The organism is Winogradskyella damuponensis, from assembly GCF_039538385.1.
GTDB lineage: Bacteria > Bacteroidota > Bacteroidia > Flavobacteriales > Flavobacteriaceae > Winogradskyella > Winogradskyella damuponensis.
In genome coordinates, this window is sequence record NZ_BAABCB010000028.1 from 1 (window position 1) to 57,671 (window position 57,671).

The 57,671-nt window shown below is 33.2% G+C and carries 49 protein-coding genes and 1 tRNA gene (1 of these 50 running past the window's edge); 26 read left to right on the top strand and 24 right to left on the bottom strand.

The genetic code is table 11. The annotated features are described in order from the left end of the window. Positions 1-126: 126 nt before the first annotated feature. Positions 127-594 carry a CYTH domain-containing protein gene (locus tag ABD730_RS13545; RefSeq protein WP_334468864.1) on the bottom strand — a complete coding sequence of 156 codons (468 nt, stop codon included), beginning with the start codon at positions 592-594 and terminating at the stop codon, positions 127-129. A 53-nt stretch (positions 595-647) separates the two neighbouring features. On the opposite strand from ABD730_RS13545, the gene dinB reads away from it, so the two are divergent. Continuing rightward, on the top strand, positions 648-1,751 hold the full coding sequence (dinB, locus tag ABD730_RS13550) for a DNA polymerase IV (protein WP_344715392.1): 1,104 nt from the start codon (positions 648-650) through the stop codon (positions 1,749-1,751). Positions 1,752-1,894: 143 nt separating this feature from the next. Here dinB and pyk read toward each other — a convergent pair whose 3' ends face one another. The 5 genes from pyk to ABD730_RS13575 form a co-directional block, all read right to left on the bottom strand. Then, a complete protein-coding gene (gene pyk / locus ABD730_RS13555) occupies positions 1,895-3,337 on the bottom strand; it encodes a pyruvate kinase (protein ID WP_215926111.1) in 1,443 nt (480 codons plus the stop codon). Between the two features lies 1 nt (position 3,338). Continuing rightward, the gene (locus tag ABD730_RS13560) at positions 3,339-3,818 is read right to left on the bottom strand and encodes an IPExxxVDY family protein (RefSeq protein ID WP_334468415.1); all 480 of its coding nucleotides are present in this window, start codon (positions 3,816-3,818) and stop codon (positions 3,339-3,341) included. A 133-nt stretch (positions 3,819-3,951) separates the two neighbouring features. Then, positions 3,952-4,692 (bottom strand): ribonuclease III, encoded by a 741-nt coding sequence (rnc, locus tag ABD730_RS13565; protein WP_215926115.1) that lies wholly within the window; start codon positions 4,690-4,692, stop codon positions 3,952-3,954. Positions 4,693-4,699: 7 nt separating this feature from the next. Beyond that, complete coding sequence (gene fabF / locus ABD730_RS13570; protein ID WP_334468420.1) at positions 4,700-5,950, bottom strand: beta-ketoacyl-ACP synthase II; 1,251 nt, start codon at positions 5,948-5,950, stop codon at positions 4,700-4,702. Between the two features lie 13 nt (positions 5,951-5,963). Further along, positions 5,964-6,197 carry an acyl carrier protein gene (locus ABD730_RS13575; RefSeq protein WP_013750595.1) on the bottom strand — a complete coding sequence of 78 codons (234 nt, stop codon included), beginning with the start codon at positions 6,195-6,197 and terminating at the stop codon, positions 5,964-5,966. A 185-nt stretch (positions 6,198-6,382) separates the two neighbouring features. Here ABD730_RS13575 and purN point away from each other — a divergent pair, with 185 nt between their 5' ends. From purN to ABD730_RS13595, 4 genes are all read left to right on the top strand, one after another. Next, positions 6,383-6,949 carry a phosphoribosylglycinamide formyltransferase gene (gene purN / locus ABD730_RS13580; RefSeq protein WP_334468431.1) on the top strand — a complete coding sequence of 189 codons (567 nt, stop codon included), beginning with the start codon at positions 6,383-6,385 and terminating at the stop codon, positions 6,947-6,949. A gap of 93 nt (positions 6,950-7,042) precedes the next feature. Then, entirely contained in the window at positions 7,043-7,684 is a 642-nt protein-coding gene (locus tag ABD730_RS13585; RefSeq protein ID WP_334468432.1) for a ribonuclease H1 domain-containing protein, read from the top strand. Between the two features lie 80 nt (positions 7,685-7,764). Beyond that, on the top strand, positions 7,765-8,691 hold the full coding sequence (locus tag ABD730_RS13590; RefSeq protein WP_334468433.1) for a PfkB family carbohydrate kinase: 927 nt from the start codon (positions 7,765-7,767) through the stop codon (positions 8,689-8,691). Between the two features lie 69 nt (positions 8,692-8,760). After that, positions 8,761-10,659, top strand: coding sequence for an amidophosphoribosyltransferase (locus ABD730_RS13595; protein WP_215926125.1), 1,899 nt, complete (start codon positions 8,761-8,763; stop codon positions 10,657-10,659). Between the two features lie 519 nt (positions 10,660-11,178). Here the strand turns inward: ABD730_RS13595 and ABD730_RS13600 are convergent. Beyond that, complete coding sequence (locus ABD730_RS13600) at positions 11,179-11,787, bottom strand: superoxide dismutase (RefSeq protein ID WP_215926127.1); 609 nt, start codon at positions 11,785-11,787, stop codon at positions 11,179-11,181. Between the two features lie 115 nt (positions 11,788-11,902). Here ABD730_RS13600 and ABD730_RS13605 point away from each other — a divergent pair, with 115 nt between their 5' ends. From ABD730_RS13605 to ABD730_RS13625, 5 genes are all read left to right on the top strand, one after another. Continuing rightward, the gene (locus ABD730_RS13605) at positions 11,903-15,034 is read left to right on the top strand and encodes a UvrD-helicase domain-containing protein (RefSeq protein ID WP_344715398.1); all 3,132 of its coding nucleotides are present in this window, start codon (positions 11,903-11,905) and stop codon (positions 15,032-15,034) included. Between the two features lie 40 nt (positions 15,035-15,074). Then, positions 15,075-16,268, top strand: a complete 1,194-nt coding sequence (kbl, locus tag ABD730_RS13610; RefSeq protein ID WP_215926131.1) for a glycine C-acetyltransferase — start codon at positions 15,075-15,077, stop codon at positions 16,266-16,268. 136 nt (positions 16,269-16,404) lie between these two features. Next, positions 16,405-17,802, top strand: a complete 1,398-nt coding sequence (locus ABD730_RS13615) for an OmpA family protein (RefSeq protein ID WP_215926133.1) — start codon at positions 16,405-16,407, stop codon at positions 17,800-17,802. A 61-nt stretch (positions 17,803-17,863) separates the two neighbouring features. Then, entirely contained in the window at positions 17,864-20,623 is a 2,760-nt protein-coding gene (locus ABD730_RS13620) for a PD-(D/E)XK nuclease family protein (protein ID WP_344715400.1), read from the top strand. Continuing rightward, a complete protein-coding gene (locus ABD730_RS13625; protein WP_344715402.1) occupies positions 20,623-21,462 on the top strand; it encodes an alpha/beta hydrolase family protein in 840 nt (279 codons plus the stop codon). Before ABD730_RS13620 ends, ABD730_RS13625 begins: the two co-directional genes overlap by 1 nt. A gap of 29 nt (positions 21,463-21,491) precedes the next feature. Here ABD730_RS13625 and ABD730_RS13630 read toward each other — a convergent pair. Together ABD730_RS13630 and ABD730_RS13635 are read right to left on the bottom strand one after the other, a co-directional pair. Further along, positions 21,492-21,565, bottom strand: a tRNA-Ala gene (locus tag ABD730_RS13630). A gap of 13 nt (positions 21,566-21,578) precedes the next feature. Continuing rightward, positions 21,579-22,376, bottom strand: a complete 798-nt coding sequence (locus tag ABD730_RS13635; protein ID WP_215926164.1) for a universal stress protein — start codon at positions 22,374-22,376, stop codon at positions 21,579-21,581. A gap of 46 nt (positions 22,377-22,422) precedes the next feature. Here ABD730_RS13635 and ABD730_RS13640 point away from each other — a divergent pair, with 46 nt between their 5' ends. The 3 genes from ABD730_RS13640 to ABD730_RS13650 are packed head-to-tail and all read left to right on the top strand — an operon-like array spanning position 22,423 to position 24,457. Next, positions 22,423-22,923 (top strand): GNAT family N-acetyltransferase, encoded by a 501-nt coding sequence (locus tag ABD730_RS13640; protein WP_344715404.1) that lies wholly within the window; start codon positions 22,423-22,425, stop codon positions 22,921-22,923. After that, positions 22,920-24,254 carry an MATE family efflux transporter gene (locus tag ABD730_RS13645; protein ID WP_344715406.1) on the top strand — a complete coding sequence of 445 codons (1,335 nt, stop codon included), beginning with the start codon at positions 22,920-22,922 and terminating at the stop codon, positions 24,252-24,254. Before ABD730_RS13640 ends, ABD730_RS13645 begins: the two co-directional genes overlap by 4 nt. Before the next feature lie 26 nt (positions 24,255-24,280). Continuing rightward, positions 24,281-24,457, top strand: a complete 177-nt coding sequence (locus ABD730_RS13650; protein WP_175455539.1) for a hypothetical protein — start codon at positions 24,281-24,283, stop codon at positions 24,455-24,457. A 107-nt stretch (positions 24,458-24,564) separates the two neighbouring features. Here the strand turns inward: ABD730_RS13650 and ABD730_RS13655 are convergent, their stop codons facing one another. Next, complete coding sequence (locus ABD730_RS13655; protein ID WP_344715411.1) at positions 24,565-25,194, bottom strand: 2OG-Fe(II) oxygenase; 630 nt, start codon at positions 25,192-25,194, stop codon at positions 24,565-24,567. A gap of 125 nt (positions 25,195-25,319) precedes the next feature. Between ABD730_RS13655 and ABD730_RS13660 the strand changes: the two genes are divergently transcribed. Both ABD730_RS13660 and ABD730_RS13665 read left to right on the top strand, forming a co-directional pair. Next, a complete protein-coding gene (locus ABD730_RS13660; protein WP_334468446.1) occupies positions 25,320-25,772 on the top strand; it encodes a 6-pyruvoyl trahydropterin synthase family protein in 453 nt (150 codons plus the stop codon). 10 nt (positions 25,773-25,782) lie between these two features. Then, positions 25,783-26,535 carry a UDP-2,3-diacylglucosamine diphosphatase gene (locus ABD730_RS13665; RefSeq protein ID WP_344715665.1) on the top strand — a complete coding sequence of 251 codons (753 nt, stop codon included), beginning with the start codon at positions 25,783-25,785 and terminating at the stop codon, positions 26,533-26,535. Here ABD730_RS13665 and nrtS read toward each other — a convergent pair. The 6 genes from nrtS to ABD730_RS13695 form a co-directional block, all read right to left on the bottom strand. Further along, entirely contained in the window at positions 26,532-26,756 is a 225-nt protein-coding gene (nrtS, locus tag ABD730_RS13670; RefSeq protein ID WP_092445697.1) for a nitrate/nitrite transporter NrtS, read from the bottom strand. The two genes, ABD730_RS13665 and nrtS, sit on opposite strands and share 4 nt — an antisense overlap. Before the next feature lie 66 nt (positions 26,757-26,822). Then, positions 26,823-28,094 carry an MFS transporter gene (locus ABD730_RS13675; RefSeq protein WP_344715418.1) on the bottom strand — a complete coding sequence of 424 codons (1,272 nt, stop codon included), beginning with the start codon at positions 28,092-28,094 and terminating at the stop codon, positions 26,823-26,825. 130 nt (positions 28,095-28,224) lie between these two features. Beyond that, positions 28,225-29,307: a Fic family protein gene (locus tag ABD730_RS13680; protein ID WP_334468451.1), complete on the bottom strand. Its 1,083-nt coding sequence runs from the start codon at positions 29,305-29,307 to the stop codon at positions 28,225-28,227. A 9-nt stretch (positions 29,308-29,316) separates the two neighbouring features. Further along, positions 29,317-30,420: an OmpA family protein gene (locus ABD730_RS13685; RefSeq protein WP_344715420.1), complete on the bottom strand. Its 1,104-nt coding sequence runs from the start codon at positions 30,418-30,420 to the stop codon at positions 29,317-29,319. Positions 30,421-30,446: 26 nt separating this feature from the next. Next, positions 30,447-32,138: a single-stranded-DNA-specific exonuclease RecJ gene (recJ, locus tag ABD730_RS13690; RefSeq protein ID WP_344715422.1), complete on the bottom strand. Its 1,692-nt coding sequence runs from the start codon at positions 32,136-32,138 to the stop codon at positions 30,447-30,449. Between the two features lie 20 nt (positions 32,139-32,158). Then, on the bottom strand, positions 32,159-32,587 hold the full coding sequence (locus tag ABD730_RS13695) for an OsmC family protein (protein ID WP_215926179.1): 429 nt from the start codon (positions 32,585-32,587) through the stop codon (positions 32,159-32,161). A gap of 64 nt (positions 32,588-32,651) precedes the next feature. Between ABD730_RS13695 and ABD730_RS13700 the strand changes: the two genes are divergently transcribed. Beyond that, entirely contained in the window at positions 32,652-33,254 is a 603-nt protein-coding gene (locus ABD730_RS13700; protein WP_334468457.1) for a carboxymuconolactone decarboxylase family protein, read from the top strand. Between the two features lie 75 nt (positions 33,255-33,329). On the opposite strand, the gene ABD730_RS13705 is transcribed toward ABD730_RS13700, so the two are convergent. From ABD730_RS13705 to rsmI, 3 genes are all read right to left on the bottom strand, one after another. After that, positions 33,330-33,899, bottom strand: coding sequence for a uracil-DNA glycosylase family protein (locus ABD730_RS13705; protein ID WP_344715425.1), 570 nt, complete (start codon positions 33,897-33,899; stop codon positions 33,330-33,332). A 3-nt stretch (positions 33,900-33,902) separates the two neighbouring features. After that, positions 33,903-35,264: a dihydrolipoyl dehydrogenase family protein gene (locus tag ABD730_RS13710; RefSeq protein WP_344715427.1), complete on the bottom strand. Its 1,362-nt coding sequence runs from the start codon at positions 35,262-35,264 to the stop codon at positions 33,903-33,905. A gap of 81 nt (positions 35,265-35,345) precedes the next feature. Beyond that, entirely contained in the window at positions 35,346-36,017 is a 672-nt protein-coding gene (gene rsmI / locus ABD730_RS13715; RefSeq protein ID WP_344715429.1) for a 16S rRNA (cytidine(1402)-2'-O)-methyltransferase, read from the bottom strand. Between the two features lie 172 nt (positions 36,018-36,189). Here rsmI and ABD730_RS13720 point away from each other — a divergent pair, with 172 nt between their 5' ends. Beyond that, positions 36,190-39,585: a DUF7933 domain-containing protein gene (locus ABD730_RS13720; RefSeq protein WP_344715431.1), complete on the top strand. Its 3,396-nt coding sequence runs from the start codon at positions 36,190-36,192 to the stop codon at positions 39,583-39,585. On the opposite strand, the gene ABD730_RS13725 is transcribed toward ABD730_RS13720, so the two are convergent. Then, positions 39,582-40,334, bottom strand: a complete 753-nt coding sequence (locus ABD730_RS13725) for a hypothetical protein (RefSeq protein ID WP_334468468.1) — start codon at positions 40,332-40,334, stop codon at positions 39,582-39,584. The two genes, ABD730_RS13720 and ABD730_RS13725, sit on opposite strands and share 4 nt — an antisense overlap. 92 nt (positions 40,335-40,426) lie before the next feature. On the opposite strand from ABD730_RS13725, the gene ABD730_RS13730 reads away from it, so the two are divergent. From ABD730_RS13730 to ABD730_RS13770, 9 genes are all read left to right on the top strand, one after another. Further along, positions 40,427-41,074: a thymidine kinase gene (locus ABD730_RS13730; protein WP_215926194.1), complete on the top strand. Its 648-nt coding sequence runs from the start codon at positions 40,427-40,429 to the stop codon at positions 41,072-41,074. After that, entirely contained in the window at positions 41,067-42,176 is a 1,110-nt protein-coding gene (alr, locus tag ABD730_RS13735) for an alanine racemase (protein WP_344715433.1), read from the top strand. The genes ABD730_RS13730 and alr overlap by 8 nt, the downstream gene beginning before the upstream one ends. A gap of 82 nt (positions 42,177-42,258) precedes the next feature. Further along, positions 42,259-42,660 carry a large conductance mechanosensitive channel protein MscL gene (gene mscL / locus ABD730_RS13740; protein WP_334468473.1) on the top strand — a complete coding sequence of 134 codons (402 nt, stop codon included), beginning with the start codon at positions 42,259-42,261 and terminating at the stop codon, positions 42,658-42,660. Between the two features lie 286 nt (positions 42,661-42,946). Further along, the gene (locus ABD730_RS13745) at positions 42,947-43,936 is read left to right on the top strand and encodes an aspartate-semialdehyde dehydrogenase (RefSeq protein WP_334468476.1); all 990 of its coding nucleotides are present in this window, start codon (positions 42,947-42,949) and stop codon (positions 43,934-43,936) included. A gap of 196 nt (positions 43,937-44,132) precedes the next feature. Then, positions 44,133-46,298, top strand: a complete 2,166-nt coding sequence (locus ABD730_RS13750) for a prolyl oligopeptidase family serine peptidase (RefSeq protein ID WP_344715436.1) — start codon at positions 44,133-44,135, stop codon at positions 46,296-46,298. Positions 46,299-46,330: 32 nt separating this feature from the next. Beyond that, on the top strand, positions 46,331-48,400 hold the full coding sequence (locus ABD730_RS13755) for an HAD family hydrolase (protein ID WP_344715437.1): 2,070 nt from the start codon (positions 46,331-46,333) through the stop codon (positions 48,398-48,400). Positions 48,401-48,527: 127 nt separating this feature from the next. After that, on the top strand, positions 48,528-49,892 hold the full coding sequence (locus tag ABD730_RS13760) for an SO2930 family diheme c-type cytochrome (protein WP_344715439.1): 1,365 nt from the start codon (positions 48,528-48,530) through the stop codon (positions 49,890-49,892). Between the two features lie 10 nt (positions 49,893-49,902). Next, positions 49,903-52,380 (top strand): FG-GAP-like repeat-containing protein, encoded by a 2,478-nt coding sequence (locus ABD730_RS13765; RefSeq protein WP_344715440.1) that lies wholly within the window; start codon positions 49,903-49,905, stop codon positions 52,378-52,380. An 88-nt stretch (positions 52,381-52,468) separates the two neighbouring features. Further along, on the top strand, positions 52,469-53,383 hold the full coding sequence (locus ABD730_RS13770; protein WP_344715442.1) for an ABC transporter ATP-binding protein: 915 nt from the start codon (positions 52,469-52,471) through the stop codon (positions 53,381-53,383). A 36-nt stretch (positions 53,384-53,419) separates the two neighbouring features. On the opposite strand, the gene ABD730_RS13775 is transcribed toward ABD730_RS13770, so the two are convergent. The 4 genes in view from ABD730_RS13775 to ABD730_RS13790 are tightly spaced (at most 52 nt apart) and all read right to left on the bottom strand, a layout consistent with a single transcriptional unit that may run on beyond the window. Further along, complete coding sequence (locus tag ABD730_RS13775) at positions 53,420-53,869, bottom strand: 3-oxoacyl-ACP synthase (protein ID WP_344715443.1); 450 nt, start codon at positions 53,867-53,869, stop codon at positions 53,420-53,422. Next, entirely contained in the window at positions 53,866-54,546 is a 681-nt protein-coding gene (mtgA, locus tag ABD730_RS13780; RefSeq protein WP_344715445.1) for a monofunctional biosynthetic peptidoglycan transglycosylase, read from the bottom strand. The genes ABD730_RS13775 and mtgA overlap by 4 nt, the downstream gene beginning before the upstream one ends. Positions 54,547-54,549: 3 nt before the next feature. Then, entirely contained in the window at positions 54,550-55,665 is a 1,116-nt protein-coding gene (locus ABD730_RS13785; protein WP_344715447.1) for an NAD(P)/FAD-dependent oxidoreductase, read from the bottom strand. Positions 55,666-55,717: 52 nt separating this feature from the next. After that, positions 55,718-57,671: the 3' portion of a zinc-dependent metalloprotease gene (locus tag ABD730_RS13790; RefSeq protein ID WP_344715448.1), read on the bottom strand. The gene runs 743 nt beyond the window's last position; the window shows 1,954 of its 2,697 coding nt (coding positions 744-2,697); the start codon falls outside the window, past its right edge — the gene reads right to left on this strand; its stop codon occupies positions 55,718-55,720.

The following is a 57,671-nucleotide window of genomic DNA, read 5'->3' on the forward strand; positions in this document are numbered from 1 at the left end:
GTACTAAAGAACAACATGCCGAAAACAGACGTTCAGAGTTCCTTATTGTAAGTGGTGCTCCTGTAGCTGAATAAAAAACAACTAATTATAAAAAAAGCCTATTCTGTAAAATGAATAGGCTTTTTTTTACCAAGTCGTAAAAGGATTTTTACTCAACTGCGAATTATAATACTTTAGTTCACCTGTAACTTCTTTGCCCAACCATATTGGATATTCAATAACTTCATCTTCGGAATTTAATTCTACTTCAGCTATAATTAAACCTTTGTTAGCTCCAAAAAACTCGTCGATTTCAAAAATATGATTGCCAAGCCTTACTTCATAGCGTGTTTTCTCAATCATACCAGCTTCACATAATTCTAAAAGACTTTCAGCCTCAATTATAGAAATTTCTTTTTCCCATTCAAAACGAGATAAACCATTAGCCGTAGATTTCCCTTTAATGGTTAAATAACCCAATTCTTTTTTTAATCTTACACGTACAGTTCGCTCTTTGTGACTATTTAAAAAGCCTTGTTTAATGGCATAACTATTAAAGGCTTCTGACTTGAAAGCTTTAGAGTTTACTAAAAATTTTCTTTCTATTTCTATCATCATACATAATAACAATTACCTTTTAAAAGGCATTTAATGCCTAAATTTACACTATGCTTAACGATTTACCAATAAGAAAGATAATTCATGTAGACATGGATGCATTTTATGCCTCTGTAGCACAAATGGATAATCCTGAACTTAGAGGCAAACCTATTGCTGCTGGAGGTGGTGGAACACGCGGAGTGGTAAGTGCCGCTAGTTACGAAGCTCGAAAATTTGGAGTAAAGAGTGCCATGTCTGGACGCTTAGCTATAAAACTGTGTCCCGAATTAATTTTTGTAAAAACTGATTTTGCACGCTATACTGAAATATCTAAACGTATTCGTAAAATCTTTTTTGAATATACTGATTTAGTTGAACCCTTATCTTTAGATGAAGCATACTTAGATGTCACAGATAACAAAATAGGATTGCCTAGCGCTACTTTATTGGCTCAGAATATAAGAGCAAGGATTTATGACGAAGTAGGCTTAACAGCTTCCGCAGGCATCTCTATTAATAAGTTTATCGCTAAGGTCGCTAGCGATTATAATAAACCTAATGGACAAAAAACAGTAAACCCAGAAGATGTTCTCAAATTTTTAGAAGACTTAGACATTCGAAAATTCTATGGTGTTGGAAAAGTGACTGCAGAAAAAATGTATCAAAAAGGCATTTTTACAGGAAAAGACTTGAAATCGAAGACACTTGAGTATTTAGATGAACATTTTGGAAAATCTGGCCGCTATTATTATGATGTCGTTAGAGGTATTCACTATAGTGAAGTAAAACCCAACCGCATAAGAAAATCTTTGGCTGCAGAACGCACATTTAGTGAAAATTTATCCTCTGAAATCTATATGTTTGAAAAATTAGAACATATTGCAGAAGAAGTCTCAAAACGACTATTAAAAAGTAAAGTTGCAGGAAAAACCATAACCTTAAAAATAAAATACAGCGATTTTACACTACAAACACGAAGCAAAACCTTACCTTATTTTGTGAGTGAAAAAGCAATAATATTAGATACCGCTAAAGATTTATTATACCAGGATACCCTGAACAACTCCGTTAGACTTTTAGGTATTTCTTTATCTAATTTGAATACAGATGATAAAAAAATTAAAAAAGAAGAAGAAACGGCTGTTAGCGTGCAGTTAAAATTTGAATTTTAAATGAAGTCGTGAGAAGTTTTTTTGCAAATAATAACAACTCAGCTTTATTCTTTAATTTGCTTCAGCACCAAAATAATGATATAAAAAAATAGCGATTGAATTTAAAATTCAAACGCTATTTCTATAATAATTAAAGTCTGTTTTTAAAAACTACAACTTTCTATCTCAGTAACTCTTAGTGTATTTACCATACCTTTTTCTTGTATTGGCATTGCTGCTAAACTAATTAACATATCACCAACATCTAAATAACCTTTTTTACAAGCTATAGCATTTACATCTTCAATAGTTTCATCTGTACTTACAAATTTATCGTAATAAAATGCTGTAACTCCCCAAAGAAGGTTTAGCTGTGTTAATATACGTTTGTTTGAGGTAAACACTAAAATATGAGCAGAAGGTCTCCATGCCGAAATTTGAAATGCCGTATAACCACTATTTGTTAATGTAGAAATGGCTTTCGCATTAATTTCGTTTGCCATGTTTGCTGCATGATAACAAATTGCTTTTGTAATATATCTTTTAGTACGAATATGAGGAGGAGATTGAGGCACTTCAATTAAAGGTGAATCTTCTACGCTACGTATAATATTTGCCATTTGACGAATAACTTGCACAGGATATTGCCCAACAGAAGTTTCTCCGGATAACATTACAGCATCTGCACCATCCATAACAGAATTGGCTACATCATTTACCTCTGCACGTGTCGGAGTTAAACTTGTAATCATGGTTTCCATCATTTGAGTTGCAATAATTACTGGAATTCTAGCGCGTTTGGCTCTAAGCACTAATTGCTTTTGAATTAATGGCACTTCTTCAGCAGGAATCTCAACTCCTAAATCACCACGAGCTACCATTAAACCATCACAATACGCGACAATTTTATCAATATTTTCTACTGCTTCTGGCTTTTCAATTTTAGCAATAATTGGAATTTTATGATCACTATGTTCAGAAATTAAACGTTCTAATTCCATTAAATCTTCTGCATGACGCACAAATGATAAAGCGATCCAATCTACTTTTTGCCCAATAGCAAAGATAGCATCTTCAATATCCTTCTCTGTTAACGCTGGTTGCGAAATATTGGTATTTGGAAGGTTTACTCCTTTCTTAGATTTTAAAGGTCCTCCTTGTATTACTCTTGCTTTAACTTCAGATTTTTTATCTGTAGAAACAACTTCAAAAATTAATTTTCCATCGTCTAATAAAATGCGTTCACCTGGTTTTGCATCTTGAGGAAACTTATCATAAGTCATGTAAACACGTTCCTTTGTTCCTTCAAAACGCTTTCCTGTTGCAAAAATGATTTCGTCTCCTTCATTGACTATTACTTCACCTTTCATGGTGCCAACACGCAATTTAGGACCTTGTAAATCTCCTAAAATTGAGGCATTGTAGCCAAACTCTTCGTTGAGCTCTCTTATCATTTTTATACGTTCCTCGACGTCTTTATAATCGGCGTGAGAAAAATTAATTCTAAATACATTACAGCCTTCATCCAACATTGCTTTTAATACTTCTTTTGTACTTGTTGCTGGACCTAATGTGGCTACTATTTTTGTTTTCTTGTTTGACATCAATTCAAAAAATTAAATGGTCTTTCGACTTTATTTTTAACGGATCTACCGCATAACTTGTTATAATTTGTGGAATAGCTTGTAATTTAAATAAGATCTCTTTTTCATCTACATTTTCTATTTCGTCTGAAATTTTTAGAAAAAAATCAACCTTTTTAAACTCCGAAATTAGATGAAATGTTTTAAGTACTTTTTCACTACCATTAAATAATGTTCCTGTACTACTTAAACCATCTTCTTCCTTTTTACAAGTATTAGAAATTAAATTCCAAAAGACGTATTCCTTTTCGTTATCCCATTCAAAAATACTGTATGAGGACTCTAAATACTTAAAGTCTATATCTTTATCCTTACGTTCTAACTTAAGCTCTAAATGCTTGTTGAGCAAATAAGCCAATCGATAATCTTCTAATCTACAATGAATAGCAATTAGTTTATATGAATCATCATAGAAATCATCTACCTGAAGTTTGTGTAAAGCCATACAATTATAACTTTGAACGGTAAATATAGTGTATTAAAAGATTTATTTTAATAAGAATAAGTTAAGATTAATCCAAAAAATCTACGAAAACGTTATCGTAGGATTAATTTAATTTTAATAAAGAGGGTTTAATCTAGTGAAGTTTTGAAATTTGGTTTTGAAATGCAAAAAAAGCGCGTTTGGAAGCTTTTTCTTCTGCTTTCTTCTTTGATGTTGCTCTTGCTTTTGAAACTACTTTATCATTAATAATAAGCTTTACAGAAAAATGCTTTAATTCATCATTGCCTGTATCTTCATAAATTTCATAGTTAAATGTGTTTTTCTCTTTTTGGCACCACTCTATCAATAAACTTTTATAACTAATGACTTTACCTTCTAAAGACTCAATGTCTACATGTGGATTAATAACACGTTTATAAACGAATTTCTCACAAAAGCTATAACCTTTATCTAAATAAATGGCCCCAACTAAAGCTTCAAAAAGATTGCCGTGAATATTGTCACCAAAATTAGACTTAGGTATTTTACTTTCTACAAAATCTATAAGTCGTAATTCCTCTCCCAGTTTATTAAGGTGCTCTCTACTAACTACTTTAGAGCGCATTTTGGTGAGGTAGCCTTCATCGCCATGAGGTACTTTTTCAAATAAGTAGGCTGCAATTACAGAGCCAAGGATAGCATCACCTACAAACTCTAATCGTTCGTAGTTAATAGGGTTTCCTTGATCGTCCTTAATATTCATGGACCGATGGGTAAACGCTGTTAAATAAATTGATTTTGTTTTTGGCTTAAAGCCAATAATATCCTTGAGTTGTAAAAAAAAATTCCCGTTCTCGTGAGAGCGGGAATTTAATATGTTACGAATGAAGCTCATTCGGGATTTAATCTAATTTTTTGAATACTACACAAGCGTTGTGACCGCCAAATCCAAATGTATTACTCATCGCGACTTTAATGTCTCGTTTCTGAGCTTTATTGAGCGTTAAATTTAATTCTGGATCTATGTTTTCATCTACCGTTTCATGGTTAATTGTTGGTGGTACAATACCGTGCTCCATCGCTAATATAGAAGCAATAGCTTCAATAGCGCCAGCAGCCCCCAACAAGTGACCTGTCATAGATTTTGTCGAATTAATATTTATGTTTTTTGCATGACTTCCAAATACTTCAGATATAGCTTTTAACTCGGCAACATCACCTAAAGGTGTTGATGTACCGTGTGTATTTATATGATCTACATCTTCAGGACTTAAACCTGCATTTTCTAAACAATTTTTCATTACCGCAACAACACCAATACCTTCTGGATGTGGGGCTGTCATATGATACGCATCTGAAGATAAACCTCCACCTACAACTTCTGCGTAGATTTTAGCTCCTCTTGCTTTAGCGTGTTCGTACTCTTCTAAAACAATAGCTCCTGCACCTTCACCTAATACAAAACCGTCTCGGTTAGCATCAAATGGTCTCGAAGCTGTTTGAGGATCATCGTTACGCGTACTCATGGCGTGCATAGCATTAAAACCTCCCATACCAGCAATTGTAACTGCTGCTTCACTTCCTCCTGTAATAATCACGTCACAAGACCCTAAACGAATAGTGTTTAAAGCATCGATCATTGAATTTGCAGAAGACGCACATGCAGATACAGTGGTATAATTAGGTCCCATGAAACCATACTTTATAGATATGTTTCCAGGCGCTATATCAGCAATCATTTTTGGTATGAAGAAAGGGTTAAATCGAGGTGTACCATCACCGGCTGCAAAGTTTAACACTTCTTCTTGAAATGTTTCTAATCCGCCAATACCAGCTCCCCAAATAACTCCAACTCTTAATTTGTTTAGGGCGTCTAAATCTAGTTTTGAGTCTGCAATTGCTTCATCTGAAGCCACCATTGCATACTGCGAAAACTTATCCATTCGCTTTGCTAACTTTCTATCAATAAAGTCAGTAACTTCAAAGTTTTTTATTTCACAAGCGAATTTTGTTTTGAACTTTTCAGGATCAAAATGTGTTACACGTGCGGCACCACTTTTGCCACTAATAAGAGCTTCCCAATATTCATCCTTGGTGTTTCCTATTGGTGTAAGTGCACCTAAACCCGTTACTACGACTCGCTTTAATTCCATAAAAATTGAGTTATTATTTTGCTTCTTCTATATAAGAAACCGCTTGACCAACTGTTGCTATATTCTCAGCTTGATCGTCTGGTATTTGAATATCGAATTCTTTTTCGAATTCCATTATTAATTCTACAGTATCTAATGAATCCGCTCCTAAATCGTTTGTGAAGCTTGCTTCAGTTACAACTTCGTTTTCATCAACACCTAATTTATCTACGATAATCGCTTTTACTCGTGATGCAATGTCTGACATAATTTTTTAATTTTAAGTTTTAATTAGATGGCAAAAATAAAAAACTTTATTTGAATATTCATCTTTACCGATAAAATGTGTTTTTAATTTAGTAAAAATAAAGATAAAGTATTTAGTATTTACTCCTAATTGTTAATTATTATTCTTTTTTTTGTTTGAATAATAAAGAAGAAATATACCTGTAAATGAAACGTATTGTAATTTTTGCGTCCGGAAGTGGCTCTAATGCTGAAAATTTAATTAAGTTTTTTCACAACAGCGATACTGCGTCTGTTATTCAGGTACTAACTAACAATCCTCATGCCAAAGTGCTTGACCGTTGTAAAAAACTAAATGTTAGCGCCTTATCTTTTAACAGAATAGCATTTTCTAAATCTGAAGATGTCTTAAACATATTAGAAGTATCTCAACCAGACCTGATAGTGTTAGCTGGTTTTCTTTGGAAATTTCCTGATTTTATTTTAGAAAAATTTGAAAATAAAGTCATTAATATTCATCCTGCGTTATTACCAAAGTATGGTGGAAAAGGCATGTACGGCATGCATGTGCATGACGCTGTTGTTAAAAATAAAGAAACAGAAACTGGCATTACCATTCACTATGTAAATGAAAATTATGATGAAGGAGCTATTATTTTTCAGGAAAAATGTAAGGTTTTACCTACCGACTCTGCCGAAGATGTTGCTAAAAAGATTCATTTGTTAGAAATGGAGCATTTCCCAAAGGTGGTTGAGAAAATATTAAATAGATAGATGTCATACTGAGCTTGTCGAAGTATCTTTTCTAGATGCTTCATTTCATTTTAAAATGACATAAAAAGATTTCCGTTTTCACGGGAAGTAAACATGAGTAAAAAGAAAAAAAAATATTATACTGTTTGGAAAGGCCACAAAAAAGGAGTCTATAATACTTGGAATGCCTGTAAAGCTCAAATTAAAGACTACCAAGGTGCACAATACAAATCTTTTCCTACACTTGAAGAAGCCGAAAAAGCATTAGAAGGAGATTACTTTAATTATATAGGGAAAAATAAAACGTTTTCTAGTGGACTCACAGAAGCTGAGCTAAAAAAAATAGGACAACCCAATTACCATTCTATTTCTGTAGATGCAGCGTCAAGTGGAAATCCTGGGATTATGGAATATAGAGGAGTCGATACCAAGACAAAAAAACAGCTCTTTATTCAAGGCCCTTTTGAACAAGGCACTAATAATATTGGCGAATTTTTAGCCTTAGTTCATGGGTTAGCCTTTTTAAAAAAGCACAATAGCGACCGTATAATGTACACGGATTCTAGAACCGCTATGAGTTGGGTACGCAAAAAAACCTGTAATTCTAAACTTCCTCGTAATGCCAAGAACAAACCCGTTTACGACTTAGTAGATCGTGCTGTAGAATGGCTAAAGACTAATGAGTATTCTACAACTATTGTGAAATGGGAGACTAAGGCTTGGGGAGAAATTCCAGCAGATTTTGGAAGGAAATAAATCTATTTTGCATTGCGTTAATTGATGTTTCACAAGGAATTATTTTTACGTAAATTTGCACTTTAATTCAAACTTCTTTTATGAGTAAATTAGTAATTGTTGGCACTGTAGCCTTTGATGCCATTGAAACACCTTTTGGTAAAACCGATAAGATCCTAGGTGGTGCAGCAACATATATAGGTTTATCCGCTTCAAATTTCCATGTAGATTCTGCAGCAGTTTCTGTTGTTGGCGGCGATTTTCCTCAAGAATATTTAGATCTTTTAAAAAATAGAAATGTAAATATCGATGGTGTAGAAATTGTAAAAGACGGTAAAACGTTCTTTTGGAGTGGAAAATATCATAACGATATGAACTCTCGTGATACCTTAGCTACAGAGCTCAATGTATTGGAGCATTTTAATCCAATTGTTCCTGAAGATTATAAAGATTCAGAAGTTGTTATGCTAGGTAACTTACACCCTCTTGTACAGCAAGGTGTATTAGACCAAATGACTACAAAACCTAAACTAGCCATTCTAGACACTATGAATTTCTGGATGGACATCGCTTTAGATGATTTACTGTCTGTAATTAAAAACGTAGACGTTATTACCATTAATGATGAAGAAGCAAGACAATTAACAGGAGAATACTCTTTAGTCGTTGCAGCGAGAAAGATTCATGACATGGGACCAAAATATGTAGTGATTAAAAAAGGAGAACACGGAGCCTTATTGTTTCATAATGATAATGTATTCTATGCTCCTGCTTTACCTTTAGAAGAAGTCTTTGATCCAACAGGTGCTGGTGATACATTTGCTGGTGGTTTTGCTGGTTATTTAGCTAAAACAGGCGACTTCTCTTTTGAGAATATGAAAACAGCTGTCATCTACGGCTCAACGTTAGCTTCTTTCTGTGTTGAAAAATTTGGCACGGAGCGCATGCAAAATTTAACAGATAAAGAAATTTATAAACGTCTAGACCAATTTAAGAGTCTGACACAATTTGATATAGAATTAGCATAAACTAACGCGCTCATAAATTGAGCGCGTTTTTTATTTCACAAAAAAAATAAATAGCGGAAAAAATTAATCATGAGTGATGCGTTAAAACATGAGTGCGGAATTGCACTTATTAGACTTTTAAAACCATTAGAATATTATAAAGAAAAGTATGGCAGTGCTTTTTATGGTGTTAACAAAATGTATTTAATGATGGAAAAACAGCACAACCGTGGACAAGACGGAGCTGGTTTTGCAAGTATTAAATTAGACGTAAAACCTGGAGAACGCTACATTAGTCGTGTGCGATCTATTGCCCAACAACCCATACAGGATATTTTTGCTCAAATTAACGAACGTATTAACCACGAGCTTACAAGCCACCCGGAATATCAAGACGATGTTGATTTACAGAAAAAACACATTCCGTACATAGGCGAGGTATTACTAGGCCATGTTAGATATGGTACATTTGGTAAAAACAGTGTAGAAAGTGTTCATCCATTTTTAAGACAAAACAACTGGATGCACAGAAACCTGATTGTCGCAGGAAACTTTAACATGACCAATGTTAATGAACTTTTCGATAATCTTATTGAAATTGGTCAGCATCCAAAAGAAAAAGCAGACACCATTACTGTAATGGAAAAGATTGGTCACTTTTTAGATGATGCTGTTTCAAAAATTTATAAAGATCTCAAAAAAGAAGGCTACAATAAAAATGAATGTTCTCCTTTAATCGCAGAACGTTTAAAAGTTGGAAAAATTTTAAAGCGTGCTGCCAAAAACTGGGATGGTGGTTATGCCATGGCTGGTTTATTAGGCCATGGAGATTCTTTTGTATTAAGAGATCCGTCCGGCATAAGACCAACTTACTACTATGAAGATGATGAAATTGTTGTCGTAGCATCAGAACGCCCTGTAATTCAAACCGTGTTTAACGTGCCTTTTGAAGCCGTAAAAGAATTAGAACCAGGACATGCTATTATTACCAAAAAATCTGGTGAAACAAAAATCAAAAAAATATTAGAACCTTTAGAACGCAAAGCTTGTTCTTTTGAACGTGTCTATTTTTCTCGTGGTAGTGATGCTGAAATATATCAAGAACGTAAAATGCTTGGGCGTTTATTAATGCCTAAAGTTCTTGAAGCTATTAATAACGATACCAAAAATAGCGTGTTTTCGTACATTCCTAATACAGCGGAAACCTCATTTTACGGCATGATTGAAACCGTTGAAGATCATCTCAACGAACAGAAAACAGCCTCTATATTAAATGGTAACGGTCAATTATCAGCAGAAAAGGTCACCGAAATCTTATCGGAACGCCCAAGAATTGAAAAAATAGCTATTAAAGACGTAAAACTAAGAACCTTTATTACTGAAGATAGTAGCAGAGATGATTTAGTAGCACACGTCTATGACGTTACTTATGGTGTTATAAAACCAACCGACAACTTAGTGATTATTGATGATAGTATTGTTAGAGGTACAACTCTAAAAAAGAGTATTATTAAAATGATGGACCGATTAAACCCTAAGAAAATTGTGGTGGTTTCTTCAGCTCCTCAAATTCGCTACATTGATTGTTATGGTATAGATATGGCCAACTTAGAAACTTTAATTGCTTTTAGGGCGGCTTTAGAATTATTAAAAGACACTAATCAATATCATATTGTAGAAGAGGTCTATCACAAATGTCTTAAGCAAGTAAACATTAAAGATAAAAATGTTGTCAACCATGTAAAAGAGATTTACGATAATTTTACAGACGAACAGATTTCTGATAAAATTTCAGAATTATTAAGTGATGAAAATGTTAATGCCGAAGTGAAAATTATTTTCCAACCTGTTGAAAATCTGCATAAAGCCTGTCCTAAAAATTTAGGTGATTGGTACTTTACTGGAGATTATCCTACACCAGGTGGAAACAGAGTTGTAAACAGAGCTTTTATTAACTTCTATGAAGGAAATAAAGAGCGCGCATACTAAACAACGACTCTAAACGACTTTTAATCCGATAAATTATGTATTTTATCTAGGAAAAATGCATTTCGTCGGATTCATGCATTCGCTTTAACAAATTAAATATACATTGGTATCACCATAACATAAGTAGGTTAAGTTCATGGTAGATTTGGGGCAAAAAAAGGTGAACTTCGTTCACCTTTTTTTATACACTTAATTTAAAGTGTTACTTTAAGTCAGATCTTCATTTAAGATACAAATTCATCTCTCAAACAAGTCCGGAACATAGTAGTTTCCACTCTTAGACTAATATATAGGTCGTTTGTCCAAAAAATTGATTAGAGAAACAATGTCCCCTTATATTTGACTCACCATAACATAAGTAGGTTAAGTTTATGGTAGATTTGGGGCAAAAAGGATGAACAACTGTTCATCCTTTTTCATGCCCAATTCCCAAACAAAAGAATCAAAAATTTAACCATAAAAAAATCCGAGTCTATATATAAAGACTCGGATTTTTTTTAATTTAAAATACTTTTAAGCTTATTTAGCTTCAGCATATCGTCTTTCAACTTCATTCCAATTAATTACGTTAAAGAATGCTTCAATATAATCTGGTCTTCTGTTTTGGTAATTTAAATAATAAGCATGTTCCCAAACATCTAAACCTAAAATTGGTGTACCACCACAACCAACTCCTGGCATTAATGGATTATCTTGATTTGGTGTAGAACAAACTTCAACTTTTCCACCTTCATGCACGCACAACCAAGCCCAACCAGAACCAAATTGTGTTGCCGCTGCCTTAGAAAATTCGTCTTTAAATACATCAAAAGAACCGTATTTTGCTTCAATAGCATCTTTTAATTCTCCAGATAATCGTCCTTTTCCTTCAGGATTCATAATGTCCCAAAATAATGAATGGTTATAAAACCCACCTCCATTATTTCTAACAGCTTTATTCTCTTTATCTAGATTGATAAGGATATTCTCAATAGTCTTTCCTTCTAAATCTGTTCCTTCAATTGCTGCATTTAATTTATTTGTGTAGCCTTGATGATGTTTAGTATGATGTATCTCCATAGTACGAGCATCAATATTTGGTTCTAAAGCATCATAAGCATATTTTAATTTCGGTAATTCGAAAGCCATAATATTATTGTTTTTAATTAGTTAATATTTTGTTTGCACTCAAATTTACAATTTTGTCTGAGATTTTTTCTTAATAAACTATTAAGATTCCCTATTTTGGTATAAAAATTATCTCTTGCAAAATTCAGCCTTCAAAATATATAATGCATCAGCTGGTAGTGGTAAAACATTTACACTAGCCAAAGCTTATCTCAAAATATTAATTCAATCTAAAAGTTACGATCAATTTAAATCTATTTTAGCTATTACATTTACTAACAAAGCGGTAGGTGAAATGAAAGAGCGAATTGTTGATATGCTAAAATCTTTTTCGTCGGAAGAAAGTCTAACAAAACCACATCCAATGTTTGAAGCTATTTGTGGTGAATTAGACATTAAGCCCGAAATTCTTCACAACAAATCTAAACACATTCTAAAACACATAATCCATAACTATGGTGCGTTTGACATTTCTACCATTGACGGCTTTACGCATAGAGTTATTAGAACTTTTGCGCACGATTTAAAATTGCCTGTAAATTTTGAAGTTGAACTAGACCAAGAACGCCTTTTAAATGAAGCTGTTGACAGTCTTATTTCTAAAGCTGGTAGTGACAAAACCTTAACCAAAGTCTTGGTCGATTTTGCAATAGAAAAAGCAGACGAAGACAAAAGTTGGGACATCAGTTTTGATTTTAATAAGATTTCAAAATTATTAGTTAACGAAAATGATCTTTTTGCCATTAATACTTTAAAAGAAAAAACACTTGATGATTTTAAAGTTTTAAAACAACAATTAGCCAAAGAAATTATTCTGCTTGAAGAAAAAATTGAAACTATAGCACTTAACGCTTTAACTCTAATTGAAGCATCTGGTTTACAATTTAATGACTTCAATAGAAGTTCGCTTCCAAAACATTTTGAAAAATTAGCTGCCAAGCAATTTTCGGTTGGCTTTGATTCTGCTTGGCAAAACGATTTAATTGAAGGCAATACACTTTACCCTAAACGTGTTTCTGATGATGTTGCATCAACTATTGAAAGTATTCAACCAAAATTATCGGAATATTTTGTGGCTTCAAAAACGTCAATTTTCAACATAAAGCTAAAAAAAGGATTTTACAGGAATGTCACTCCCCTTTCTGTTTTAAATGCCATTAAAAATGAATTAGACACTTTAAAGGCTGACCAAAACAAGATGTTGATTTCAGAATTCAATACTATTATTGCTAAAGAGATTAAAAACCAACCAACACCTTTTATCTACGAACGTTTGGGTGAAAAATTCAAACATTATTTTATAGATGAATTTCAAGACACCTCTAAAATGCAGTGGGAAAATTTAGTTCCCTTGCTAGAAAACGCTCTTTCTGCCGCCAATGGTTCGGCAATGCTCGTTGGAGATGCCAAACAAGCCATTTACAGATGGAGAGGTGGTGAAGCAGAACAGTTTATTAAACTTTATAATACCATTGATAATCCATTTCAGATTGAAGCCGAAGTATTACCATTAGACACCAATTACAGAAGCTCAAAAGCTGTTATTGAGTTTAATAATTCGTTTTTTGAATTTTTAAGTGAAACTACTTTTAGTGAAGCCGCTTATGCAGATCTTTACAAAAAGGCGAAACAAAATACACATAACAAATCTGAGGGTTATGTGAACCTTAATTTTTTAGACATTCAAAAGGAAGACGATATCCACGAGTTATATGCCAACGAGGTTTTAGAAACTATAAAAGCATGTCAAGCTAATGGATTTCCATTAGATGATATTTGTGTTTTGGTAAGAAAACGAAAAGAAGGAGTCGCTATTGCTAATTACCTCAATGAAAATGGGATTAAGATTACATCCTCGGAAACCTTGCTTTTAAAAAATTCGGATAAAGTTAATTTTATTAATTCGTTTTTAAAGTTACTTATTCAACCGAATAACGACAGTTTAAAAGTTGAAGTCCTCTCCTATTTAGCAGCACAAAATCAAATTGAAGATACACATCTATTTTTTGTCTCTTATCTCAGAAAAAACATTGATGAGATGTTTTCAGAATTAAAACAGCTTAACATTTATATAGACAAAAACCAATGCCTTCAATTACCATTATACGAATTGGTAGAACATGTGGTTAGACTTTTTAATCTAAATGAAACCTCAGACGCATACCTTCAGTTTTATTTAGATGTTGTTTTAGAATTTACACAAAAGCAAAATGCAGATGTTGCTGCTTTTATCAATTATTTTGAAAAGAAAGCAGATAAATTAAGCGTGGTAACTCCTGAGCATATGAGTGCGGTTCAAATTATGACCATCCATAAATCAAAAGGCTTAGAATTCCCTGTGGTAATATTTCCTTATGCAGATCTAGATATTTATAGAGAAATAGAACCAAAAGTATGGTTTCCTGTTAAAGCAGAAGATTATAATGGTTACGAAACGCTATTACTTAATTACAATAAAGATGTTGAACATTTTGGAGACATCGGAAATCAAATTTACAACACACACCAATCGCAATTAGAATTAGACAACATTAATTTGCTTTACGTAGTTTTAACTAGAGCTGTAGATCAATTATATATTATTTCTAAAAAAGACATCAATTCAAAAGGAGAGATAAACACAAATACTTATGCAGGGCTATTTATTAATTTTTTGCAGCACGAAAATAAATGGAACGAAAATCAATTAACCTACAGCTATGGATTACTAAAACCAAATGAAAACATTTCGGAAAAAACACTAACTTCTAATCCTTTAAAATTAATTTCAGTTCCAAAAGAAGAGCACAATTTAAAAATTGTCACCAAATCCGGATTACTTTGGGACACACAACAAGAAGCCGCCATTGAACGTGGTAACTTGGTACATTTAATTTTATCGAAAATAAAAACTGTTGAAGATGTCGATTTTGCTTTTAATGATTTATTGATTTCAGGAGAAATAACAACAGAACATAGCCATACATTAAAATCTCTAGTTTTAAACGTTATAAAACATCCTAAATTAGAAAGGTACTTTCACAATGATTTCACCATTTACAATGAACGTGATATTATTACAAGCACAGGTTTAATTCTACGTCCAGACCGCCTGAACATTAATTCAAAAAATGAAGCTATTCTTATAGATTACAAAACCGGAGAGGCCAAAGAGTCTTATGCAAATCAGCTTAACAATTATGAGGTTATTTTAAATGAGATGAATTTAACTGTAACCCATAAATTACTGGTTTATATAAATGACACAATTGAAGTTCTTGAAGTCTAATTTTTCCTAGTATCTTTGCTTAAACAACAAAATTTAAATTATGTACGGAGATATAAAAAACCATTTACAACAAGAAATAGAGTCTATAAAAGAAGCTGGTCTTTTTAAGGAAGAGCGTATCATTACGTCTCCCCAAGGTGCAGAAATAACGCTTAATACAGGACAGAAGGTATTAAATTTCTGTGCTAACAATTATTTAGGTTTATCATCACATCCAGATGTAATCCAAGCGGCAAAAGACACTATGGACACACATGGTTTTGGGATGTCTTCAGTACGTTTTATTTGTGGTACTCAAGATATTCATAAAGAATTAGAACAAAAAATTGCCGATTTCTACGGAACAGAAGACACGATATTATACGCTGCAGCCTTTGATGCTAATGGAGGCGTTTTTGAACCTTTACTAACAAAAGAAGATGCTATAATATCAGACTCTTTAAATCACGCTTCTATTATAGATGGCGTAAGATTGTGTAAAGCAGCTAGATATCGTTACCAAAATAATGATATGGCAGATTTAGAAACACAATTAATTTCAGCCAATGCTAATGGAGCACGCTTCAAAATTATTGTAACTGATGGTGTGTTTTCTATGGATGGCCTTGTTGCTCCTTTAGATAAAATATGTGATTTAGCAGACAAGTATGATGCTATGGTAATGATTGACGAATGTCACGCCACAGGGTTTATTGGAGAAACAGGAATTGGAACATTAGAAGAAAAGGGTGTTTTAGGCAGAATTGATATTATTACAGGAACTTTAGGAAAAGCTCTTGGTGGAGCCATGGGAGGTTATACCACAGCAAAAAAGGAAATCGTTGAGTTATTACGTCAACGCTCAAGACCTTACTTGTTTTCAAATTCTCTAGCTCCAGCAATTGTTGGTGCTTCTATTAAAGTATTTGACATGCTTAAAAATGACACTACATTAAGAGATAAAGTAGATTGGAACACCAAATACTTCAAGAAAGGAATGAAGGAAGCTGGTTTTGATATTGTAGATGGTGATTCTGCAATTGTCCCAGTAATGTTATATGATGCTAAATTATCTCAAAATATGGCAAATATGTTATTAAAAGAAGGCATCTATGTTATTGGTTTCTTTTATCCTGTAGTCCCAAAAGATAAAGCTAGAATTAGGGTACAACTCTCTGCTGCACATGATAAGAATCAGCTAGATAAGGCCATTTCAGCTTTCATTAAAGTGGGGAAATCATTAAATGTTATCTGATATACTACAAATCTTAACACAAACACTCTATATTAGGGCGATATCCCAATAATTTTATATATTTGTCTTTGTTAATAAAGTTTAACAACTTACTTTTGCTAACAATTAACACTTAAAAATTAAAATTAATTAGAATATGAAAAATCTTAGCAGATTATTTTTTGTAGCAGTGCTTATCGCAAGTTTTAGCACTTCTAATGCTCAAGACAAGAACAATCCATGGGCTATTACAATTGGAGCTAACGCAGTTGACTTTTACCCTGTAGGAGAAGACACACCTCAAGGTGACTATTTTGACGAGTACTTTAATGCGAAAGATCACTGGAACATTCTTCCTTCGCTATCTACAGTCTCTGTATCTAGATACCTTAGTGATGGTTTTACTTTTACTGCTAAAGGTTCTATAAATAGAATTGACAAATTTGGTTCAAACTTCGATCCTATTACAGGAGAAGAGTCTACAAACAAAATTGACGATTTAACTTACTATGGTTTAGATGGTGCTGTATCTTACAGTTTTATGGATCTTGTACAGTCTAAAACAATCGACCCTTATTTAGGTGTTGGTGGTGGTTACACTTGGCTTGATGAAATCGGAGCTGGAACTTTAAACGGAACTTTAGGTTTAAAATACTGGTTCTCTGAAAACTTAGGCTTAGATGTTCAATCTACTTATAAGCATGCTTTTGAAGATTATTTACCTACACATTTCCAACATTCAGTTGGTCTTACTTTCAAGTTTGGTGGTACTGATACTGATGGTGATGGTATTTATGATCAAGATGATGCATGTCCTGAAGAAGCTGGATTAGAAATCTTTAACGGTTGTCCTGATTCTGATAATGATGGTATTCAAGATTCTAAAGATGATTGTCCTTACGATGCTGGTTTAGCTGAGTTTAACGGTTGTCCTGATACTGATGGTGACGGTGTAATGGACAAAGATGATAACTGTCCTGAAGTTGCTGGTTTAAAATCTTTAGCTGGTTGTCCAGATGCTGATGCTGATGGTGTTGCTGATGGTGATGACAAATGTCCTAACCAAGCTGGTCCTGCTGCAAACAACGGATGTCCTTGGCCAGATACTGATGGTGACGGTGTTTTAGATAAAGACGATAAATGTCCTAACGAAGCTGGTACAGTGGCAAACAACGGTTGTCCTGAAGTTAAGCCAACTGAAGAAGTAATGGATACTTTAAATGAATATTCAAGATCTATCTTATTTAACTCTGGTAAAGCAACTTTCCAGAAACAAACTGACAAAGTATTACAGTCAATGGTAGCTATCTTTAAAGAATACCCACAAGCTAACTTCTCTTTAGAAGGTCATACTGATTCTGATGGATCTAAATCAATGAACCAAGCTTTATCTGAAAGAAGAGCTAATGCAGTTAGAGATTACTTAATCGCTAATGGTATTAGTGCTGACAGATTAACTGCTGCTGGTTTCGGTGAGTCTAATCCTATCGCTAGCAACAAAACAAGAGCTGGTAAAAAAGAAAACAGACGTGTAGAGGTGAAGTTGAAAAACTAATCACATCTAAAATATATTAAAAAAACGCTCCGATATTCGGGGCGTTTTTTATTTTTATAAAATGATAAGTTTTATAAAATCGGTTCTCATAGATCTTCAAAAGAAAGGCCTAAAACTAGAAGACCTCTATTTCATTCTACCAAGTAAACGTGCTGGTGTTTTTCTTAAACACCATCTTTCTACATTAATAGATCAACCTATATTTGCTCCTCAAATACTTAGCAGTGAAGAATTTGTAGAAGAGTTATCTGGTTTACAAAACCTACCTAATACAGATTTATTATTTAGGCTCTACGAATCCTATAAAGCGCTAACTGACGAAGAAGAGCAAGAGTCTTTTGAATCGTTTTCTAAATGGGCTCAAATCTTATTACAAGATTTTAACGAGATTGATCGTTATCTCATCCCACAAGAACACATCTTTGATTACTTAAATGCTATAAAAGAGCTTCATCATTGGTCTTTAGAAGTGAACCAAACCAATCTTATTAAAAATCATTTAAAGTTCTGGAAACGACTTAAAATGTATTACACCGCTTTTACGGAAAACCTATTACAGTCCAAACAAGGTTATCAAGGTCTAATTTATAGAGAAGCCGTTGAAAACTTAGAATCGTATATTGAAAATTCTACCCATAAAACACATATTTTTTTAGGTTTTAATGCCTTAAACACTGCTGAATCTCAAATTATACAAGGCTTACTTAAAAATGATTTAGCTGAAATTTATTGGGATATTGACACTTCTTTTATTGATGACACTATACATGATGCTGGGTGGTTTACAAGACAACACAGAAAACAATGGAGTTATTTTAAAACGCATCCTTTTAACTGGGTCACATCGCATTACAAAGAAGAAAAGAATATTAAAGCCATTGGCATCCCCAAACTTGTTGGACAAGCAAAATATATTGGTCAAATATTATCGGAACTAACAGAAACCAAAACTAACTTTTCTAATATTGCAGTTGTTTTAGGAGAAGAACAATTATTACTTCCTGTATTAAATTCTATTCCTAAAAACATAACCAAACTCAATGTTACTATGGGTTTGCCGTTACAGTTTGTTCCCTTAGCCTCGTTTTTTGAGCAACTATTTAATGTTCATAAAAACAATCCGAAGCAATTCTATTACAAAGATGTTATAGGATTACTATCGCACCCTTCCGTTTATCCTTTATTTGAAACTACAACAACAAATGTTTCAAGTGTTATAGTCGCAGATATTCAAAAAAATAATACGGTTTATATTACTGTACAGGAACTTAAACAACTTGCTAACTCACATAAAGAACTTATAGCATTATTATTTCAGTCTTGGAACGACAATCCAGAAACCGCTTTAAAAAATTGTTCTGAATTGATTTTAAAAATGAAAACCAATTTTGATAGCAATAAACAACATCACAGTTTAGAATTAGAATATCTATATCGCTTTAACACCCTATTTAATCAATTATCAAAATTAGATACAACCTATAAATACCTTGAGTCAATAATTGCATTACAGTCTATTTACAAAGAACTCCTAAGCTCAGAAACCCTAGATTTCAAAGGAGAACCATTAGAAGGACTTCAAATTATGGGAATGCTAGAATCGCGTGTTTTAGATTTTGAAACGGTGATTATAAGCTCTGTAAATGAAGGGATTCTTCCTTCAGGAAAAACGAACAATTCCTTTATTCCTTTCGACGTAAAAATTGAAAATAACCTACCCACTTTTAAAGAAAAAGACGCTGTTTACACCTATCACTTTTATAGACTTTTGCAACGCGCTAAAAACGTCTATATTTTATACAACACCGAAATTGATGCTCTAAAAGGTGGTGAAAAAAGTAGATTCTTAACACAGCTAGAAGTTGAAGGGATTCATGAAATAAAAAATAGCATAGTATCTCCAGATGTTCCCATTGTAGAACAAAAACTGACCGAAATAACAAAAACACCATCGGTTATGGAACAAATAAAAGTATTATCTGGAAAAGGCTATTCACCTTCGTCCTTAACCAATTATATCAGAAATCCGATAGATTTTTATTATGAAAAAATACTCGGAATAAAAGAGTTTGAAGACGTCGAAGAAAATATTGCAGCCAACACTTTAGGTTCCGTTATTCACAATTCACTTGAAGATTTTTATAAACCCTTAGAAGGTTCTATTTTAACTATTGAGCATCTTAAAGATTTTAAAAGTCGTACTAAGAAAATGGTAACTAAGCATTTTGAAGAACTCTACAACAAAGGTGGTTTTTCTCAAGGTAAAAACCTTATCATTTTTGAAATTGCCCAACGTTACATTTCAAATTTTTTAAATTTAGAATTAGAGAGCCTTAAACAAGGAAATGAAATTAAAATCCTTTCGATTGAAGCTGATGAAGCCATTGATATTAAAATTGAAGGTTTAGATTTCCCTATTAAGTTAAAAGGGAAAGTGGATAGAATTGATAGCTTTAATGGTATAACTAGAGTTATCGATTATAAATCGGGTAAGGTGGAACAAAATAAAGTAGAAATCGTTAATTGGGAAGACTTAACTACAGATTACACAAAGTACAGTAAATCGTTTCAAATTTTATGCTATGCTTATATGATGCGACAACAAAATCTAATAGCGCTACCAATTGAAGCAGGTATTATTTCGTTTAAAAATTTAAGTGAAGGTTTATTGAAATTCGGAAAAAAGGCGTCATCTCATGCGAGAACAAAAGACCAATTAATTACGAATGAAACCTTAGATAATTTTGAAATAGAGCTCAAAAAACTCATTACAGAAATCTGTAATCCAAAGCTTAATTTTACTGAAAAAGAACTGGACTAATGACAATTGATAAACATATAATTTTAGAAAGAGATGGTAAAAAACCCATCTTAATTGATACCTTTTATTCTGAAGGAAAATCAAATCAACCTATAGTCATTTTTTGTCATGGCTATAAAGGGTTTAAAGATTGGGGAGCATGGGACCTTATGGCAGAAGCATTTGCCATTGTTGGATTTTGTTTTATAAAATTCAATTTTTCACATAATGGCGGCACGATGGAAAATCCTATTGATTTTCCTGATTTGGAAGCTTTCGGAAATAACAATTACACGAAAGAGCTAGACGATTTAGATGCGGTTATAACTTGGTCTCAAAATCATTTCAAATCGAATTCAAAAATAAACACCAACACTATTTGCTTAATTGGTCATAGTCGCGGCGGAGGTATTGCGCTACTAAAATCTTCGGAAGATCAACGAATCACTAAACTGATTACTTTGGCTAGTGTAAGTGATTTTGCGAGTCGGTTTGGCTCTGAAGAAGCACTTAAAACATGGAAAGAAGACGGTGTTAAATACGTAGAGAATGGTAGAACGAAACAACAAATGCCACATTATTACCAATTCTTTGAAGATTTTGAAACTCATAAAGCGAAGCTTGATATCAAAGCCGCTACAACACAAATAGACATCCCAATGCTCATTATTCATGGTGATAACGATACTTCTGTAAATATCAGTGAAGCAGAAGCGTTACAGCAATGGAATCCTAAGAGTCAACTAAAGGTTATTGAAAATGCAGATCATGTGTTTAATACGAAACATCCTTGGAGTAAAAGTGAACTTTCTGAGGAATTAAAAACTGTTGTCGAAACGGCTATTCAGTTTATAATATAAAAAAAAGCATGCCTTAAGCATGCTTTTTGTGGAGAAGATGGGATTCGAACCCACGACCTCTTGACTGCCAGTCAAGCGCTCTAGCCAACTGAGCTACATCCCCAAATTATTCGATATTATTTTAGTCCACTTAAAACCAAAACCGGCAATGTAGAACTGTGAAAATCTTTTTTCAAGATTGTATCCTTTTCCCATAATTTATTAAAAAAACCTCGCTTTCGACGCACGACACATAATAAATCTGGGTCATTCTCTTTATAATGTTCTAAAAGCGCTAAGAATGTATTAGGACTTTCAACGTTTATTGTGGTTGTAATCATTGATTTTAACTCGTCATTAATTTCAAAGTCACGCTTTTTATGATGAGGAGTCTTTACTAAAAGTAAGGTTAATGCAGATTCAAATTGTGTTTTTAAATACTTTAAAGGAAGCAAGACCTTATCTTTTTTTACAGTCGCAGATTTAACGGCCATAAATATTTTTGAATAAGGCTTAAACACGCAGTTTTCAGGAACAATTAATGCAGGTATTTGTGTTTGTTTAATAATCTTACCAGACGTTTTTCCTAAATACACTTCGTCTTTAATAGAATTGGTACGCGGCTCTATAAGGATTAAATCAACATTTAATTTTTTACAGATTTTTTCTAAGGTCTTTACCAACTTCCCTTTATACGTTTTGGTAATGACTTCAACACCTTTAGTATCTATGGATGCTACATGTTTTTCTAAAAATGATTTAGACTCGGCTTCTAAAATATCATCTATCTTAATCATGGTGCCTGCTTTACTATAAACATCATATATTTGAACCACATAAACCTTAGCACCAAAAGCTTGCGCAAAATCTATAGCATATTGTAAATGCGACTTTGCGTTTTTTGAGGAACCAACAGGAACTAATAGCGTTTTCATCTTTAGAAAATTAAGATTAACATTAGGACAAAAGTAAACATTATAAATGATTCGAATAGCAGAAGAAAAAGATATTCAACCCATTTTAGAAATCACAAAAGCTTGTGCTAAATCTATGATTTCTAGCGGTATTTATCAGTGGAATGAGCACTATCCCAATACGTCTGCATTTCAAAAGGACATTAAACGCGAAGAACTTTATGTTTTAGAAATTAATCATGCAATTAAAGCTTGTATTGTGATTTCTGCATTTATGGATTCGGAATATGAGCCTATCAAATGGTTAACACCTAATATTAACAACATTTATATTCATCGTTTAGCTGTTCATCCTCAATTACAAGGCAAAGGTTATGCACAACAATTGATGCATTTTGCAGAGCAATTTGCTATTGATAACAACTATAGTTCTATTCGATTAGATACCTTTTCGCAGAACAAAAGAAACCAAAAGTTTTACGAACTTCGCGGTTATAAACGATTAGGAGATATTTACTTTCCAAAGCAAAGTGAATTTCCTTTTTACTGTTACGAATTGGTATTGTGAGCACAGCTATAACTTTAAAACAAATTAATAAATTGGCGATTCCTGCTTTAATTTCGGGAGTGTCTGAGCCTATTTTATCTTTAACTGATGCGGCAATCATTGGTAATATGGAACAGAATGCTACAACATCTTTGGCAGCAGTTGGTATTGTAACGACATTTTTATCCATGCTAATTTGGGTCTTAGGCCAAACTAGAAGTGCCATTTCTTCAATTATTTCGCAATACTTAGGTGCCGGAAATGTGGAAGCCGTGAAGAATTTACCAGCCCAAGCTATTTTTGTAATTACAACACTCAGTCTTGTAATTATAGCTATTACCTATCCCTTAGCTTCGCCTATTTTTAAACTTTACAATGCCTCGGGCGACATTCTAAATTATAGTGTAGACTATTATCAAATTCGGGTTTTTGGATTTCCCTTTACCTTGTTTACCATCGCTGTTTTTGGAACCTTTAGAGGTCTTCAAAACACCTATTTCCCTATGCTAATTGCTATTTCTGGTGCATTGGCCAATATTATTCTCGATGTTGTGCTTGTCTATGGTATTAACGGTTTTATTCCTGCTATGCATATTAAAGGTGCTGCATATGCAAGTGTTATTGCGCAATTAATTATGGCTTTACTTTCGGCTTATTATTTACTTAAAAAAACAGATATTCCGTTAATCGCAAAATTGCCTTTTAATCCTGAAATGAAACGTTTCGCGTTAATGATTCTCAATTTATTTATTAGAACGATTGCCTTAAATATCGCCTTGTATTTTGGAACTAGTTTTGCCACAAAATATGGTGAAAGCTACATTGCGGCTTATACCATTGCTATTAATTTATGGTTTTTAGGGGCTTTTCTTATTGATGGCTACGCAAGTGCGGGTAATATTTTATCAGGAAAATTATTTGGAGCAAAAGATTATAAAAACCTTTTAGAATTAAGTAATAAACTGATTAAATATGGCATTTTCGTCGGGCTTTTTATTGGAGTAATTGGTGCTGTATTCTATTATCCTTTAGGCAATCTATTTAGTAATGACGAAGCTGTATTAACGGAATTCTACAGCGTGTTTTGGATTGTTTTAGCCATGCAACCTTTATGTGCTCTAGCTTTTATTTTTGATGGTGTTTTTAAAGGGCTAGGCAAGATGAAGTATCTTAGAAACGTTTTGTTATTTTCTACAATTGTAATTTTTGTTCCAGTTATATTTTGGGTAGATCGCCTAGATTATAAACTCTATGGTATTTTTATCGCCTTTACATTGTGGATGATTGCTCGAGGCTTACCATTAATTATAAAATTTAGAAAAACATTTATTCCTCTAGCGCAAAACACTTAAATTTGATTATTAATTTTATTTCTATAATGAGCTTATTAATAACAATACTACAAGACGGTAATATAGACGAAAAACTTAAAAATGCACCAGACAGCAGTTATGGTGTTGGCGTGTTTATTGGTACACTCTTACCTTTTGTGGTTTTAGTTCTCATCGCTTTTGCGATTTATAGATATAACAAAAACAGATATAAAGACGAATAGTATGGATATTCTTGGCTTTTTAGGTGGAAACGGCTTATTCCTTATATTAGGATTAGTACTTATAATTATATTTTTCTACAACAAATATAAAAGACGTTAATATAGATTTACCGCGTTTTTAACCAACCTGTAATACTCAATCGCTGTGTATTTACGGGTTTTACTTCATGCTCTAATTCTTGGCTTTCAAAAATAACAACTTTGCCAGGAAAAGGATAAATAACCTTGTCTTCACCGTCTAAATAAAGGACTAATTCACCTCCGTTTTCGGGTTTCCAATCTTCACTATTTAAATAACAAACAAAAGATAATTTACGTCTATCATCATTCTGAAATGTATCTAAATGTCGTTTGTAATAGGTGTCCTTAGGATAAATGGCATAATGGAATTCCTTCTGATTAATACCAAGAAAACAGGTGCGATTGAGATAATCTTTTAAGTCATTGATTTTATTAAAGAATAATTGCTCCGCAGAATTGATAACGTTTTCATCTATCCAAAGAATAATATCTCCGCGTACTGCTTTTTTAACAAGCGCATTGGTTTTATTCCCAATAGCCGATTTTTTAAACGCATCTTCTTCATACTTTAAAAGCAATGAATGCCGTAGAGCAACAACCTCATCTTCTGAAAAAAAATCATCAACAATACTATATTTTTGTGATGAAATGTCTGAAATAACACGCTCATAAAGCGGATTTTCAACAAACGGAATAGCTTCGAAAAGGCTACTCACCGTGACTTTTAAAGAAATTTAATCCTTTCATTATTTTTTAAAAATTTAAAAAAAGTGCGCAAATGTAATCTAAAAAGCCATTCCTTTTACATTTATAATATCTTTGCACTATAATTTAAAATCGCATGAGTAAAATTCGCATTACAAAACAATTTTCTTTTGAAACAGGTCACGCCCTATACGGTTACGACGGAAAGTGTAAAAATGTCCACGGTCATAGTTACCACCTTTTTGTTACCGTAATAGGCACACCAATAGCCGATTCCAACAATGTAAAATTTGGAATGGTCATCGATTTTGGTGACTTAAAGAAAATAGTAAAAGAAGAAATTGTAGATGTTTTTGATCATGCTACGGTTTTTAATAAAAACACACCACATGTGGAATTGGCCAAGGAACTAGAAGCAAGAGAGCATAATGTGTTGCTTGTAGATTATCAGCCAACAAGTGAAATGATGGTGATTGATTTTGCGGAAAAAATAAAACAGCGTTTACCAGAAACTATAAAATTACATTCTTTAAGGCTTTCAGAAACCACTTCTTCTTTTGCTGAATGGTATGCTAGTGATAATGAGTAAACCTAACCACATACATATTGCCGACGGAAAAAAAATCTATTTTGCATCAGATAATCATTTAGGAGCACCTACAAGTGAAGCCTCTCGACCTCGAGAAAAAAAATTCGTTGCTTGGTTAGATGAGATCAAACATGATGCTGCTGCTATTTTTTTGATGGGAGATCTCTTCGATTTTTGGTTCGAATATAAAACCGTAGTGCCTAAAGGTTTTACAAGAACTTTAGGGAAACTAGCAGAAATTAGTGATTCCGGAATTCCGATTCATTATTTTGTGGGTAACCACGATTTATGGATGAATGGCTATTTTGAAGAAGAATTAGGTATTCCTGTTTATCATAAGCCTAAAGAATTCACGTTTAATGACATCTCTGTCTTTATTGGTCATGGTGATGGTTTAGGACCTGGAGATAAAGGCTATAAACGCATGAAAAAAGTGTTTACGAGTCCCTTTTTTCAATGGTTATTCAAATGGATGCATCCTGATATTGGAGTTAAAATCGGACAATATATGTCTGTAAAAAACAAAATGATTTCAGGCGATGATGATGCAAAATTTTTAGGAGAAGACAATGAATGGTTAGCGGTATATTGCAAACGTAAACTCGAAGATAAACACCGAGATTATTTTGTATTTGGTCATAGACATTTGCCTTTAGAAATTGATTTGAATGAAACGTCTAAGTACATTAATTTAGGCGACTGGATTCAGTATTATACCTACGGAGTTTTTGACGGTGAAAATTTTGAATTGAAGACATATTAATTTCTTCCTGTTTTTACTTTAACAGAAGCGTAAGTGGACACAGAATAAGGCACCACAAAGCACAAGCCAAGCTTTAACCAATTTACCTTTTCAAAATTCAAATGATATAAAAGGTCTCCTTGGTTGATAATATTTAAAATACAACCAACCACTATAGCGACTTTAATCGAAGAGATGACGATGTCTTTTTCTAAAGCTATTTTAAGCAGTTTTAGAATCATACTAAATGAAATGTTTAAATATTTTGCTGGCAAAAGTAATAAAAATGATAAGCCTTAAAAGTGATTTTATACTCCATCTTTTTGATGTTCTTCAATATCTTTAGTAAGATCTAGTTCACGTAATGATTTGTTTTTAAAATGCATTGTTGTCACCGTAATAAGTGTTACGGTACCTCCAAGTATTACAGCCAATGGCGCTCCAAATAGTTTTGCAGCGACTCCACTTTCAAGCGCTCCAAGCTCATTAGAAGACCCAACAAACATAGAGTTAACGGCACCAACCCGTCCTCTCATATCATCTGGCGTCTTAAGCTGAAGAATGGTTTGACGAATTACCATAGACACACCATCAAACACACCAGATAAAAATAAAGCAACCAGACTTAGCCATAACAACTTAGAAGCGCCAAAAATAATCATACATATTCCAAAGCCAAAGACTGAAATTAGTAGTTTTTTTCCAGTGTTTTTTGTGATTGGTAAATAGGTGGTTGCCACCATAGTAATAATACTTCCCGAAGAAAGGGCTGCATTTAAATATCCAAAACCTCTTGGGCCTGCGCCTAAAACATCTTTTGCAAATACAGCAAATATGGCCACGGCACCACCAAATAAAACAGCAATCATGTCTAAGGTTAGTGCTCCTAAAATAACCTTATCGTTAAACACAAATCGTAGTCCAACTTTTAAACTGTCCATCACCGATTCATTCGTTTTTTTATTTAAAACAGGTTTCTTTTTTATACCAAAGACTAATATTAATGCTAACATCACGAGAGAAAATATAATTCCAAGCGTATAATGCACACCAATCCATGCGATTAAAAATCCGCCACAAAGTGCACCAAATACATTAGCCCCTTTCCAGGTACTACTACTCCATGTGGCTGCATTTGGGTATATTTTTTTAGGTACAATTAAGGCTATAAGCGAGAAAATAGTAGGTCCAAAAAAAGCTCTTAAAACACCACCAAAAAACACTAAACTATATATGCCATATAGAATATAGTTGACAGTCCAAGAACTTTCAATAGCTTCTGAAGTGAGCCAAAACAAGCCAAAACTGATTAATGAGAATAAGGCAATGCAAAGTGTAAACAAGTTTCGTTTTTCTTTTTTGTCAACAATATGACCTGCAAAAGGGGCGAATAAAAATGCGGGTAAAAATTCACAAAGCCCAATAATGCCTAGACTTAATTTATCATTAGTTAAAGCATACACTTGCCATTCGATGACAATAAATTGCATAGACCAACCAAAAACCAATGCAAAACGCACCAATAAAAAGATGTTGAATTCCCTGATTCTTAATGCTGCATATGGATCGTTTTTCGCCAATTTGGTTTAATAAATAAGGTTTTAGATGATATGTAAACAAAACACCTATTTATTAACATGTTTTGAGAATGTGTTAATGAAATTCGTTTTTGTTAACATGTTTCACGTAAATGTTAATGAAATCTAGAAATCATAACTTATAGTCATATTCAGAAAATAGTTTTAGTAAACTATTATTTACAAAGTAATTGTCTCTTCCTATTATAACTTTAGTCAAAATATTACCATCGCTATTTGCTAACTCATTCAAATATTTTGAAGCCGTCTGTCTACTGACTTTTAAATCTTTTTGTAAAAATTCAATTTTTGTATAAGGATGTTTAAATAGGTTATTTATTAAATCTTGGCTATAGAATTTAAAGTTATCTCGAATGAAAAACTTATAATTTTGCATTTCTCTTTTCATATCTGTTATAAGCTTTATAGCCTGAATTGAGACAGATTCAACTGCATCCAAAATAAAACAAATCCAACTTTCCCAATTATTTGAGTCTCGAACATCCTGCAGCAATGAATAGTAAGTAGCTTTATTTTGAATAATATACCTACTTAAATATAAAGAAGGATATTCTAATAAATTTCTTCTTACTAAATAAAGAATGTTAATTATCCTTCCTAACCTCCCATTTCCATCGTAAAAAGGATGAATACTTTCAAATTGATGATGTATTATAGCCATTTTTATCAAAGGATCTAAGTCGTCTAACTCATCATTATTAATATAATCAACAAGATTACTCATTAAATCTTTTACGACTAACTTAGATTGAGGTGGAGTATATACTATTTCTTTTGTTTTATCATTTTTTAAATCCGTACCAGGTAAGGTTCTATAACCTGCGTTATTTTGTTCTAACTCTTTATGTATCGTCAAAATACTACTATTAGTAATAAGTCGGTTTTTGTATACAAATTCATAGCCTATTTTTAGTGCAGAAGCGTAATTCTGAACTTCTTTGGCCGCAATATTTTTCACTAAATTCATATTAAGCTCTGCCTTAAAAAGCTCATCATGTGTAGTAATAATATTTTCTACAGCAGAACTATCCTTGGCTTCCTGAAGAGCAAGTGTATTAATTAAAATTGATGGATTTGGCATTGTAGCTGCAACACCTTTTAGTTCTGCTAAAGCAGCTCTAGCGTTAGGTAGTTTTTTTAAAACTCTTTTTGTCTCAAAATCTGTTTTTAACGGTAAATTTTCTAAAATATACATGCCCTAAAGTTATCTAATTTCAATCAATTTAAAAGCAACACGTCTATTTAATTGGCGTCCTTCTTCTGTGTCATTATCTGAAATAGGTTGCGTACTTCCAAAACCAAATGATTTAATCCTAGTTGCATTCAATCCTTTTTCAATAAAATAGTCTAAAACCGCTTTGGCACGTTGTTCTGATAATTCTTGGTTTCTAGCTTCTAATCCAATGGAATCGGTATGACCATAGATTTCAACTTTTAATGTAAAATTAGTTTCTAAATGTTTGTAAAGTTGATTGAGTTCTTCTTTTGAAACAGCTAACAATTCGGCTTTATCAAAATCGAATAATACATTTTTGAAGGTGTAAATCTCATTAGTTTTAATGATAGGTTCTTCAAGCGTTTTAAGGGTTTCTTTTTTGATGTTCTCTTCTTCTTTTTCTAAGGGTTCAATGGAAACGTCATCGATATAGTAATAGGAAAACGATTCATATTTAGTTTGTCTAGCTTTACTTCTTTTAGTGTCGGTATTTGTATTAAAATTTCCTATAGCAAAGTAATTTTCAAAACCATTTGCGGTATATAGAAAGGAAACCTCCATCCAGTCTTTATCATTATCGTAGAATTCTTTGCTGAACGTTGGACGAAATGTTAAATTAGGAATTCGTTTTGCAAAGTGTTTTGCATTGATATTCGTTTTACTTTTGGATGCATTGAATTTCTCAGACGTCATCATAATCCCCAATTCTTTGAGGGCATATCTTGAGTTTTCCGCTAAACTGATATAGAATTTAACTTGATATTTCTTCCCTCGCTCTAAGGTAGTTTTTAATGTACCTTGAACATATTCTCTATAGTCTTTCTTGAAATACGCATATATACCAGCATAACCATTTCCGGTTCTGGCTTTTTGATAACCATTGAAGTTTTGGAAACCCATTTTCTCGCTACACGAATTAAAATAATCCGTTGTGCCATTATTGGGAATCGTCCAGTCTTTTACATTCCTATGAAATAAGCTCATATCTCTAGGGCAATCATAGAAGTTTTCAAAACTTGGATTTAAAACTAAGTTTTGACTATTTGAAATAAAGCCACAAAGAAAGAAGAGCAATACGACTGGTTGTTTCATATACAATCAACGAAGAGTTATGAGTTTTATTCTTTTATATCCTTCAATTTCAACTGTAAACTGACGTTGCCATTCCAATGATTTTCATCAATAGCATAGGCAGCACTAAATGGTCGTTTGCTTTTAATAATATCAATTTTATCGCCTAAGCCAAAACCAATACAGACAATTTTATCATTGAAGGATTGCGTCACTGTTAATCTAATGTGCTTATCATCTTCACCAACACATTTTCCCCAGCCAGTATCTTTTAGGTTTTGGGACATAAAGGTGGGTGACATATTCCCAGGGCCAAATGGTGCAAATTGTTTTAGGATTCGCATGAGTTTATCATTGATTTGACCAAGTTCTATTTCTAAATCAACTTTAAGCTCTGGTGTTAACAATTTTGGGTCAATGGTTTCCTTAACCACACTTTCAAATTTAGCTTTAAAGGCGTCGTAATTTTTGGGATCTAAAGTTAAGCCTGCGGCATATTTATGACCTCCAAATTGTTCAATGTGTTCGCTACATGCTTCTAATGCATTATACACATCAAAACCTGAAACGGAACGTGCTGAAGCTGCTAGTTTATCTCCACTTTTGGTAAAAACGAGTGTGGGTCTGTAATAGGTTTCTATTAAACGTGATGCTACAATACCAATCACTCCCTTGTGCCATGATTCGTCATAAACAACAGTGGTAAATCCTTCTTGCTCGTTATTCTCTTCAATTTGAACTAAGGCTTCTTCTGTAATACGTTTATCGGTTTCGCGACGATCGGTATTAAAATTGTCGATTTCTACGGCATATTTTGCAGCAAGGTTAAAATCGGTTTCTGTTAAAAGCGTTACGGCGTGGTTGCCGTGTTTCATTCGTCCGGCTGCATTAATTCGAGGTGCGATAATAAAAACCACATCTGTTATGGTAAGAATATCCTTTTTAACCTCAGCGATAATCGCTTTCATTCCAGGTCTTGGGTTGGTATTTATAATGTTTAAACCCATATAAGCCAAAGCTCTATTTTCATCTACAATGGGTACAATATCTGCACCAATGGCAGTAGCTACCAAATCGAGATATTCGGTTAAATCTTCTACCGTTTGCCCTTGGTTGGATGCTAGAGCAGTAATTAATTTAAAGCCCACACCACAACCACAAAGTTCTTTAAATGGGTAATCGCAATCGTCGCGTTTAGGGTCTAAAACAGCTACCGCATCTGGAATTTCAGCTCCTGGTCTATGGTGGTCGCAGATTATAAAATCGACCCCTTTTTCTTTAGCATAAGCCACTTTATCTATGGCTTTTATACCACAATCGAGCGCTATAATTAGTGAAATATCATTATCGTCTGCAAAGTCTATTCCTTTATACGATATACCATAGCCTTCATCATAACGATCTGGAATGTATGTGGCAATAGCATCTGTTCTTGTTTTTAAATAGGATGACATTAAAGCTACGGAGGTTGTACCATCTACATCATAATCGCCATAAACCATAATATTTTCACCTTGATCAATTGCTTTTTCGATTCTAGCAACCGCTTTATCCATATCTTTCATGAGGTATGGATCGTGAAGTTCTTTAAAACTAGGTCTGAAAAATGTTTTAGCAGCATCATAAGTATCGATGCCTCTTTGCAATAATAATGTGGCAACAATATCATCTACTTGAAGTGCTTTTTTTAGTTCTTCAACTTTTGATGGTTCTGGTTTTGGTTTTAATGTCCAACGCATAATGTCTTATATCGCGATTATTACTTTGTGCTTTCGTGAAAATAAATATTAGTTTTAACAGTTGCAAAACGACGAAACATTTCCATGACTCCACAATATTTATCAACAGATAAATTTACAGCACGTTCGCATTTTTTTTGATTTAAGTCTGCACCATAAAAATGATAATCTACTACTACAGTGTGGTAATATTTAGGATGTTCATCCGTTAATTCACCTGTAACATCCATTTTAAAATCATCTATTTCTACTTTCATTTTATCTAACGTAGAAATAACATCTAAGCCAGAACAACCAGCTAGTGACGATAACATCATGGCTTTTGGTGATAGACCATTACGTTTATCTGTACCTTCAATATTGGTATCCATTATTACAGTTTTTCCACTTGGATTATCAGATTCAAAGGTTAAGCCACCTTTCCATTGGGTTGTGATTTTATTTGTCATTTTTTAAGTTTAAAAGTTAGAAGTACTATCTTGTTAGCTCAAAAATACTACTAAAAAAATAACTATGGCACTAGTAACACCTTTGTCTGCAGACCACGATTTGGAAACCAAAGAATTAGCAGAATTCTTTAATGAAACCCTTGGATTTTGTCCAAATTCGGTTCTAACCATGCAACGCCGACCAGCAATTAGCAAAGCATTTATTAATTTGAATAAAGCGGTTATGGCCAATGAAGGCAAAGTAACCTCAGCTTTAAAACGTATGATTGCTTGGGTGAGTAGTAATGCTACAGGTTGTCGTTATTGCCAAGCACACGCCATTAGAGCAGCAGAACGCTATGGTGCAGAACAAGAACAATTAGATAATATTTGGGAATATAAAACGCACCCTGCTTTTTCTGAAGCAGAACGTGCAGCTCTCGACTTTAGTTTAGCAGCTTCAATGGTACCAAATGCTGTGAATGCGGAGATAAAAGAACGCTTATATCAACATTGGGACGAAGGTGAAATTGTTGAAATGCTAGGTGTAATTTCATTATTTGGTTACCTAAACCGTTGGAATGATTCTATGGGTACTGATATTGAAGAAGGCGCTGTAGAAAGTGGAAATAAGTATTTAGGGAAACACGGTTATGAAGTTGGTAAGCATGATGGGTCACAATATTAGATTATCATTATTACGAAGCTAAAAGTCTTGATTAATACATTTATAAAAAACCTTACCATAAATGGTGAGGTTTTCTTATAAAATTTCCTTTACCTTCTTCTCTAGCTCAGGCACAACCAATTCCTCAAACCAAGGATTCTTACTTCTCCAAAACCGATTCGTTGGTGATGGATGCGGAATTGGAAAATAGGTTGGTAAATAAGACTTGTATTCACCAACAGTTTCTGTCAAGGTTCGTTTGGCGCTTTCTTTTAAATAATATTGCTGCGCATAAGCTCCAATTAAAATAATCAATTCTACATTAGGCATTTTGTCTAATAATTGCTGATGCCATTGTGGTGCACATTCTGGTCTTGGTGGTAAATCGCCTGTTTTTGCTTTTCCAGGATAGCAAAATCCCATTGGTATAATGGCAAAATTCTCAGTGTTATAAAATTGTTCTTCTGTAACATTAAGCCACTGCCTAAGTTTCTTTCCGCTTTGGTCGTCCCACGGAATTCCAGATTGATGCACTTTTGTTCCTGGTGCCTGACCGATAATTACAATTTTAGATTTTATGTTTGCAGTTGCTACAGGTCTTGGCCCTAATGGTAAATGTGCTTTACAAATGGTGCATTGACTGATATTATGGAGTAATTCTTTCATTTTTTAATCTTCATCCTTCAACATACTCTTTAAATCATTCGTATAAGATGGATATGTAAATATTTGCTTTTTTAAATCACGAATTGTTAAACCTTCATTCATGGCTAGAGTCAAAATATTAATTGTTTCATTCGCTTGAGAACTTAATAAATTAGCACCCACAATTTTTTGAGTACGCTCATTAACAATAATTTTATAAGCGTAAGCATCGGCATTTTCTTTTTTAGAACTGTACCAATCAGAAGCATCTCCTTTATAAACAATTACATTTTTGTATCTGCTTTTAGCTTCTTCTTCAGAATAACCTACACTCGCCAATTGCGGTTTAGTAAAAACAACGGAAGGTACTAATGGGTTTTCAAACTCCTTAGAATTACCATTTATAATGTTATGGCCTGCAATATAACCTTGTAATCCTGATAAGGGTGTTAATGGTAAAGATTTACTAGAAACGTCTCCACAAGCGTACACATTTTCGTTGCTCGTACTTTGCATAAAATCATTAACTAAAACCCCAGATTCATCAGCTTTTATACCAGCGTTTTCTAAATCTAATTTTTCTACGGCTGGCACACGACCTGCTGTATTAAATATCTTTCTGGCCTTTATTGTTTTTGTTTTACCGCCTTTTTCATACGTCAGTTTTAAGTTTTTCTTCAATTTTTCTATGGAGATCGGTGTTGTATTAAACATAAATTTTACTCCATTCTTTTCTAAAACCTTGGTTAATTTTTCAACCAAAAACGAATCAAACTGTGTTAACGGACTATCTCCAACTTCAATCATAGTAACGTCACATCCCAACGTTGAAAGCATATAGCAAAACTCCATTCCAACATAACCTGAACCAATAAATATAGCTGATTTGGGAATTTTTTTCAAATTGAGAATGTCATCACTAGTCTTTAATAAATCTGAACCTTCAAGTTTTAAAGTTCTTGGGACATAACCTGTTGCGATTACAAATTTATCCGCAGAAATAGTTTTACCTTCAACTGTAATTTCATTTTTACTGATAAATTTTGGAGATTGATGGTATAAATCTATACCTAAATCCGTAAGGTCATTTTCGGTTGAAGATGGCACAGGTTTAGTAAAAGACGTTTTAAATTTCTGAACAGCTTTCCAATTAATTTTAGGTGACTTTTTAATTCCGAAACCTTTGAGTTGGTTGGAGTGTTGTACTAAATCTGCAAATTGCATTAGTATTTTTTTAGGATCACAACCTCGTGTTGCACAAGTGCCCCCAAATTCGCGTTTATCTGAAATAGCCACTGATAATCCTGAGGCTATACACGCTTTTGCTGCTGTTTGACCTGCAATACCGCTACCAATAACAAATACATTATAATGTTTAGTCTTCATAATTTTAGATTGAAAATTGAAATTATGAAATCTAATTGGCAAAGACTGATGCGGTAGGTTTAAAACTTAACTCGTTTACAATTATTTTTTACCATCAACAACAATCACAATTTCCCCTTTAGGAGGCTTATTTGTGTAGTGTTCTAAAACTTCTTTTGCTGTTCCTCTAATAGTTTCTTCGTACAATTTTGTTATTTCTCTTGATACAGAGACCAAACGATCTTCTCCAAAATATTCGCAAAAATGACCAAGAGTTTTTATAAGCTTATGTGGACTTTCATAAAAAATGATGGTTCTAGTTTCTTCAGCTAAGAGTAATAATCGTGTTTGTCTGCCCTTTTTTACAGGCAAAAAGCCTTCAAACACAAATTTATCATTTGGCAAACCACTATTGACTAATGCTGGTACAAATGCTGTTGCACCTGGTAAACAATCCACTTCTATATTATTTTCTACACAGGCTCTTACCAATAGAAAACCAGGGTCTGAAATTGCGGGAGTTCCTGCATCACTAATGACAGCGATAGTCATTCCTGCTTTTAATTTTTCGATTAAATGATTCACCGTTTTATGCTCGTTATGCATATGGTGACTTTGCATTTGCGTGGTAATTTCAAAATGCTTTAACAATTTTCCTGAAGTTCTGGTGTCTTCAGCCAAGATTAAATCTACTTCTTTTAAAACATCTATTGCTCTAAATGTTATATCTTTTAGGTTTCCTATAGGCGTTGGTACGAGATAAAGTTTACTCATTTTAGGCGGTTTCTTTTCAAATTTACATTGTTTTTAATGATATCAACACAAGCCTTTATGATATTTGGCATCTTTCTTATAAATTAAGGGTTTGGTAGGGAAATTCCTCCTACGCTTGTTATATTGTTGAGATTATTTATTTTCTCACTGCATTAATCAAAACTACTATTTTATGGTTGGAAAACAATTCCGCTTATTGTTTTTATTTCTATTCTGTATGCAAGCATATAGCCAAACTACAGATTTGTCTATTGCTATTGAAGCACAAAACTTAAGTGGTACTGCGATATCTCAAGTGGATATTTATGAAGACTTTCAGTATGTAGTAACCGTTTTAAACTCAGGAAACACTGTTGATAATGCAAGTATTTCCATAAATTTTGATACTGACCTTTCAATCATTTCCTATAATTCTCAGAACAATAATGCTGGAGCTTCGGATTTTTCTAACATTGATATTACAGATAATGTTTTAACAGCCTCCATTGCGACAATGCCCAATAACGCCAGTGTAGAATTACTTGTTTTGGTAACAGCACCAACTAATTTGGGTGGTATTACTGCAAATGGTACTGTGAGCCCGTCCACAAATACTCAAGACATTAACACAAGTAATAATCAAGCCATAATATCTATTGATGTATTAGATGTTATAATTGATTTTTCGATAACGCACACGCAAATCAATCCTTTGGAAGGCACAGCAATTAATGCTTGGGGAGATTCAGTAACCTATCAATTTACCATTACTAACAATAGTGATATTGACTTTCCTGTTTCTACTATTATTGGCAACTTAAACCTAAGTTCTCCTTCTATTAACGGACAGCCTTTTGCAGAGTTTATCTCGCTAGCTTGTATTAACTCTACAAACGGAACACTATGTCCAGATTTAACTGATGTTGCAGGAAGTTCAAGTGTTATTCAATCTGCTAACTCATTATTTACTTTTAATAATGCAATTAATATCACATCAGGAGGCAGTATAACCTTTGAAATGATTTACAGATATACAAATCTATCTTGTTCACCAAATCCAATGCCTATTACTGTTGACAGCAATATTACGATTCTATTAAATTCGGCTAATACTGCTGTTGTTAACTCAAACGACGTAACCACAGAACTCCTTTTGGCAGAACTTTGCCCAGAAACAGATCTTTGTATTGAAACAACACAAACAAATCCAGATATTTCTGAAAGTTTAGATTATGGGCAAGACATTACTTTTATAACAACGGTCTGCAATAACGGTCCTGCAGCTACACCTATGCGTTTCTTTTTTCAAAACTTATCTCCTTTAGATTGGAGTATAAGTTCGCTTACTTGCTTAGGGACAACCGGACCTGTTACCTGCAATGACTTCTCATTAAATATAGGTAATCAAATATGGGTGAGTAATGATTTTGTTTTGCAACCCAATACGACGATAACTATTGAAACAGTTTTGAGTTATTTAGAACCCGAATGTAACGATAGTACCACCGGAATTGTAGCCGTAATACGAAGCGCAACTAATATTTTAGATAATCAATTGGTAGACTCTAATCCTAATAATAATTTTTTCTCTAACCAACTACTTTTGCCTTCTGTAGAACCATGTGATAGTGAAGATTCAATAGATTTACATGTTACTAAAACACAAATAAGTCCAGAATTACCTATAGGAAGTTCTCCTCAAAACACAGCTGCTTGGGGTTTGGTAACCTATGAAATTACAGTTACAAATGCCAGTGAAGAAGATGCAATTATTGAATTACAAGATTATATGCCCACAATAGGTGATGACGATCCTGAAATATCTGCAATATTAACAAATGTAGAATGCGTTGCTACAACAGGAACAGCTTCTTGTTTTAACATTGAAAATGCTAATATCGGAATTCCTTTAGATGGTAGCTCTGAAAATGGAGAACTTAATATTTTTTGGGAAATTACGCCAGAAGAGAATTGGGCATTACCTCCAAATAGCTCGGTAAGCTTTAATGTAACCATAGATTGGATGTTAGAATGTTCGCCAGCCCCAATGATAGGAACCAATATGGTCAGCGTAAATTTTGCAAATGATTTAGAGGACACTAGCCCAGAGAATAATTCAGATTCTGTAAATACATATTTTGCAAAATGTTTAGATTTAATAGTGCAAACCTATCCTGAGTTTACTCAAGTCGACGTCAATCAAACCTTTAATTGGATTGTAGATATTAGTAATAGTACTACAAGTGCTGATGCTATAGATGTTATTTTCGAAAACACAGTTAATCCTATTTTTACTATTGTCGGAAACCCAACCTGTACAGTTACCTCTGGAAATGCAACTTGCATTACTAACTTTAATACTGTTGGTAATTTTATATCAGGAACCATTCCTACAATGGAAGCGGGCTCTACCGTTAGAGTTAGTATTCCTGTAACTGCGCCTAGTGTTGGTGGCGCTTTTAATAATATTGCAGAAGCCATTCCTGACCCTACAAACAACCAAGAATTAACACCAGAATCTAATATTTCTATTAATAGCGTTCTAGTCATTGCGCCTGTTTTACAAAAATCATTTGCGCCAGAGGTGATTATCGAGGGAGGTGAAAGCGAATTAACATTTACTGTTTTTAATGTAGCGAATAACCCTACACAAAGTCATATTTCATTTACCGATAATTTACCAAATGGAGTAACACTTTTAAGTGCGCCTAATTGGATTCAAGCTAACGGTTGTACAGCAACATTTATAGGAACCACTAATGATACATTTGTTGGTATAGAAAATTTGGTCTTTCCAGAAGGCGTTGTGAGTTGCACATTCTCAGTTTTAGTGACTTCTGAAATTGCAGGTACTTATCTTAATAATTTTCTGAATTTCACAAACAACAATAACATAGATACATCTCAAACCAATGCGACACTTAATGTTATTATTGACACCTCTGATATTGATATTGAAATCATTAAAACCGCGTTACCTACCGAAGCTGTTTTGGGACAACATGTTGATTTCTCCATTACAGCGACAAACTTAGGAACTACAACCGCCACTTTAATTGAAGTCATTGATACCTTACCGCAAGGTTATGAATTTGTTTCTGCAACCACTAGTTCTGGTGTTTTTGATGACACAACTTTTATATGGAATATCCCCAACCTTGATGCCAATAATTTTGAAACGTTAACCTTAACGGCTAAAGTGGTCTCTTCAGAAAATTTAACTAATGTTGCAAGATTAAATAGCGTTAATGAACCCGATAGAGATCTTACAAATAATGAAGATAATGCTACTGTAGAAATTTCTAATTGTTTATCAATTTCTGAAGGTATTTCCCCTAATAACGATGGAAAGAATGATGTGTTTTTTATTCCTTGCATAGAGGATTATCCTGAAAACACTCTTAAAATATTCAACCGTTACGGCACGCAAATTTACGAAGCCAAAAACTATTTGAATACTTGGAGTGGTATAGCTAATATGGGACTCTTACAAAGTTCAAAATTACTACCCGTTGGTACGTATTTCTATATTTTAGAAATTAATGGTTTTGATGATGCTTTTGTGGGCTATGTTTATTTAAATTATTAATTAAAACGGCCTTCTACAAGCTCTATAAAACGCTCTTCGTATTCTTCTTTACCTTCCCAATTATTATAATCTGGCTTTACCATTTCTAAAATTAGCGTTCGTGCTTCACTCAAAGAATTTGTTGTATTTATTTGAGAAATTACACGATCGTAATCTTCGTTTCTACCCTCAAATAAATGTTTAATAAAGGCTAATTTATCATTGAGACCTATATTTAAACGCTTTCCTTTAAGTTTATCATTAAGGGATTTTTTTTCTGATTCGGCTTCACGTTTTTGAGCCTCTTCAATAGGTTCAAATTCTGGAATATCTTCAAAACCAGATGTAATAGATTCAAATTCTGTTGACGATGAAGTTTCTATATCTTCTGGTAAAGCATTCTTTAATAAGGTATCTACCGGCTCAGTTTCTTTAGGCATATGTTCAAACATATCCTTTATTTTTGTCATCACAGGTTCCATAATACCATCATCTTCAACCTCATCTAAATTAATGTAAGTTCTATCTTCAACTTCAACATTGTCACTCACCTTATTATTAAAAGCTGTATCCAACATATCAAAGAATGAAGAGTCGTGACCAATAGTTGGCATTTTATCCTCAAAATTTTCTTGAGCAAATTTTAAAACAGTCAATTTTTCGTAAAGTACAGAGACTTCCTTGTGTAATTGATCTATATCTTCTCTACCTGTCAGTTTCAGAATCCTATGTGCAATACTAACTAATTCTGATTCTAATTTCTTTTTCATCTTTTCCTGAGTTTTACTTTTGATTTTTAATAAATTTGCGAGACCTTTATAAAAAAACGAAGTCCGACTTCATTTAGTGCTAAAATTACAAAATGTTTCTCGAAAATACAGTAAATCAGAAAGAACAATTTGGGTGGATTGAAGTCATCTGCGGATCCATGTTCTCAGGTAAGACCGAAGAATTAATCCGACGCTTAAAACGTGCGCAATTTGCAAAACAAAAAGTAGAAATTTTTAAGCCTGCTGTAGATGTACGTTACGATGAAGAAATGGTAGTTTCTCACGATGCTAATGAAATCCGCTCTACTCCTGTACCTGCTGCTGCTAATATTCCAATTTTAGCAGATGGCTGCGATGTGGTTGGCATTGACGAAGCACAATTCTTTGATGATGAAATTGTAAGAATTTGTAACGATTTAGCCAACAAAGGTATTCGTGTTATTGTGGCTGGTTTAGATATGGATTTTAAAGGTAATCCGTTTGGACCAATGCCAAACTTAATGGCAACGGCAGAGTATGTTACTAAAGTACATGCCGTTTGTACAAAAACAGGAAATTTAGCACAATACAGTTACAGAAAAGCTCTAAGTGACGATCTCGTTTTACTTGGTGAGGTTGATGAATATGAACCTTTAAGCAGAGCGGCCTATTATAAGAGTATGCAACGCGATAAAGTAAGATTATTAAAGGTAAACGATGCTGAAGAAATAGACTCTAAAGACCAAAATCGGAATGCCTAAAGCTCTAGAAACCGTTCTTGAAATTGATTTAAGTGCACTTACTCATAATTTCAACTACTTAAAATCAAAATTACAACCACAAACTAAATTTTTAGCCGTGGTTAAAGCCTTTGCTTATGGAAGTGATTCTGTAGAAATTGCAAAGCATCTTCAAAAATTAAACATAGATTATTTTGCTGTCGCTTATATAAATGAAGGTATTGCCTTAAGAGATGCAGGAATAACAACACCCATTTTAGTCCTTCATCCACAATCTATAAATTTCAAAATACTTATAGAGCGCTGTTTAGAACCAAGTATTTATAGTCCTCATGTTTTAAATGAATTTATAAAAACTGCCGAAGCACTATCTCAAAACAACTATCCTGTTCATATAAAATTTAATACAGGTTTAAATCGACTTGGCTTTAAAGAAAATGATATTGAAACTATTGTTTCAACACTTCAAAAGACCTCAGTTGTAAAAGTAAAATCTATATTCTCTCATTTAGTAGCGAGTGAAGACGCAAATGAATTAGATTTTTCTAAGCTACAAATCGAAAGATTTAAAACTATTGCTAAAATATTTGAAGAAAAATCAGGTATTAAACCTTGGCTACATCTTTGTAATACTTCTGGTGTTATCAATTACCCTGAAGCTCATTTTAACATGGTACGCTCCGGCATTGGACTCTATGGTTTTGGAAATTCTGCTGAAGAAGACAAAAACCTTAAACCCATTGCGAGTTTAAAATCAGTAATTTCTCAAATTCATGAGATTGAAAAAGGAGAAACCGTAGGTTATAATAGAGCATATACGTCTAAAGGACATGAAAAAACAGCAACCATACCCATTGGTCATGCAGATGGTATAAGCCGTATTTATGGAAATGAAAATGGTTATGTTTTTATAAATGGTAAAAAAGCACCAATAATTGGTAATGTTTGTATGGATATGATTATGGTAAACATTACAGACATTAATTGTAAAGAAGGAGATGAGGTTATTATTTTCGATGCTACCTATACTGCAAGTAACTTAGCAGAATCAGCACATACAATTTCTTATGAAATTCTAACTGCCATATCACAACGTGTAAAACGGGTTTTTCTGCCTGAATAACTTTTTTTTTAACATAATGTGACTTTTTTAACTAACTTAGGGTCTTATCAACATATTAACTAACTATTAAAAAACACGAATTATGTTAAAAGAATTTAAAGAATTTGCAATGAAGGGCAACCTTATAGACATTGCCGTTGGTTTTGTAATGGGTGCTGCTTTTAAAGAGGTGGTTACTGCATTTACAGGAGGTATTGTTTCTCCATTAATTGGTATGATTTTCGACTCAGACTTTAAAGCATTAAGATACCAGTTAAAAGAAGGCACATTAAATGATGCTGGTGAAATAGTTGGAGACGTTTTCTTAGAATACGGTACATTTTTAACTAATGTTATTGACTTTATCATTGTCGCATTTGTAATGTTCCTTGTAGTAAAAGGAGTAAATAAAATGAAGAAGAAAGAAGAACCTGCACCTGAGGCACCTGCAGGACCATCTGAAGTTGATTTATTAATAGAAATCAGAGATTCATTAAAAAAATAAAACACGTATAGCGTCATCGCTACACTATTATTTTTAACTAAACCCAGGCTAAAAAGCCTGGGTTTTTCTTTTTATATAAACCTTAGTTATTGCAAAATCAATAAAATATAAGCGCAATTTTTATCACATATTTAAGACTAAATTGACTGATTTAATTAAACAAAAGCTATAATTTTGATATTATAAATTTAAACTCACGAAATGAGCATGTTAAAAACGCTATTACCTAAGGGAATAATATATAGCGAGTAACGTGTGACCTTTGGAAAACAATAAATTCAGACACATGAAAGTAGCAATTGTAGGTGCAACAGGTTTGGTAGGTAATGTAATGCTCAAAGTATTAGAAGAGCGTAATTTTCCTTTAGATGAATTATTATTAGTAGCATCGGAACGTTCTGTTGGCAAAAAAATTACATTCAAAGGAAAAGATATCTCTGTGATAAGTATTCCAACAGCTATTGAAGCAAAACCAGATATTGCACTTTTTTCTGCAGGAGGTTCTACGTCTTTAGAATGGGCTCCAAAATTTGCAGAAGTTGGAACAACAGTTATCGATAATTCTTCAGCTTGGAGAATGGATCAAACAAAGAAATTAGTTGTTCCTGAGATAAATGCTAAAGAGCTAACTAAAACAGATAAGATTATTGCCAACCCTAATTGTTCTACCATACAAATGGTTATGGCATTAGCTCCACTTCATAAAAACTATAAAATTAAGCGTATTGTTGTTTCTACGTATCAATCCGTTTCTGGTACAGGCGTTAAAGCCGTAGAACAGATGGAAAATGAAATCTCAGGTAAAAAAGGAGACATGGCTTATCCTTACCCAATTCATAAAAACGCCATTCCACATTGCGATGTTTTTGAAGATAACGGCTACACTAAAGAAGAAATGAAGCTGGTTAATGAGACTCAAAAAATATTAAATGATCGTACAATTGCCGTAACTGCAACTGCTGTAAGAATCCCAACTGCAGGAGGACATAGTGAATCTATAAATGTAGAGTTTCAAAATGATTTTGATATTGCAGAAGTAAGACAACTTCTCAATGCTACAGATGGCATTACAATTCAAGATAATTTAGAAACTAATTCATACCCTATGCCAATGTATGCTAACGGTAAAGATGATGTTTTTGTTGGTCGTTTAAGAAGAGACGGGTCACAACCTAATACTTTAAATATGTGGGTTGTAAGTGACAACCTTAGAAAAGGTGCGGCCACCAATACTGTACAAATAGCAGAATTCCTTATCGATAATGCTTTAGTATAAAGCGACTTAGCACAGTTGTAGATTTTTCAAAATGGCGATTAATTTGTGTATTTCAACTAATTAATTATTTAGTTAGTTGTTATAGTCTCTATATTGCCCTCCGTTTCATCCTTAAGTTTTTAGTTTTTTGACATCAGTCAAATAACGAAAGTCTTATATTTGAAGTAAATGCTGTTTATTTCAAAAAAAACTAATTATGAAAAAATTACTTCTCGTTGCTTTAGTACTGAGTATTTTTGTTTCATGTAAAAACGAAACCGAAGCTTTGAAAACAATTACTGTAGATTATCCTAAAACTAATAAAATTGTCGTTACAGACACTATTTTTGGCGAAACTGTATCGGACCCTTATCGTTGGCTAGAAGATGACAGAAGCAAAGAAACTGAAGCTTGGGTAAAATCTCAAAATGAAACTACGTTTGGGTATTTAGACAACATTCCCTACAGGGAAGAATTAAAAGAACGCCTAACCAAACTTTGGAATTACGAAAAAATTGGATCTCCATTTAAAGAAGGTGATTATACCTATTTTTATAAAAATGACGGTTTACAAAACCAATATGTCATTTATAGATATAAAACGGATGCAGACCCAAGTACTGCTGAAGTATTCTTAGATCCCAACACATTTAAAGAAGATGGTACAATTTCTTTAGGAGGTACTAGTTTTTCAAAAGATGGCAAGACACTAGCTTATGCTATTTCTGAAGGAGGAAGTGATTGGAGAAAGATTTTAGTAATGAATACAGAAACTAAGGAAATTGTAGAAGACACTTTAGTAGATATAAAATTTAGTGGGATGTCTTGGTACAAAAACGAAGGCTTCTACTACTCTAGCTACGACAAACCAAAAGGTAGTGAGTTGTCTGCAAAAACAGATCAACATAAAGTTTATTATCACAAATTGGGCACAAAGCAATCTGAAGATCAACTTGTTTATGGAGGAACTTCAGAGCAAAAACACCGTTATATATATGCCAATGTTACAGAAGACAATCAGTATTTAGTGATTACTCCTAGAGTTTCAACGTCAGGAAACAAACTTTATATTAAAAACCTATCGATTCCAAATGCACCATTAGTTGAAATATTAGGTCATACAAATTCAGATTCTAACATTATAGAAAATGTAGGTTCTAAATTATATATTATGACAAACTTGGATGCACCAAATCAAAAAATAGTAACTGTTGATGCTTCAAATCCAAGTCCTGAAAATTGGGTAGATTTTATTCCTGAAACTGATAATGTACTTAGTCCATCAACAGGAGGCGGTTACTTTTTCGCTAATTATATGGTAGATGCGGTATCTAAAGTATTTCAGTACGATTATGATGGCAAACTAATTAGAGAGATTGAATTACCTGGTGTAGGAACTGTTAGTGGCTTTAGCGCAAAGAAAGAAGACAAAGAATTATACTATTCATTTACTAATTATGTAACACCAGGAAGCATCTATAAGTATGATATAGAAAATGGTACTTCAGAATTGTATAAAAAACCAAGTATCGATTTTAACCCAGAAGACTACCAAAGCAAACAAGTATTTTACACATCTAAAGATGGCACTAAAATACCAATGATTATTACGCACAAAAAAGGAATAAATCTCAATGGTAAAAATCCAGCAATTCTTTATGGTTATGGCGGATTTAATATCAGCTTAACTCCTAGTTTTAGTATTGCAAACGCCGTATGGATGGAGCAAGGCGGAATTTATGCTGTGCCAAACTTAAGAGGTGGTGGCGAATACGGAAAAGCATGGCACGATGCAGGTACTAAACTTCAAAAACAAAATGTGTTTGATGATTTTATTGCTGCGGCAGAATATTTAATTTCAGAAAAATACACCTCTTCAGACTACTTAGCCATAAGAGGTGGCTCTAACGGAGGTTTATTAGTTGGAGCAACTATGACACAACGCCCAGAATTAATGAAAGTAGCACTACCTGCTGTTGGTGTTTTAGACATGTTACGTTACCATACATTTACTGCTGGTGCTGGTTGGGCTTACGATTACGGAACCGCAGAAGACAGTAAAGAAATGTTTAACTATCTTAAAGGGTATTCGCCAGTTCACAATGTAAAAGAAGGTGTAGAATATCCTGCAACAATGGTAACTACTGGAGATCATGATGATCGTGTGGTACCTGCACACAGTTTTAAATTTGCAGCCGAATTACAAAGCAAACAAACAGGTAACAATCCAACACTTATAAGAATAGAAACAGATGCTGGCCACGGAGCTGGTACACCTGTAAGCAAAACCATTGAACAATATGCCGATATTTTTGGTTTTACACTTTATAATATGGGATTTGAAGTCTTACCAACCAAAATTGAAGAAAAAATAAAAGGGTAACACGTTTTTAGATATTAACCAAATTAAATCATTTGTCACTTAACCAACTTCAAAGTCAACTTAAAGAAAAGCATATAAAATTTCTTTTTACTGACTATTACGATACTATTGTTCACAGAGAAGTGCACCCCAATTATACACAACGTATTTGGGCAAAACTTATGATTAGAGAATTGGGCTTATCCACTTCTATTGACGAGCTTTATTTTACAAGACAAGCATCTGTTAACTATCTTATTGAAACCTTAGGCAAAGAAGATGTTGAAATTCCTTACGAAGCGTTAAAAGAAGAAATTTGTAAACGCCTTATAAATGCAGATATCGTCTCAATAGATACAAAAGACGATTTTCTGTCTCTTTTTGAAGCTGCTGATGCAAGAGCAGAAGCAAGTGTTCAGTATTTAAATCAAGAGGTATTAGATACGCTAAAAAACTTTAAAGCTAATGGAGGAAAAGTATATTTAGTTTCAGATTTTTACGGTTCAAAAACGCTTTTCGAAAAATTATTAACGCATCATGGCATCATAGATATCTTTGATGGTATTTATAGTTCTGCCGAATTAGAAAAAAGTAAACATAAAGGAACAATTTACGGTCCTATTCTTTCAGACTTAGCTATTGAAGCAAAGCATGTAATGATGATTGGAGATAATTTAAGAAGCGATTATACCAATGCCATAAAACAGGGACTTAATGCCTTCCAACTACCACATAAAAAATACTTAAAGCAAAATAAACGCAATAATTTTGGAAACGATAAAAAACACTTAAACAGCATCATTAATGATGTGTACAAAACCTGTAAAAAAGCGTCTGCAATCCCTTACACAGAGTATATTGTATTTTATCATACGTTTATTGAGCGCATGTATGAAACTGCAAAAAGAAAAGGTCTTAAAGATTTATTCTTTTTGTCTCGAGAAGGTCAATATTTAAAAAAACTATTTGATTCTTATCAAGAATTTACCCTTATCGATAAGAGCAAAAAAATTAATACGCATTATTTAAAAATATCTCGACAAGCATCACTTCAAATTGCATTAAAGGATCTAGAATCTGAAGAATTTGGTTATCTAAGAAAAAAATACAGCAATCTTTCTGTTGCTGATTTTTTAACGGCTGTTAACTGCCCTGATGATTTAAAAACTCAAATCGTATCTGAACTAAACATAGAAAGTAAAACGACTATTGAAGGCTTTTTTACATCTTCTAATTTTCAAAAATTAAAAGAGAACACTACGTTTAAAACGTATTATGATACGCATAGACGTGCAAATCACGAGGCATTTAAAACTTATATTAACTCTTTTAATTCTGATATAGAAGCCAATGGTATTGCCCTTGTAGATATTGGTTGGGGAGGTACAATGCAAGAAGCTATTTACAAGTTTTTTGATTATAAAATTCCTGTTACAGGTTTTTATCTTGGACTAGGCGAAATCTATGATATTCAACCAAAAACACAACGTTACGGGCTTAATTTTTCATTATTACCATATACAGATTATAATGACAGCATTATAATGGCAAATATGCAACTCTATGAGCAATTTTCTGCTGCAGACCATGGAAGCGCCTTGGGTTATAGTTTAGAGGCAAAAGACTATACCTTAGAATACCATAAACCCGAAGAAAAATGGTTGTATGATAACCATATAAAAGCACACCAAGAAGAAATGTTTGGTTTGCATAAAAAACTTTTAGAACGCTTAGACACGTTATGTTACTCTGAAGAGAATATGCAAAACTCAATGTCTAAAATGGCCCTTAAAGTTGGTTTGTTTCAAAACACAAAAAAATTAAAGTTTTTAGACACTTTAAGTCATGGGTTTTATCAAAATGTAGGAGATAACCAAGTTGGAATTACTTATAAAGCTCCAAAAATTGAAAATCCAATAAAATATGCCATTAGCTTTTTAATGACCCCAGAAAAGTACTTTAGGTATTTAGTAAAGTTAAAACCCGCGCTATACAAAAAGAATAAGTTAGTCGCTTTCTTTGTACCTATGTACCTTATTTACCTGTATTTTAAATTCAATAAATACGTTAGATTTAAAGTATTGAATCGGTTTTTTCTTTTAAAGTACAATGTTTTCAAATAAGTCATAATCGGTATTTTAAATTATTAACGATTTGACTAAATAAATATTAGATTTAATCCTATTTTTTTATCTAAAAGGTAGGGTTTTAGCAAAGTTGATTGTCTTATTAATAATATAGGGTTAATACATGAAAAAAAACTACACTAAATTTTTCGGTTTATTTTCAATTCTTATCATCTTTTCATGTGGTACAGATGATAATCTAACGCCCTTAAGTATAGAAACAACTTCAGATGCCTTAACTATAGTTCAAAACTCGGAAGCAGAAATTTTTATTTTTTCAAATGATTCCAATATTCCCTCAAGTGGCCAACTAACAATAAGCAATCCCACAAGAGGAAATGCTGTTATAATTGACAACAGTACTCCTAATAACCCAAGTGATGATATTGTAAAATACACAGCAAACCCTAATGAAATTGGTGTAGATAATTTTGAATATACGATATGTACTGTTTCGGGTGATTGTAAAACAGAAACCATAACTATAACCATCGTTTCTGAATCAAATATTACTTTAGATTTAGAAAATGTTCCATATCAAACACTTTCAGAATATAACTTTTTTCAAGGTGACCTTAAGGATTTAAACCCAAACTTTGGAGTTGTTCCATATAATTTAAACTCTGTTTTATTTACAGATTATGCAAAAAAGAAGCGATTTATATGGCTGCCAAACAATACAAAGGCAACATATATTAGCGATGATGTTTCTTTAGATTTTCCTGTTGGTGCCGTTTTAATTAAAAATTTCTATTATGATAATGTACTTCCAAATAACGAAACACAGCTCATTGAAACACGCTTAATGATTAGAAAAAACGAAGGTTGGGTATTTGCTAGTTATGTATGGAACGAAGCACAAAATGAAGCTATTTTTGATCTTAATGGAAGCTATGTTGATTTACAATGGCAAGAAAATGGAGAAATAAATACCGTTCAATATAGAGTTCCTTCTGAAGCCAAATGTTTTACATGTCATAAAATATTAGAAATACCTGAACCTATAGGTCCAAAGCCAAGAAACTTAAATTTGGAATATGATTACAGTGATGGACCTGAAAATCAACTCAATAAATTAGTATCTTTGGGTTATCTAGACAATTCATTACCGGAAACAATTTCGCGTTTACCAAATTACAGTGATAACTCTGAATCATTAGAATCAAGAGTTAGAGCTTATTTAGATATTAATTGTGCACACTGCCATTCAGAAGAAACACATTGCTCATATAGACCTATGCGTTTTGGATTTAATGACACTCAAGATTATAGTAACATTGGAGTCTGTGTAGATCCAGACACAGACCTTGGAGAAGATCTTGGTCATATTGTTGAGCCTGGCGATCCTAGAAACTCTGTTTTGCACTATAGACTAAACTCAATAGAACCCTCTACAAGAATGCCACTTCTTGGAAGAAGCTTAAGACATAATGAAGGAGTTAATCTCATCGAAGAATGGATAAACTCCCTAAATATAGATTGCAACTAAAAACTAATTAATGATGAAAAAAACTTTACTTATCACATTGCTTTGTACTTTGTTTTGTTTTACTGCTAAAGCACAAGTATTAAACCAATCGGCAAATTGGCCTAACGCTAATTGGAGTATTTCGGGTAGTTACGACGTAGCTTTCTTTTATGAAAACCCAACAGAGAACTCTTCTTCATTTTCTTTTGACGATGACGATGCCGGTGGTACATCAGATAATAATATCGCTGCTGAATCACCAATAATTGATATTTCTTCTGCATTTAACTCAGATGAAACTGAAATTATAGTCACATTTCAATATGTGTACAATATTTTTGGTACTGAAGAATTTAGATTACAATATTGGAATGCAGATAACAGTACATGGACAAATTGGGGTAATGCAATTGAAGACAACACGAATCAAGGTTCGAATTTTTGTAATAGACCACGTACAACTTTTACAAGTGAATTGTTAGATATTACTGCTTTTACAAATAATCAATTACAAAACTTTAGATACCGTATTTATTATAATGACAATACAACTTATGGCTGGGGTTTTTGTATGGATTCACCAACAATAATATCTTCTGAGCCTCCTGCATGTCCTAGTGTACTTAATTTAACAGCGAGCAATGTTAATGCTAATAGCGCTCAAGCCAATTGGAATGTTGGAGATTCTGAAACATCATGGGAAGTAGTTGTACAATTAGCTTCAGACGCTCCTCCTACTTCTGGTACAACAACCACTAATGTATCTTACACTTTCTCTGGCTTAACACAAGAGACTGATTATATCATTTATGTTAGAGCCATTTGTGGCTCAGAAGGGTATAGCCTTTGGACAACCACAAGCTTTACAACTGGCACTGACTTATCTAGCTATCCTGTAACTTTCACAGCTAACACAATCAATACTACAGGATCGTATGATATTGCTTTAGTTGATCTTAACGGAGACTTTTTAGATGATGTTGTTTCTGTAAGCACAAATAACATCAATGTACACTACCAATTAACCACAGGAGGTTTTAATGCTGTAAATATCACAACACCTAACGCCAACTATTTGCCAACATGGAGTTTAGCTGCTGGAGATTTTGACCGCAACGGTTACAATGACCTTTTATACGGCTCTGGTAATGGAGTCACATTTATGAAAGCAAATGAAACAGGCACTGGATATACCGAAATTTCGGGACCTGAAGATATTTTCTCTCAACGTTCTAATTTTGTAGATATTAATAATGACGGTCATTTAGATGCATTTGTTTGTCACGATATACAAGCCAATGTCTATTATATTAACGATGGTTCTGGAAACTTAAACTACTACCAAGGACAAAGTACAGGAGTGGTACCTAATGGTCTAGGATTAACACCAGGAGGTGGAAATTATGGAACCGTTTGGATAGATTTTGATAATGATCGTGATATGGATTTATTTATCGCAAAATGTAGAGGTGGTTCTACAACAATTAGTACTAATGAGCTATGGAGAAACGACGGAAACGGTGTCTTTACAAATGTTGCTGATAGTAATGGTTGGTACAATACTAACTACCCAGGAGTTGGACATAATAATTCTTCTAATTTAGGAGACAACGTACAAACATGGTCTTCTGCTTGGGCCGATTTTGATAACGATGGTGATATGGATGTTTATGTTGGAGCAAGTAGTTCTACTAACGGATACTCTAAATTAATGCGTAATAATGGAGATGGTACATTTACAGATGTAACAGCGGGTTCTGGCGTTTTAGATGCACAAATGGGAATAGAAAATGCACCTGCAGATTTTGATAATGATGGCTATGTAGACATCTTAAGTAATGGTGATATTTTATTTAATAATGGTGATTTTACATTTACAAACTATGACTCTAATATGCCACCAAGTGGTGCCATAGGAGATGCAAATAATGATGGTTTTTTAGACGTTTTTCGCAGCGGTAATATTCACATTAATAACGCCAACGCTAATAATTGGATAAAAATCAATACCGTAGGCACAGAAAGCAATATTAATGGTATTGGTGCTAGAGTGGAAATACTAACACCATCAGGAAAACAAATTAGAGACGTAAGAAGCGGCGAAGGTTTTGAATTTATGAGTTCGTTAAATACTCATTTTGGTATTGGTACTGATACAACAATTAATAGCATTACAATTTACTGGCCGTCTGGAATTGTAGATTATATTGCTAACCCAGAAATAAATACAACACATACTATAGTAGAAGATTCTACTTTAAGTATTGAAGACGAAACTTTGTCTGATGTATCTATATATCCTAATCCTGTTAAAAATAAGCTTACAATTAAAACATCTGCAGATGTAATTAACAAAATAGCAACTGTTTTTGATATGAATGGGAAACGTGTTCTTAACATGAAACTTAAGTCAAACACCATAGATGTTTCAAATCTAACAAGTGGTATATACTTTTTAAGATTAGAATCTGAAGGAAAAACAATGAAACGAAAATTTATAAAAAACTAATTTAAGACTATAATTATTTTAAAACCGTTTGAGAAATCAAGCGGTTTTTTTATGCTAATTACTTTTTTGAAACCTATATCTTTGTAAAATGCTTCAAGTAAAAAACGTCACTTTTGGATATACAAAAACTAAGGTTTTAAATGCTATTGACTTTAATGTTGAAGCGGGAGAAAACATTGCCATAATAGGAGAAAGCGGCTCCGGAAAAAGCACACTATTAAAATTAATCTATGGTGAATATGATTTAAAACATGGTCAGATTTACTGGAAAGATGAAGAAATTTTAGGACCAAAGCACAACCTTGTTATAGGTTACGATTTTATGAAATACGTAACTCAAGAATTTGACTTAATGCCATTTACAACTGTTGAAGAAAACATCAGTAAATACCTCTCTAGATTTTATCCTGAAGATAAGCAAAAACGTACTGAAGAATTAATAAAAGTTGTAGAACTCGAAGCCTTTGCCAAAACCAAAGTAAAACTATTAAGTGGCGGTCAAAAACAACGGGTTGCCATTGCTAGAGCATTAGCAAAAGAACCTGAAATTTTATTGTTAGATGAACCCTTTAGTCATATTGATAATTTTCAAAAACAAGGCTTAAGACGTAATGTTTTTAATTATCTAAAAGTAAAGAACATAACTTGTATTGTTGCGACTCACGACAGGAATGATGCGCTTGGCTTTGCAGACCAAATTATAGTCCTTAATAATGCTGAAATAATTGCTAAAGACACTCCTCAAAATTTATACAAGAATCCAAAATTACCATTAATTGCATCTTTTTTTGGAGAATTTAATGTGATAGAACCCTATGGGATTGTTTACGCCAATCAAGTTAAAATTGTTCCAAAATCTCAATTAAAAGCAATTGTAAAAATGGCCTATTTTAATGGTAATTCTTGGTTAATTGAAGCAAAATATAATACTATATCTATATTTATTGAGCATGATTTTGAACTTAAAAAAGAAAAAATCATCTACATAGAGATTTCAAAATAACAGCTTGGATTTGAAGTAAAATAAGACGAATTCACATTACAAAATACTCAAAATTCTAAACCCATTACCTCTAAAAACAATCTCATCATCAACACTTTTAGACAATAATAATTGTGCCATTGGAGTTGCCGCAGAAATAGCAAAATAAACCGTATTATCTACAATTATTTCACCAGCACTGACCGCAATAAAATAATTAGCCTGTGTTGTTATTACCACAGAACCTAATGTTACCTTTTGGTGTTTAGTATCGATATTAATTTTTTGAAGAATGTGTTCTTGTTTTTCAATTTCGGCTAGTTGATGACCTGCTTTTTCGCGTTCTAATTGTAGCATTGCTCGTCCTGTTTCGTGCTTATCACCTGCACTACTTTTGGTTTCAGACTGAAGTGAATTTTGAATATCAGAAATGGTTTTATTTACGGTAATTAATCGTTCATCAATAAAGTTTAAGCAACGATTGTATAAGGTTTCTTTAATAATCATTTTTGAGTCTTCAAGTTAAATTCACCATAGAATTGCATTTGCTTTACAATCCATTGCTTTCGTTTTTGTATATAATTGGTAGCAGGATTAGCACGGTATGTTCTTGGATTAGGCAATATTGAAGCTATTGCAGCAGCTTCATAAGCACTTAAATTAGCTGCTGTTTTATTAAACCAATGTTGTGCGGCAGCATCAACACCATAAATATTTGGCCCCATTTCTATACTGTTTAAATATACTTCTAGGATACGCTCTTTACTCCATATGTTTTCGATTAAAAATGTAAAATAGGTCTCTAACCCTTTGCGTAACCAACTTCGCTCTGGCCATAAGAATACATTTTTAGCTGTTTGCTGACTAATAGTACTGCCTCCTCTAATCCGTTTTCCTTTTTTATTGTATTCATAAGCTTTTTCAATAGCTTCAATATCAAATCCATTATGGTCTAAAAACTTCTGGTCTTCACTACAAATTACGGCTAATTGTATGTGTTCTGACATATTTTCAATTGGCACCCAATTGTGTTCCCACATTTTAGATTCATTATCTTCAAAATAACGGATTGCCATTAAGGGTGTTCCCGGAATGGGTATATACTTATATAAAACCACAAAGCCAATGGATAAAATAATACTCCATAACAATAATTTACCAAAAAAACGAAACAGTTTCTTCATGGTTTATTCTACTAAATCTGCTAATTCTCTACCTACTAAACTGCCAATAGCAACTCCCATTCCTCCTAAACGCACCCCACAAAACACATGGTTAGAAATTTGTTTTACAATTGCTTTTTTCTGTTTGCCAACTCCCATTATTCCGCTCCAACGATGGTCTATTTCAAAGGCAGTGTTTGGTAAAATAATCGTTTTTAAAAGCTCTTCTAGTTTATTCTGAATGATTGGTGTCTCTCCAAACGCAGTAGTTTCTTCAGTTCTAAAATCGAGATGGCGTCCACCTCCTAATAATATTCTATGGTCTATATTTCTGAAATAATAGTAACCTTCATCCAAATGAAACGTACCTTTAACATGTAAATTCTCTATAGGTTTTGTAATTAAAACTTGTGCTCTGGCTGGCTTAACTTCAGAAATCTTGAGTTGTTTTGCAAATCCGTTAGTGGCAATAAATAACTTTTGTGTAGAAAATTCAAAATGCTTCGTTTTGATTTTTACGGTACTTATATCTTCCGAAAAAGCGTCAATCGCAGTGTTATTTAATATTTTCACACCTAAAGATTGTACTTTATTAAGTAAAGCATCCATCATTTTACCGGTATCTATTTGTCCTTCAAATGAATTAAAACTATAGTCTGATTTTATATTCTTGAAACCAAAATTGTTCGTTTTAAAAGAAAATACATCTGTGTTAAATATGGGATATAAGAGTTGGTTAATCTTATCCTTTGTATTTAAACATGAATTGTATAGTGTATCATCAGATTCTAAAAACAATTCATAACCTCCTAAATTTTGATAGTTTATCGTTTTATCTCCTAGTATTTCACGAAGTATCTTTAGACCATTTATTCGCTTTCTAATCAATTCTAAAACCTCAGCTTCAGAATGTTGCTTCAAGTCATCAATAATCTCACTGAGACTTCCAAAACAGGCAAAACCAGCATTTTTTGTACTTGCTCCTTGAGGTAAAATCCCTTTCTCAAGAATTACAATTTTAGCCTTAGGAAAACGCTTTTTTAATTGTAATGCGCAATTTAGTCCCACAATACCACTTCCAATAATGGTGTAGTCTACGTTAGATAACCACGTTTGTATTTCCCAATAGGATAGATTCATAGCATAAAAAAAGCTCCTAAAGTTAGGAGCTTTTTTAAATATAATTTAATATTTATTCAACTATAATTTTCTTAGTTACTTTTTGAGAACCATCAGCTATAGTTAATAAATAAACACCCGATTGTGCATTATTAAGCTGAATAACTTCTTCAAATCGGTTTACACTACTATATATATTAGTGTAAATAGCTCTACCTCTTATGTCATAAACTTCTACCGTAATAGCTTCTCCAGATTTTGGATTAAAACCAATATTGAACGTGCCATTATTTGGGTTTGGATATATGCTTAAGTTGTCTAATTCACTGTCTTTAACACTTAAAGATTCAGAACAGAATTCTAATGACCAGCTTTTTAATATCCCTGTATCTCCAGCAAAGAAATCTGCTATAAGAATTGTCCAATCTCCCTGAGAACTTAAACCTTCAAATGTAGATAATGGCTCAAATGGGCTATAAGTATTCCCATCTCCAGTAAAATCACAATCTATTGCAGGTGCACCATCTTCAAATTCTATATCAATATCATCACTACTTGCACAGTTTCCAGACCAAACATTAACTAATGTAGTTCCTCCATTAGGATGGATTAATCTTACTAATAAATCCCCAACAAAGGTATGTTCTATATCTACATTAAATTTAAGAGACTCAATAGTAAAATTATCAGGAACGTTAATCGTTCTTACCAATGGGTCCCCATTAGAAGGTGTTCCTCCTTCACCTAAACCATCGTCTATTGCAACGTTGGCATTCTCATCACTATAAGTAGTACAATCTATACTAGCACCAATTAGGATATTATTACTATTGACATTAAAAAATATACCATTTGCTGCTTCAACCATAATTCTACAAGTACTAGAGGACACATTAGGCACTACAATATCATGTGAGCCATCGTTGGTTACATTAGAAGCTAAAACCGTATCAAAGTTTTCGCCGTCTGTAGATAATAATATATTAACATTAGCTTCATTTACTCCATTTCCAGTTGTTCCTGCAACATCCCAAGTAACGGTTTGTGTTGTACCTACATCCCAAGTTTGTCCAGGTACGTTTTGAGAAGTTACTATAAATGGTCCGGCCGCAGTAGTAACAGTTGCTGTCATCTGATCAGAATCTGTTTGCCCACCAACAGCATCGTTATCTCTAACAGTTAATTTGAAATTTATATTTCTGTTAACCATTGCTAATTTTTCCCATGTCGTTGATGTACCACCATTGTTTATTACATCTGAAAGTCTTGGTACATATCTAACAGGGCTTGAGGTGCCTTCAAAAGATCTTACTAATGGACCAGATATTGTAGTTTCTGTTGGTAATCCTGCCGACCCTAAATCGTATTGTTCCCAAGTGTATGTTAGTGTTGCTGTTCCATCTACATCTGTAGAATTACTACCATCTAATTTATAAGGTGTTCCTTGAGGAATGGTATAATTTGCTCCTGCGTCTGCTACTGGTTCTGTATTACCTGTAACAATTCTGTTTCCAGGACAAGAACCTGTACCTGTAACATGTGACCAAATACGATTTAAACTATTTTGATGAAAATAAGCATCACTATTTCCTTGTACGTTATCTGAACCACAAATACCTGCATAAGCCATTATAGTAGTTCCACTTCCTGGCTCGTACGCATTTGAAGCTGATCTGTTTGGGCCAGAACAATTACCAACCGTTCCATTAAATGTGTGTGGTGCACCAAATTGATGACCTAATTCATGTGCTACAAAATCTATATCATAAGCATCTCCTGTTGGTTGAGGCGAACCTGTAATGCCACTAGCTTTAGTATTAGCATTACAAGTAGAACCTAAAAGAGCTAGACCTCCACCTCCTGTGCTAAATGTATGTCCCACATCATAATTAAAAGGTAAAATAGTCGTATTAATTACACTTTGACTTTGATCTATTAAAATATTTGGATTAGTATTATTAAAAGGATCGGTTGCTGCATTTGTAAAAATTAGGCTATCATTATTTGCAACCAAGGTCATTGTTATT

What these genes read in the sequence shown, in the direction of transcription:
- ABD730_RS13785 (WP_344715447.1), bottom strand. Translation starts at nt 55,665, where the DNA reads ATGAATCTATCCTATTGGGAAATACAAACGTGGTTATCTAACGTAGAC.
- dinB (WP_344715392.1), top strand. Translation starts at nt 648, where the DNA reads ATGCTTAACGATTTACCAATAAGAAAGATAATTCATGTAGACATGGAT.
- nrtS (WP_092445697.1), bottom strand. Translation starts at nt 26,756, where the DNA reads ATGATTCTAAAACTGCTTAAAATAGCTTTAGAAAAAGACATCGTCATC.
- ABD730_RS13725 (WP_334468468.1), bottom strand. Translation starts at nt 40,334, where the DNA reads ATGAAAAAGAAATTAGAATCAGAATTAGTTAGTATTGCACATAGGATT.
- mscL (WP_334468473.1), top strand. Translation starts at nt 42,259, where the DNA reads ATGTTAAAAGAATTTAAAGAATTTGCAATGAAGGGCAACCTTATAGAC.
- ABD730_RS13650 (WP_175455539.1), top strand. Translation starts at nt 24,281, where the DNA reads ATGAGCTTATTAATAACAATACTACAAGACGGTAATATAGACGAAAAA.
- ABD730_RS13660 (WP_334468446.1), top strand. Translation starts at nt 25,320, where the DNA reads ATGAGTAAAATTCGCATTACAAAACAATTTTCTTTTGAAACAGGTCAC.
- ABD730_RS13705 (WP_344715425.1), bottom strand. Translation starts at nt 33,899, where the DNA reads ATGAAAGAATTACTCCATAATATCAGTCAATGCACCATTTGTAAAGCA.
- ABD730_RS13765 (WP_344715440.1), top strand. Translation starts at nt 49,903, where the DNA reads ATGATGAAAAAAACTTTACTTATCACATTGCTTTGTACTTTGTTTTGT.
- recJ (WP_344715422.1), bottom strand. Translation starts at nt 32,138, where the DNA reads ATGCGTTGGACATTAAAACCAAAACCAGAACCATCAAAAGTTGAAGAA.
- ABD730_RS13730 (WP_215926194.1), top strand. Translation starts at nt 40,427, where the DNA reads ATGTTTCTCGAAAATACAGTAAATCAGAAAGAACAATTTGGGTGGATT.
- ABD730_RS13600 (WP_215926127.1), bottom strand. Translation starts at nt 11,787, where the DNA reads ATGGCTTTCGAATTACCGAAATTAAAATATGCTTATGATGCTTTAGAA.
- ABD730_RS13595 (WP_215926125.1), top strand. Translation starts at nt 8,761, where the DNA reads ATGAGTGATGCGTTAAAACATGAGTGCGGAATTGCACTTATTAGACTT.
- ABD730_RS13750 (WP_344715436.1), top strand. Translation starts at nt 44,133, where the DNA reads ATGAAAAAATTACTTCTCGTTGCTTTAGTACTGAGTATTTTTGTTTCA.
- ABD730_RS13775 (WP_344715443.1), bottom strand. Translation starts at nt 53,869, where the DNA reads ATGATTATTAAAGAAACCTTATACAATCGTTGCTTAAACTTTATTGAT.
- purN (WP_334468431.1), top strand. Translation starts at nt 6,383, where the DNA reads ATGAAACGTATTGTAATTTTTGCGTCCGGAAGTGGCTCTAATGCTGAA.
- rnc (WP_215926115.1), bottom strand. Translation starts at nt 4,692, where the DNA reads ATGAGCTTCATTCGTAACATATTAAATTCCCGCTCTCACGAGAACGGG.
- ABD730_RS13685 (WP_344715420.1), bottom strand. Translation starts at nt 30,420, where the DNA reads ATGAAACAACCAGTCGTATTGCTCTTCTTTCTTTGTGGCTTTATTTCA.
- ABD730_RS13615 (WP_215926133.1), top strand. Translation starts at nt 16,405, where the DNA reads ATGAAAAATCTTAGCAGATTATTTTTTGTAGCAGTGCTTATCGCAAGT.
- mtgA (WP_344715445.1), bottom strand. Translation starts at nt 54,546, where the DNA reads ATGAAGAAACTGTTTCGTTTTTTTGGTAAATTATTGTTATGGAGTATT.
- ABD730_RS13560 (WP_334468415.1), bottom strand. Translation starts at nt 3,818, where the DNA reads ATGGCTTTACACAAACTTCAGGTAGATGATTTCTATGATGATTCATAT.
- ABD730_RS13590 (WP_334468433.1), top strand. Translation starts at nt 7,765, where the DNA reads ATGAGTAAATTAGTAATTGTTGGCACTGTAGCCTTTGATGCCATTGAA.
- ABD730_RS13585 (WP_334468432.1), top strand. Translation starts at nt 7,043, where the DNA reads ATGAGTAAAAAGAAAAAAAAATATTATACTGTTTGGAAAGGCCACAAA.
- ABD730_RS13640 (WP_344715404.1), top strand. Translation starts at nt 22,423, where the DNA reads ATGATTCGAATAGCAGAAGAAAAAGATATTCAACCCATTTTAGAAATC.
- ABD730_RS13695 (WP_215926179.1), bottom strand. Translation starts at nt 32,587, where the DNA reads ATGACAAATAAAATCACAACCCAATGGAAAGGTGGCTTAACCTTTGAA.
- ABD730_RS13545 (WP_334468864.1), bottom strand. Translation starts at nt 594, where the DNA reads ATGATAGAAATAGAAAGAAAATTTTTAGTAAACTCTAAAGCTTTCAAG.
- ABD730_RS13720 (WP_344715431.1), top strand. Translation starts at nt 36,190, where the DNA reads ATGGTTGGAAAACAATTCCGCTTATTGTTTTTATTTCTATTCTGTATG.
- rsmI (WP_344715429.1), bottom strand. Translation starts at nt 36,017, where the DNA reads ATGAGTAAACTTTATCTCGTACCAACGCCTATAGGAAACCTAAAAGAT.
- ABD730_RS13625 (WP_344715402.1), top strand. Translation starts at nt 20,623, where the DNA reads ATGACAATTGATAAACATATAATTTTAGAAAGAGATGGTAAAAAACCC.
- kbl (WP_215926131.1), top strand. Translation starts at nt 15,075, where the DNA reads ATGTACGGAGATATAAAAAACCATTTACAACAAGAAATAGAGTCTATA.
- ABD730_RS13770 (WP_344715442.1), top strand. Translation starts at nt 52,469, where the DNA reads ATGCTTCAAGTAAAAAACGTCACTTTTGGATATACAAAAACTAAGGTT.
- ABD730_RS13700 (WP_334468457.1), top strand. Translation starts at nt 32,652, where the DNA reads ATGGCACTAGTAACACCTTTGTCTGCAGACCACGATTTGGAAACCAAA.
- ABD730_RS13710 (WP_344715427.1), bottom strand. Translation starts at nt 35,264, where the DNA reads ATGAAGACTAAACATTATAATGTATTTGTTATTGGTAGCGGTATTGCA.
- ABD730_RS13760 (WP_344715439.1), top strand. Translation starts at nt 48,528, where the DNA reads ATGAAAAAAAACTACACTAAATTTTTCGGTTTATTTTCAATTCTTATC.
- ABD730_RS13620 (WP_344715400.1), top strand. Translation starts at nt 17,864, where the DNA reads ATGATAAGTTTTATAAAATCGGTTCTCATAGATCTTCAAAAGAAAGGC.
- alr (WP_344715433.1), top strand. Translation starts at nt 41,067, where the DNA reads ATGCCTAAAGCTCTAGAAACCGTTCTTGAAATTGATTTAAGTGCACTT.
- ABD730_RS13680 (WP_334468451.1), bottom strand. Translation starts at nt 29,307, where the DNA reads ATGTATATTTTAGAAAATTTACCGTTAAAAACAGATTTTGAGACAAAA.
- fabF (WP_334468420.1), bottom strand. Translation starts at nt 5,950, where the DNA reads ATGGAATTAAAGCGAGTCGTAGTAACGGGTTTAGGTGCACTTACACCA.
- ABD730_RS13575 (WP_013750595.1), bottom strand. Translation starts at nt 6,197, where the DNA reads ATGTCAGACATTGCATCACGAGTAAAAGCGATTATCGTAGATAAATTA.
- ABD730_RS13635 (WP_215926164.1), bottom strand. Translation starts at nt 22,376, where the DNA reads ATGAAAACGCTATTAGTTCCTGTTGGTTCCTCAAAAAACGCAAAGTCG.
- ABD730_RS13745 (WP_334468476.1), top strand. Translation starts at nt 42,947, where the DNA reads ATGAAAGTAGCAATTGTAGGTGCAACAGGTTTGGTAGGTAATGTAATG.